Origin of the sequence: uncultured Schumannella sp. (assembly GCF_905479755.1) — a bacterium.
In the GTDB taxonomy this organism is placed as follows: Bacteria; Actinomycetota; Actinomycetes; order Actinomycetales; family Microbacteriaceae; genus DCRR01.
Genome location: NZ_CAJQNT010000029.1, coordinates 1 through 56,484 on the forward strand (window position 1 = coordinate 1; position 56,484 = coordinate 56,484).

Annotated in this window: 55 protein-coding genes, 3 tRNA genes and 1 other RNA gene (1 of these 59 only partly in view); 25 read left to right on the plus strand and 34 right to left on the minus strand. The window is 68.8% G+C overall.

Going from position 1 to position 56,484, the window contains the following annotated elements:
* Positions 1-1,026: 2-oxoglutarate dehydrogenase, E2 component, dihydrolipoamide succinyltransferase (gene sucB / locus QZ258_RS08370; RefSeq protein WP_294180506.1), on the plus strand; the 1,026-nt coding region annotated here is incomplete at its 5' end.
* Here sucB and QZ258_RS08375 read toward each other — a convergent pair.
* The gene (locus QZ258_RS08375) at positions 1,023-2,582 is read right to left on the minus strand and encodes a protein kinase (RefSeq protein WP_294180508.1); all 1,560 of its coding nucleotides are present in this window, start codon (positions 2,580-2,582) and stop codon (positions 1,023-1,025) included. The genes sucB and QZ258_RS08375 overlap by 4 nt on opposite strands.
* 138 nt (positions 2,583-2,720) lie before the next feature.
* Between QZ258_RS08375 and lipB the strand changes: the two genes are divergently transcribed.
* The 3 genes from lipB (at position 2,721) to QZ258_RS08390 (ending at position 5,224) form a co-directional block, all read left to right on the plus strand.
* Entirely contained in the window at positions 2,721-3,371 is a 651-nt protein-coding gene (gene lipB / locus QZ258_RS08380) for a lipoyl(octanoyl) transferase LipB (RefSeq protein WP_294180510.1), read from the plus strand.
* Complete coding sequence (gene lipA, locus QZ258_RS08385) at positions 3,368-4,384, plus strand: lipoyl synthase (protein WP_294180512.1); 1,017 nt, start codon at positions 3,368-3,370, stop codon at positions 4,382-4,384. Before lipB ends, lipA begins: the two co-directional genes overlap by 4 nt.
* Positions 4,385-4,522: 138 nt before the next feature.
* Positions 4,523-5,224: a DUF4191 domain-containing protein gene (locus tag QZ258_RS08390; protein WP_294180515.1), complete on the plus strand. Its 702-nt coding sequence runs from the start codon at positions 4,523-4,525 to the stop codon at positions 5,222-5,224.
* Between the two features lie 64 nt (positions 5,225-5,288).
* On the opposite strand, the gene QZ258_RS08395 is transcribed toward QZ258_RS08390, so the two are convergent.
* Positions 5,289-5,702 (minus strand): RDD family protein, encoded by a 414-nt coding sequence (locus QZ258_RS08395; protein WP_294180517.1) that lies wholly within the window; start codon positions 5,700-5,702, stop codon positions 5,289-5,291.
* A 150-nt stretch (positions 5,703-5,852) separates the two neighbouring features.
* On the opposite strand from QZ258_RS08395, the gene glnA reads away from it, so the two are divergent.
* The 3 genes from glnA (at position 5,853) to QZ258_RS08410 (ending at position 9,406) form a co-directional block, all read left to right on the plus strand.
* Positions 5,853-7,277, plus strand: a complete 1,425-nt coding sequence (gene glnA / locus QZ258_RS08400; protein ID WP_294180647.1) for a type I glutamate--ammonia ligase — start codon at positions 5,853-5,855, stop codon at positions 7,275-7,277.
* 133 nt (positions 7,278-7,410) lie between these two features.
* On the plus strand, positions 7,411-8,571 hold the full coding sequence (locus tag QZ258_RS08405; RefSeq protein ID WP_294180520.1) for a mandelate racemase/muconate lactonizing enzyme family protein: 1,161 nt from the start codon (positions 7,411-7,413) through the stop codon (positions 8,569-8,571).
* Positions 8,572-8,644: 73 nt separating this feature from the next.
* Positions 8,645-9,406, plus strand: a complete 762-nt coding sequence (locus tag QZ258_RS08410) for a FadR/GntR family transcriptional regulator (protein ID WP_294180522.1) — start codon at positions 8,645-8,647, stop codon at positions 9,404-9,406.
* Between the two features lie 79 nt (positions 9,407-9,485).
* Here the strand turns inward: QZ258_RS08410 and QZ258_RS08415 are convergent, their stop codons facing one another.
* The 5 genes from QZ258_RS08415 to QZ258_RS08435 all read right to left on the minus strand — a co-directional run bounded on the left by QZ258_RS08415 (position 9,486) and on the right by QZ258_RS08435 (position 17,192).
* Complete coding sequence (locus tag QZ258_RS08415; protein WP_294180524.1) at positions 9,486-10,409, minus strand: carbohydrate ABC transporter permease; 924 nt, start codon at positions 10,407-10,409, stop codon at positions 9,486-9,488.
* Positions 10,396-11,325 (minus strand): carbohydrate ABC transporter permease, encoded by a 930-nt coding sequence (locus QZ258_RS08420; protein WP_294180526.1) that lies wholly within the window; start codon positions 11,323-11,325, stop codon positions 10,396-10,398. The genes QZ258_RS08415 and QZ258_RS08420 overlap by 14 nt, the downstream gene beginning before the upstream one ends.
* 39 nt (positions 11,326-11,364) lie before the next feature.
* On the minus strand, positions 11,365-12,723 hold the full coding sequence (locus QZ258_RS08425; protein ID WP_294180528.1) for an ABC transporter substrate-binding protein: 1,359 nt from the start codon (positions 12,721-12,723) through the stop codon (positions 11,365-11,367).
* Positions 12,724-12,899: 176 nt separating this feature from the next.
* Positions 12,900-15,821 (minus strand): bifunctional [glutamine synthetase] adenylyltransferase/[glutamine synthetase]-adenylyl-L-tyrosine phosphorylase, encoded by a 2,922-nt coding sequence (locus tag QZ258_RS08430; RefSeq protein ID WP_294180532.1) that lies wholly within the window; start codon positions 15,819-15,821, stop codon positions 12,900-12,902.
* 33 nt (positions 15,822-15,854) lie between these two features.
* Positions 15,855-17,192: a glutamine synthetase family protein gene (locus QZ258_RS08435; protein WP_294180534.1), complete on the minus strand. Its 1,338-nt coding sequence runs from the start codon at positions 17,190-17,192 to the stop codon at positions 15,855-15,857.
* 36 nt (positions 17,193-17,228) lie between these two features.
* Between QZ258_RS08435 and QZ258_RS08440 the strand changes: the two genes are divergently transcribed.
* Both QZ258_RS08440 and panB read left to right on the plus strand, forming a co-directional pair.
* Entirely contained in the window at positions 17,229-18,959 is a 1,731-nt protein-coding gene (locus QZ258_RS08440; protein ID WP_294180540.1) for an NAD+ synthase, read from the plus strand.
* Between the two features lie 49 nt (positions 18,960-19,008).
* Complete coding sequence (gene panB / locus QZ258_RS08445; RefSeq protein WP_294180542.1) at positions 19,009-19,824, plus strand: 3-methyl-2-oxobutanoate hydroxymethyltransferase; 816 nt, start codon at positions 19,009-19,011, stop codon at positions 19,822-19,824.
* On the opposite strand, the gene QZ258_RS08450 is transcribed toward panB, so the two are convergent.
* Positions 19,825-20,010: a methionine aminopeptidase gene (locus QZ258_RS08450; RefSeq protein ID WP_294180545.1), complete on the minus strand. Its 186-nt coding sequence runs from the start codon at positions 20,008-20,010 to the stop codon at positions 19,825-19,827.
* Positions 20,011-20,103: 93 nt separating this feature from the next.
* On the opposite strand from QZ258_RS08450, the gene map reads away from it, so the two are divergent.
* Together map and ppgK are read left to right on the plus strand one after the other, a co-directional pair.
* Complete coding sequence (gene map, locus QZ258_RS08455) at positions 20,104-20,988, plus strand: type I methionyl aminopeptidase (protein ID WP_294180548.1); 885 nt, start codon at positions 20,104-20,106, stop codon at positions 20,986-20,988.
* A gap of 15 nt (positions 20,989-21,003) precedes the next feature.
* A complete protein-coding gene (gene ppgK, locus QZ258_RS08460; protein ID WP_294180550.1) occupies positions 21,004-21,762 on the plus strand; it encodes a polyphosphate--glucose phosphotransferase in 759 nt (252 codons plus the stop codon).
* A gap of 33 nt (positions 21,763-21,795) precedes the next feature.
* Here the strand turns inward: ppgK and QZ258_RS08465 are convergent, their stop codons facing one another.
* The gene (locus QZ258_RS08465) at positions 21,796-22,893 is read right to left on the minus strand and encodes an acyl-CoA desaturase (protein ID WP_294180553.1); all 1,098 of its coding nucleotides are present in this window, start codon (positions 22,891-22,893) and stop codon (positions 21,796-21,798) included.
* 330 nt (positions 22,894-23,223) lie between these two features.
* On the opposite strand from QZ258_RS08465, the gene QZ258_RS08470 reads away from it, so the two are divergent.
* Entirely contained in the window at positions 23,224-23,427 is a 204-nt protein-coding gene (locus QZ258_RS08470) for a cold-shock protein (RefSeq protein ID WP_294180555.1), read from the plus strand.
* Between the two features lie 77 nt (positions 23,428-23,504).
* On the opposite strand, the gene rnpB is transcribed toward QZ258_RS08470, so the two are convergent.
* The 7 genes from rnpB to QZ258_RS08505 form a co-directional block, all read right to left on the minus strand.
* Positions 23,505-23,874: RNase P RNA component class A (gene rnpB, locus QZ258_RS08475), an RNA gene on the minus strand.
* A 21-nt stretch (positions 23,875-23,895) separates the two neighbouring features.
* Positions 23,896-24,333: a reverse transcriptase-like protein gene (locus QZ258_RS08480; protein WP_363182236.1), complete on the minus strand. Its 438-nt coding sequence runs from the start codon at positions 24,331-24,333 to the stop codon at positions 23,896-23,898.
* Positions 24,330-25,070 (minus strand): zinc ribbon domain-containing protein, encoded by a 741-nt coding sequence (locus QZ258_RS08485; protein WP_294180557.1) that lies wholly within the window; start codon positions 25,068-25,070, stop codon positions 24,330-24,332. Before QZ258_RS08485 ends, QZ258_RS08480 begins: the two co-directional genes overlap by 4 nt.
* Positions 25,071-25,083: 13 nt before the next feature.
* Positions 25,084-25,902 (minus strand): Nif3-like dinuclear metal center hexameric protein, encoded by an 819-nt coding sequence (locus QZ258_RS08490; RefSeq protein WP_294180559.1) that lies wholly within the window; start codon positions 25,900-25,902, stop codon positions 25,084-25,086.
* Positions 25,903-25,924: 22 nt separating this feature from the next.
* Positions 25,925-28,903 (minus strand): cytosine permease, encoded by a 2,979-nt coding sequence (locus QZ258_RS08495; protein ID WP_294180561.1) that lies wholly within the window; start codon positions 28,901-28,903, stop codon positions 25,925-25,927.
* Between the two features lie 10 nt (positions 28,904-28,913).
* Positions 28,914-29,831, minus strand: coding sequence for a DMT family transporter (locus tag QZ258_RS08500; protein ID WP_294180563.1), 918 nt, complete (start codon positions 29,829-29,831; stop codon positions 28,914-28,916).
* A gap of 47 nt (positions 29,832-29,878) precedes the next feature.
* Positions 29,879-29,951, minus strand: a tRNA-Val gene (locus QZ258_RS08505).
* A 153-nt stretch (positions 29,952-30,104) separates the two neighbouring features.
* Between QZ258_RS08505 and QZ258_RS08510 the strand changes: the two genes are divergently transcribed.
* Positions 30,105-30,731, plus strand: coding sequence for a hypothetical protein (locus tag QZ258_RS08510; RefSeq protein WP_294180565.1), 627 nt, complete (start codon positions 30,105-30,107; stop codon positions 30,729-30,731).
* A 21-nt stretch (positions 30,732-30,752) separates the two neighbouring features.
* On the opposite strand, the gene QZ258_RS08515 is transcribed toward QZ258_RS08510, so the two are convergent.
* A complete protein-coding gene (locus QZ258_RS08515; RefSeq protein WP_294180568.1) occupies positions 30,753-31,241 on the minus strand; it encodes a peroxiredoxin in 489 nt (162 codons plus the stop codon).
* A gap of 227 nt (positions 31,242-31,468) precedes the next feature.
* Between QZ258_RS08515 and aceE the strand changes: the two genes are divergently transcribed.
* The 8 genes from aceE (at position 31,469) to QZ258_RS08555 (ending at position 40,396) form a co-directional block, all read left to right on the plus strand.
* A complete protein-coding gene (aceE, locus tag QZ258_RS08520) occupies positions 31,469-34,213 on the plus strand; it encodes a pyruvate dehydrogenase (acetyl-transferring), homodimeric type (RefSeq protein ID WP_294180575.1) in 2,745 nt (914 codons plus the stop codon).
* Complete coding sequence (locus QZ258_RS08525; protein ID WP_294180577.1) at positions 34,214-35,395, plus strand: CdaR family transcriptional regulator; 1,182 nt, start codon at positions 34,214-34,216, stop codon at positions 35,393-35,395.
* Positions 35,396-35,483: 88 nt separating this feature from the next.
* Positions 35,484-36,413 carry an ACP S-malonyltransferase gene (locus tag QZ258_RS08530; RefSeq protein WP_294180581.1) on the plus strand — a complete coding sequence of 310 codons (930 nt, stop codon included), beginning with the start codon at positions 35,484-35,486 and terminating at the stop codon, positions 36,411-36,413.
* On the plus strand, positions 36,410-37,414 hold the full coding sequence (locus QZ258_RS08535) for a beta-ketoacyl-ACP synthase III (RefSeq protein WP_294180583.1): 1,005 nt from the start codon (positions 36,410-36,412) through the stop codon (positions 37,412-37,414). Before QZ258_RS08530 ends, QZ258_RS08535 begins: the two co-directional genes overlap by 4 nt.
* Before the next feature lie 58 nt (positions 37,415-37,472).
* Positions 37,473-37,721 carry an acyl carrier protein gene (locus tag QZ258_RS08540; RefSeq protein WP_294180585.1) on the plus strand — a complete coding sequence of 83 codons (249 nt, stop codon included), beginning with the start codon at positions 37,473-37,475 and terminating at the stop codon, positions 37,719-37,721.
* A gap of 102 nt (positions 37,722-37,823) precedes the next feature.
* Entirely contained in the window at positions 37,824-39,065 is a 1,242-nt protein-coding gene (locus tag QZ258_RS08545; protein WP_294180587.1) for a beta-ketoacyl synthase, read from the plus strand.
* A 74-nt stretch (positions 39,066-39,139) separates the two neighbouring features.
* Positions 39,140-39,640, plus strand: coding sequence for a co-chaperone YbbN (locus QZ258_RS08550; protein ID WP_294180589.1), 501 nt, complete (start codon positions 39,140-39,142; stop codon positions 39,638-39,640).
* Between the two features lie 9 nt (positions 39,641-39,649).
* Positions 39,650-40,396: a cytochrome c biogenesis CcdA family protein gene (locus QZ258_RS08555; RefSeq protein ID WP_294180590.1), complete on the plus strand. Its 747-nt coding sequence runs from the start codon at positions 39,650-39,652 to the stop codon at positions 40,394-40,396.
* Between the two features lie 47 nt (positions 40,397-40,443).
* On the opposite strand, the gene QZ258_RS08560 is transcribed toward QZ258_RS08555, so the two are convergent.
* The 4 genes from QZ258_RS08560 to QZ258_RS08575 all read right to left on the minus strand — a co-directional run bounded on the left by QZ258_RS08560 (position 40,444) and on the right by QZ258_RS08575 (position 44,223).
* A complete protein-coding gene (locus QZ258_RS08560; RefSeq protein ID WP_294180592.1) occupies positions 40,444-40,605 on the minus strand; it encodes a hypothetical protein in 162 nt (53 codons plus the stop codon).
* Between the two features lie 8 nt (positions 40,606-40,613).
* Positions 40,614-41,147: a DUF3145 domain-containing protein gene (locus QZ258_RS08565; RefSeq protein ID WP_294180594.1), complete on the minus strand. Its 534-nt coding sequence runs from the start codon at positions 41,145-41,147 to the stop codon at positions 40,614-40,616.
* 102 nt (positions 41,148-41,249) lie between these two features.
* Positions 41,250-42,905, minus strand: a complete 1,656-nt coding sequence (locus QZ258_RS08570) for a bifunctional 3'-5' exonuclease/DNA polymerase (protein WP_294180595.1) — start codon at positions 42,903-42,905, stop codon at positions 41,250-41,252.
* Positions 42,906-43,383: 478 nt separating this feature from the next.
* Positions 43,384-44,223, minus strand: coding sequence for a DUF1684 domain-containing protein (locus QZ258_RS08575; protein ID WP_294180598.1), 840 nt, complete (start codon positions 44,221-44,223; stop codon positions 43,384-43,386).
* A gap of 91 nt (positions 44,224-44,314) precedes the next feature.
* Here QZ258_RS08575 and QZ258_RS08580 point away from each other — a divergent pair, with 91 nt between their 5' ends.
* Positions 44,315-45,082 carry a maleylpyruvate isomerase N-terminal domain-containing protein gene (locus QZ258_RS08580; RefSeq protein WP_294180600.1) on the plus strand — a complete coding sequence of 256 codons (768 nt, stop codon included), beginning with the start codon at positions 44,315-44,317 and terminating at the stop codon, positions 45,080-45,082.
* Here QZ258_RS08580 and rlmC read toward each other — a convergent pair.
* The gene (gene rlmC, locus QZ258_RS08585) at positions 45,079-46,224 is read right to left on the minus strand and encodes a 23S rRNA (uracil(747)-C(5))-methyltransferase RlmC (protein WP_294180602.1); all 1,146 of its coding nucleotides are present in this window, start codon (positions 46,222-46,224) and stop codon (positions 45,079-45,081) included. The genes QZ258_RS08580 and rlmC overlap by 4 nt on opposite strands.
* Before the next feature lie 42 nt (positions 46,225-46,266).
* Between rlmC and QZ258_RS08590 the strand changes: the two genes are divergently transcribed.
* Positions 46,267-46,617 carry a PGPGW domain-containing protein gene (locus QZ258_RS08590; RefSeq protein WP_294180605.1) on the plus strand — a complete coding sequence of 117 codons (351 nt, stop codon included), beginning with the start codon at positions 46,267-46,269 and terminating at the stop codon, positions 46,615-46,617.
* On the opposite strand, the gene QZ258_RS08595 is transcribed toward QZ258_RS08590, so the two are convergent.
* Positions 46,599-46,672: transfer RNA gene (locus tag QZ258_RS08595), tRNA-Ile, on the minus strand. The two genes, QZ258_RS08590 and QZ258_RS08595, sit on opposite strands and share 19 nt — an antisense overlap.
* Positions 46,673-46,740: 68 nt before the next feature.
* On the opposite strand from QZ258_RS08595, the gene QZ258_RS08600 reads away from it, so the two are divergent.
* Positions 46,741-46,893: a hypothetical protein gene (locus tag QZ258_RS08600; RefSeq protein ID WP_294180606.1), complete on the plus strand. Its 153-nt coding sequence runs from the start codon at positions 46,741-46,743 to the stop codon at positions 46,891-46,893.
* Here QZ258_RS08600 and QZ258_RS08605 read toward each other — a convergent pair.
* Both QZ258_RS08605 and QZ258_RS08610 read right to left on the minus strand, forming a co-directional pair.
* Complete coding sequence (locus tag QZ258_RS08605; RefSeq protein WP_294180608.1) at positions 46,890-48,095, minus strand: glycosyltransferase; 1,206 nt, start codon at positions 48,093-48,095, stop codon at positions 46,890-46,892. The two genes, QZ258_RS08600 and QZ258_RS08605, sit on opposite strands and share 4 nt — an antisense overlap.
* 71 nt (positions 48,096-48,166) lie before the next feature.
* On the minus strand, positions 48,167-49,084 hold the full coding sequence (locus tag QZ258_RS08610; protein ID WP_294180610.1) for a DMT family transporter: 918 nt from the start codon (positions 49,082-49,084) through the stop codon (positions 48,167-48,169).
* 40 nt (positions 49,085-49,124) lie between these two features.
* On the opposite strand from QZ258_RS08610, the gene def reads away from it, so the two are divergent.
* A complete protein-coding gene (def, locus tag QZ258_RS08615) occupies positions 49,125-49,691 on the plus strand; it encodes a peptide deformylase (RefSeq protein WP_294180612.1) in 567 nt (188 codons plus the stop codon).
* A 24-nt stretch (positions 49,692-49,715) separates the two neighbouring features.
* On the opposite strand, the gene QZ258_RS08620 is transcribed toward def, so the two are convergent.
* The 9 genes from QZ258_RS08620 to QZ258_RS08660 form a co-directional block, all read right to left on the minus strand.
* Positions 49,716-50,135 carry a response regulator transcription factor gene (locus tag QZ258_RS08620; RefSeq protein ID WP_294180614.1) on the minus strand — a complete coding sequence of 140 codons (420 nt, stop codon included), beginning with the start codon at positions 50,133-50,135 and terminating at the stop codon, positions 49,716-49,718.
* Positions 50,132-51,031: a sensor histidine kinase gene (locus QZ258_RS08625; RefSeq protein WP_294180617.1), complete on the minus strand. Its 900-nt coding sequence runs from the start codon at positions 51,029-51,031 to the stop codon at positions 50,132-50,134. The genes QZ258_RS08620 and QZ258_RS08625 overlap by 4 nt, the downstream gene beginning before the upstream one ends.
* 69 nt (positions 51,032-51,100) lie before the next feature.
* Positions 51,101-51,400 (minus strand): SHOCT domain-containing protein, encoded by a 300-nt coding sequence (locus QZ258_RS08630; protein ID WP_294180619.1) that lies wholly within the window; start codon positions 51,398-51,400, stop codon positions 51,101-51,103.
* Positions 51,401-51,526: 126 nt separating this feature from the next.
* Positions 51,527-52,198, minus strand: a complete 672-nt coding sequence (locus tag QZ258_RS08635) for a response regulator transcription factor (RefSeq protein WP_294180621.1) — start codon at positions 52,196-52,198, stop codon at positions 51,527-51,529.
* A complete protein-coding gene (locus tag QZ258_RS08640; RefSeq protein WP_294180623.1) occupies positions 52,195-53,481 on the minus strand; it encodes a sensor histidine kinase in 1,287 nt (428 codons plus the stop codon). The genes QZ258_RS08635 and QZ258_RS08640 overlap by 4 nt, the downstream gene beginning before the upstream one ends.
* Before the next feature lie 104 nt (positions 53,482-53,585).
* Positions 53,586-53,661, minus strand: a tRNA-Asn gene (locus QZ258_RS08645).
* A gap of 64 nt (positions 53,662-53,725) precedes the next feature.
* Complete coding sequence (locus QZ258_RS08650; RefSeq protein WP_294180625.1) at positions 53,726-54,736, minus strand: beta-propeller fold lactonase family protein; 1,011 nt, start codon at positions 54,734-54,736, stop codon at positions 53,726-53,728.
* Complete coding sequence (locus QZ258_RS08655; RefSeq protein WP_294180627.1) at positions 54,733-55,518, minus strand: ATP-binding cassette domain-containing protein; 786 nt, start codon at positions 55,516-55,518, stop codon at positions 54,733-54,735. The genes QZ258_RS08650 and QZ258_RS08655 overlap by 4 nt, the downstream gene beginning before the upstream one ends.
* Positions 55,519-55,537: 19 nt before the next feature.
* Positions 55,538-56,484, minus strand: the 3' portion of a protein-coding gene (locus tag QZ258_RS08660) for an ABC transporter substrate-binding protein (RefSeq protein WP_294180629.1). The gene runs 637 nt beyond the window's last position; only the last 947 of its 1,584 coding nucleotides appear in the window; its start codon lies off the right edge, out of view — the gene reads right to left on this strand; the stop codon is at positions 55,538-55,540.

The following is a 56,484-nucleotide window of genomic DNA, read 5'->3' on the forward strand; positions in this document are numbered from 1 at the left end:
CCGGCCGCCGCTCCGGCACCGGCCGCTCCCGCGCCTGCCGCCACTGCTCCGGCTCCGGCCGCCGCTCCGGCGCCTGCCGCGGCCCCCGCTGCTCCGGCGGCCGCTCCCGCCGCGGCAGCCAGCCACGCCGGCTACGTGACGCCGATCGTGCGCAAGCTCGCGAACGAGCGTGGCGTCGACCTGTCGACCGTCTCCGGAACGGGCGTCGGCGGACGCATCCGCAAGCAGGACATCCTCGACGCGACCCCGGCCACGCCCGCCGCGGCACCGGCGGGAACCCCGGCACCGGTCGAGGTGCTCGAGGTTTCGCCGCTGCGCGGCACCACGGTGCCGATGTCGCGACTTCGCAAGGTCGTTGCCGAACGCGCCGTGCTGTCGATGCAGTCGATGGCGCAGCTCACCACCGTCGTCGAGGTCGACGTCACGCGCGTCGCCGCCTACCGCGACCAGGTGAAGGCCGACTTCCTGTCGAAGACCGGGGTGAAGCTGAGCTTCCTGCCGTTCTTCACTCTCGCGGCGGCGGAGGCGCTCAAGGCGTTCCCGATCATCAACGCGACGGTCGAGGGCGACAGCATCGTGTACCCGGACCACGAAAACATCAGCATCGCGGTCGACACCGAACGCGGACTGCTGACCCCGGTGGTGCGCAACGCGAGTGAACTGACGCTCGCGCAGCTCGCCCAGGAGATCGCCGATCTCGCCGAGCGCACCCGCGACAACAAGCTGAAGCCCGACGAGCTGGCGGGCGGCACGTTCACCGTCACGAACACGGGCTCGCGCGGCGCGCTGTTCGACACCCCGGTCGTGTTCCTGCCGCAGGTCGCGATCCTCGGAACCGGCATCGTCGTCAAGAAGCCCGTCGTCGTCAGCGACAACGGTCTCGACGCGATCTCGATCCGTTCGACCGTGTACCTCGCGCTCTCCTACGATCACCGGATCGTCGACGGCGCCGACGCGGCGCGCTTCCTGACCACGGTCAAGAAGCGCCTCGAAGGCGGCAACTTCGCGGGAGTCCTCGGCGTCTAGTCCGGACTCGTCGCGAGATACTCGCGAACCCGCCACCCGGCCTCGCCCTTCATCAGAAGGAGCGAGGCCGCGGTGTTGTCGGCCCCGAGTCGGACAAGCGCCGTCCCGCCGAGCCGTTCCACCACGACCCACGCCGCGACGTCGGAGCTGTGCTGCCACGCCGCCGACGTGGCCTCGCCGCCAGACTGGATCGCCCGGATCGCCGCCCGGTCGTGCTCCATCGCCGCTGACCCTGGTTGAAACACTTGGTCGAGGCAGAGAATCGACAGCTCGGCAAGGCATCGCTCTCGAGCGGTGACCAACGCGCTCGCGGCGGCGACCGGGTCGTCCCCGTCGAGCACGGATGCGGCCGCCGCATCCGAGTCCGCGCCCGCGTCGTCGTGCGCCGTCGCGGTGGCCCCCGGTACCTCACGGGCGTCGCTCAGCTCCGGTGCGGGCTCCGCGCCGCCGGCGGGAACCCCGAACACGCCGACCGTGACGACCAGCCCGGCTGCGGCGAGGGCCACCACCGTGCGTCGGCTGCGCGGGCTGCGGCTCTGCCACGAACGTGCCGCACGCGCGAGAGCGTCCCCGAAGGGATGCGCGCGAGACGCGTCGACGACGCCGCGCCATCCGTTCGGCAACGTGGCCTCGAGGCCGTGACGGTCGAGCAACTCGCGCACGCGATCCGGGAGAACTCCCACCACGAGCGACCAGACGGGGCTCGGCGCTGAGGCGTCCCCGACCTGACCAGCCGACCCGTCCACCTCACTGCCACGCGCGGGCACCAGCTGCCGCGCTGACGGTGAACGCCCGTCACGATCGGACCGCCCTCGAACGGCATCGAGCGAGTCGGACGGCGCAACGGGATCCTCCCGGCGCAGTGGCGCAGCAGCGGCGAAATCGAAGAGCTCGCTCTCGCAAACCTCGAACAGGTCCTCGTCGGCGCACGCGTCGATCCGAGCCCACAGCTGATCCCGCGCCCGCGCCAGTTCGGGATCGGTCAGCCGAGCCACGCGCGAGACCAGCGCCCGCACGGCACGTCGATCGGCGTGCACCCCGGGCTCGCGCTCCCGGGCCACCTCCGCCGCGTTCGCCTCAAACATCGTCGCCGCACCCCACCCGATGAGCCGCGGCTCCCCGCTCGCGCTGAGCGCGATGTGATCGTCTCCGATCGCCCCGTGGGCGAGCCCGGCGTCGTGGAGCCGCGCCACTGTCGCGATCACCGGGGCCAACAGCGTCACCACCTCCCCCGCGTCGAGTCGCGCACGACGTCGAAGCAGTTCGGCGAGCGTGCCGCCGTGGCAGCGCTCGAGCACCAGGCATCCCCGGTCGCCGTCCGATTCCGAGGCGGTGGTCGCCGCATCCAGGAGACGAACCACGTGCGGTCCGGCGGCGCTGTGCAGCGCGGATGCCTCCCGCACCGTCCGCTCGATCGCGTCGGTGCCGGAGCGGACCTTCAAGACCACCACACCGGTCTCGTCCTGGTGGCCGAGCGCGAGCGTGACCCGACCGCGGCGCGCAAGCGTGCGCGTCACTCGAAAGCCCGCGATCACATCCGGTTCCACGACTGTCACGTCAGAAGTGTGAGGCGCGCGGCGCGCGCCGCGAGCCACCGAAAGCGATCTCGTGGAGGGCGCCCGGCCGGAGCCTCGGCGGAGGACGCGTGCCTCGCCCCGTCGGCGTGGACGGGGCGCTCTGCGTAGACTGGGCGCATGGTCGACTTTGTCGACGCGGGGCTAAGCGCCAACTCCGTGTCGTATTCGACGGCCCTCGAACGTCAACGTGCCCTGCACGCTGACGTCGCGAGTGGTCGGGCGCCGGACACCGTTCTCCTTCTCGAGCATCCCAGCGTCTACACCGCCGGGAAACGCACCGAACCCCACGAACGCCCCACCGACGGCACCCCGGTCATCGACGTCGACCGCGGCGGCAAGATCACCTGGCACGGCCCGGGTCAGCTGGTCGGCTACCCGATTCTGCGACTCCGCGATCCGATCGACGTGGTCGCCTACGTGCGACGTCTCGAAGGCATGCTCATCGCGGTGCTGGCCGAACTCGGAATCGCCGGAGAACGCGTCGACGGACGGAGCGGTGTCTGGCTCCGCGGCGCCGACAAGATCGCCGCGATCGGCATCCGTGTCGCCGACGGCGTCACCATGCACGGCTTCGCCCTCAACTGCAGCAACTCCTTCGACGCGTACCGCTCGATCATCGCGTGCGGCATTCGCGAGGCCGGCGTGACGAGCATCTCGCGCGAACTCGGGCGCGCCGTGACCCCCGAGGATGTCGTGCCGATCGTCACACGGATCTTCGAATCGCATCTCGCCGACAGCCTCACCTCGACCGAAACGGTGACCGCATGACCCTCAGCGACACTCACGCCACCGAGCCCGCGGGCCGCAAAATGCTGCGTCTCGAGGTGCGAAACGCCTCCGTTCCGATCGAACGCAAACCCGAATGGATCAAGACCCGGGCCAAGATGGGCCCCGAATACACGGCGTTGCAGAGCCTCGTCAAAGACGAAGACCTGCACACCGTGTGCCAGGAAGCCGGATGCCCCAACATCTACGAGTGCTGGGAAGACCGGGAAGCGACCTTCCTCATCGGCGGCAGCCAGTGCACACGCCGGTGCGACTTCTGTCAGATCGACACCGGCAAGCCCGCCGACTATGACACCGATGAGCCGCGCCGCGTGGCCGAGTCAGTCGTCAAGATGGGCCTGCGCTACGCCACCGTGACGGGCGTCGCCCGCGATGATCTTCCCGACGAGGGCGCGTGGTTGCACGCCGAGACGGTGCGCGCGATCCACGCCGCCAACCCCGGCACCGGGGTCGAGATCCTGGCGACCGACTTCTCGGGCAACCCGGATCTTCTCGGCGAAGTCTTCTCGTCGAGGCCCGAAGTCTTCGCCCACAACGTCGAGACGGTGCCTCGGATCTTCAAGCGCATCCGTCCCGCATTCCGCTACGAGCGCTCGCTCGACGTCATCAGCCAAGCGCGTCGGGCGGGACTCATCACCAAGTCGAACCTCATTCTCGGGATGGGTGAGGAGCCGCACGAGGTGACCGAGGCGCTTCGGGACCTGCACGACGCCGGCTGCGACATCATCACCATCACCCAGTATCTGCGGCCCACGCCTCGGCACCTTCCGGTCGCCCGCTGGGTCAAGCCGGATGAGTTCGTCGAGTTCAAGACCCAGGCCGAAGAGATCGGGTTCCTGGGGGTGCTCGCCGGGCCGCTCGTGCGCTCCAGCTATCGCGCCGGACGCCTGTGGGCGCGGTCGATGAAGGCGAAAGGCTGGGAGGTGCCGGCGCAGCTGCAGCACCTCGCGGATGCCGCCGCCACCGAATCCGGCTTCGCCCAGGCGGTGTCCTGAGTCGCTCCGCTGCCGACGCCTTGCGTCTTGAGTAGCGACGACGTCGTGTATCGAAAGGCGCTCCCGCGCGCCCCGACGAACCTGCGCATCGCGACCACGTTGTTCGAAGCACCCGCCAAGGCCCGTATCCTAGATTTCATGGCCCGTACCTCCAGCCCCGCGAAAGAACCCGGTCGCCTCAAGCAGATGTGGCAGGTGTTCAAGATGACCCGCCGCTACGACGGCAACATCGTCTGGATGCTGATCCTCGCGCTGATCGCGCCGATCGGCGCCGCGATCGTCATCTCGATCCTGTTCTCGAGCGACAACATCATCGGCATCATCTTGTACAACATCTCCGGTGTGCTCGGCGGTGTGCTGCTGGTCCTGATCGTGCTGGGGCGACGCGCCGAACGGGCCGCGTTCTCACAGATCGAGGGTCAGGCCGGTGCCGTGGGTGCCGTGCTCAAGAGTTCGCTGCGACGCAGCTGGATCGGCAGCGAGATGCCGATCAACGTCAGCCCGCGCACCCAGGATGCCGTCTACCGTGCCGTCGGCAAGGGCGGCGTCGTGCTGATCGGCGAGGGGCCGCGCTCGCGCACCCAGCCGATGCTCGACAAGGAGCGCGCCAACGTCGCACGCATCCTCCCCAACGTCACCGTGACGCTCATGTATGTCGGGCCCGACCCGGAGTCGACGCCGTTGCACAAGATCGTGCCGAGCCTCTCGCGCCTCAAGCGCGTGCTGCGTCGCGACGAGGTCACCGCGGTCTCGAACCGCCTCGCCTCGCTGAGCCGCAACTCGCTGCCGATTCCCAAGGGCATGGATCCGACCAAGGTCCGCGCCCCCCGCCCGCGCTAACCCGCCCGCGCCCCCGCACTCCCGCACCCCCGCGCCTCCGCGCGCCGGGGCGCTGGGGCGGGGGTTAGGTGCGGACGAGGAGGGTGCCGGCGGCGACGTCGTGCATCCCGCGCTGGTTCTTGTCCCAGATCAGCGCCGGGATCGCGAGACACAGCAGGAGCGTGCGCACGAGCGGTCGCCACACTCCGAGCGCTCCCCCGGCGATCGGAACGACGCGCATCCCGAGCATCAGATGACCGAGGCCACCACCGAAGAAGATCTGGAACACGATCTGCAGCACCGCGAAGATTCCGAGCGTCACGAAGGGATCGGTCTGCCAGTCGCCGGGCGAGAAGAACGCGAGCGACAATAGCGTCGCGAGTGCCCAGTCGATCGCGAGCGCCGCGGCACGGCGCCCCAATCGGGCCACCGATCGGCGACCCGTTTCGGGCAACCCCAGCGCTCGTCCTGGCCAGTTCTCGGCGGCTCCTGTACTCACTCCTCGAGCCTACGCGTCAGCGCCGCCGTAACATGCCGGAAACAATTGTGTCATGGTAGAGAAACCCCTTCGGCCTAGGGTCGGAGGCAGGCTGCAGCTGCAGTCTCAACCGTTCCACGGCCCTTGGAGTCATTCCCTATGTCCAGCCCTCTGTTCAGCGACTCGTCTGAGGTCCTGAAGTTCATCAAGGACACGGATGTCAAGTTCATCGACATCCGGTTCACCGACCTTCCGGGCATCCAGCAGCACCTGACCATTCCCGCAGACACCGTCGACGAAGACTTCTTCACCGTCGGTCAGATGTTCGACGGTTCGTCGATCCGCGGATTCCAGTCGATCCACGAGTCGGACCTCCAGCTCGTTCCCGACATCTCGACCGCGTACATCGACCCCTTCCGCGTCGCGCGCACGCTCATCATCGTTTTCGACATCTACAACCCGCGCAACGGCGAGATCTACAGCCGTGACCCGCGTCAGGTTGCCAAGAAGGCCGAGAAGTACATCGCCTCGACCGGCATCGCCGACACCGCGTACTTCGCGCCCGAGGCGGAGTTCTACATCTTCGACGACGTGCGCTACGAGGTGAAGCAGAACAAGAGCTTCTACGAGGTCGACTCCGACGAAGCTGCCTGGAACACCGGCCGCGAAGAAGAGGGCGGCAACCTCGCCAACAAGACCCCGTACAAGGCGGGCTACTTCCCCGTCTCGCCGGTCGACAAGCACGCCGACCTTCGCGACGACATCATGCTCAAGCTCATCGAGACGGGCTTCGAGGTCGAGCGCGGCCACCACGAGGTCGGCACCGCCGGCCAGGGTGAGATCAACTACAAGTTCGACACCATGGTTCACGCCGGTGACGACATCCTGAAGTTCAAGTACATCGTCAAGAACACGGCGCTCGAGTGGGGCAAGGTCGCGACCTTCATGCCCAAGCCGCTCATGGGCGACAACGGTTCGGGGATGCACACCCACCAGTCGCTGTGGAACGACGGCAAGCCGCTGTTCTACGACGAGCAGGGCTACGGCGGACTGTCGGACATCGCGCGCTGGTACATCGGCGGCATCCTCAAGCACGGTTCGGCGATCGCCGCGTTCACCAACCCGACGGTGAACTCGTACCACCGCCTGATCCCGGGCTTCGAGGCCCCGGTCAACCTGGTGTACTCGGCCGGTAACCGCTCCGCGTCGGTGCGCATCCCGATCACGGGCACCAACCCGAAGGCCAAGCGCATCGAGTTCCGCGCGCCGGACGCCTCGGGCAACCCGTACCTGGCCTTCGCGGCGCAGCTCATGGCCGGCATCGACGGCATCAAGAACAAGATCGAGCCGCACGAGCCCGTCGACAAGGACCTCTACGAGCTTCCGCCCGAGGAGGCGGCGGGCATCCCGAAGATGCCCGGCTCGCTCGAGGAGGCCCTCGCGGCGCTCGAGGCCGACCACGACTTCCTCCTCGAGGGTGGCGTGTTCACGAAGGACCTCATCGAGACCTGGATCGACTACAAGCGCGAGAAGGAGCTGCTCCCCTTCGCGCAGCGTCCGCACCCGTACGAGTACGAGCTGTACTTCGGGGTCTGATCTCTCGCAACACCGGCAACGGGCCGTTCTCCTTCGGGAGGGCGGCCCGTTCCGCGTTTCCGCGCCCCGTCGCACTCGAACATATGATGTATGCTGTTTAGCGCGAGCGACGCTCGCCTGAACGTCAAGGGCGATGATGAAGATCACGGGATTCCACACCCTCACCAGCTACCAGGACTGGGAGCGGCCGATCGGCGACGCCAATGGCGTCATCGAGTCCGGCATCACCGAGGTGCCGATCGTCGTGCTGGAGACCGACGAAGGCGTCAGCGGATACGCGACCGGCTCCGTCCACGACATTGACCGGATTTTCCCGGCACTCGAGGGTCAGGACCCGCGGGGGGTCGTCGGCCTCTACGACCGGATGCTCGGCCGTCTGTTCAAGTCCGGACACGGCGGCGCAACCTTCGGCGGGCTCGGCACCCTCGACACGGCGCTGTGGGATCTCAAGGCGAAGATCGCCCAGGAGCCCCTCTGGCGACTCCTCGGCGCACACGATCGCTACGTGGCCGGCTACGCTTCGGGGCTCGACATCGCGCTCAACGACGACGAACTCGCGGCCTTCTACCGCTCGCTCGCGGAACGCGGATTCAGCAGCGGCAAGCTGAAGGGCGGGCGGGACGTCGCGACCGATCTCCGGCGGCTGCGGATCATCGCGGACGAACTTCGCGCGAACAGCGCCTCCCCCGCGCTCATGCTCGACGCCAACGAGACCTGGAACGTCAAGCAGGCCGTCCGCTATCTACACACTGTCGAAGAGAGCATCGAGCTCACCTGGATCGAAGAACCACTGAGCCGCTGGGACGCGGCGGGACATGCACGTTTGTCGAGTGCGATCCGCGCCGGCGTCGCCACCGGTGAGAACCTCACCGGCCTCGAACAGTACCGACCCCTCTTGGATGCCGGTGCCGTCGACGTCGTCCAGGCAGGCGCGGTGTGGGGCGTTACGCACTTCTTGCGGGTCTCCGCTGCGGCACACAGCCGCGACCTCCCCATGAGCCCGGTCGGACTCAGCGCCAACCCCGCCGTCACGCACGCGGCGGCGGCGATCCCGAACCACCTGGCGGCCGAGGTTCAGCACCTGGGCACGCCGATCGGTATCTCCCTCGACCAGGAGTTCGCCGATGGCGGCATCGTCCTCGGCGATGAGCCCGGCTCCGGCATTCGCGTGGACGAAGCGGCGATCATCGCCCTCACCACGAATGGCGGAACGTGGCAGACGCCGACCGGCCCGCACATCAGGTCGGGCCGTGCAGGCCTCTCGCTCGTGGCCGACTCCCCGAGGTCGCGTTAGAGGCGAGCACACGGGTGCGTCGCACCCGGCTCCGCCTCCGCACCGCCTCGGCCGCGCCGAATACACTGACAGCATGACCGAACCCGCGACGCAGACGAACGCGCTCGGCGGGGTCTCTCGGAGAGTTCCGGCGGCCCGGCTCGGCGTCGCCGTCGTGAAAGACCTCGTCACGGCGATCGTGACGGGCCAGGTCGAACCCGGCGAGATCCTCCCCCCGGAGGCCGTGCTCAGTGAGACCTTCGGCGTCAGCCGCACGGTCCTCCGCGAGTCGGTCAAACGCGTCGAGGAAAAGGGAATGCTCACCGTCGCCCAGGGGCGCGGGACGCGAGTGAATCCGCCGTCCTCGTGGAACGTGCTCGACCCGGTAGTGCTCGCAGCGCTCCTGGAAAACGACGACACCTTGGGCGTGCTCGACGAGCTCGCGATCGTCCGCGGCGCGCTCGAGGGGTCGATGTCGGCCGCGGCGGCCGAGCGACGCACCCCTGACCGCTCGGCGGAACTGGCGCAGGCGTTCGCTCGGATGGCCGAGACGGTGTCCGACATCGAAGCGTTCGCCGAGGCCGACGCCGCGTTCCACTACGTCGTCATGGAGCAGTCCGAGAACCGTCTCGCTGCCAACATCACGCGGATTCTGTTCACACGCGCCCTGGAAACCAACCGTTTCGTCGGCGCGGCCCGTCTCGATTCTCTCTCCGTCACGCTGGACGAGCACCGAGCGGTGTTCGAGGCAATCGAGCGCGGCGACGCCGACGGCGCCGATCGTGCAATGCGAGACCACATCGAACGCGCCTGGCGTCGCCGCCGACTTCCCAGCCGGCGCGACGACGCATCCTGAACCGCTGAACCGCTGAACCAACGGGTTTCGCGGTCGCACCTCGTCGCCGGCGGGTCGTCGGGCGCCCGCCTTGTCGCGGTCAGCCCTTCGTGCCGCCTGCAGTCATGCCCGTCACAAGGAAACGCTGCGAGAACAGGAAGACGATCAGCACCGGTGCGACCGACAGCAGCGTCGCCAGCGCCAGCACGGGCAGGTCGATCGTGGTCGATGCGGCGCTCGTCGGATTGAACTGCGGCACGTTCGCCAAGAGCTCCGCGATGCCCACCTGAATGGGCGCGGCTCGCCCGGGCACCGTCACGAACGGGAGGAAGTAGTTCGTCCAGTTGCCGGTGAACGAGAAGAACCCGACCAGGGCAACCACCGGGGTGGCGAGCGGAAGGGCAACCTGCCCGAACACCCGCAACTCACTCGCTCCATCGATGCGCGCGGCATCGAGCAGGTCTCGTGAGATCGTCGTCGAGAAGTAGATGTACGTCAGATAGACGCCGAACGGGAAGAACGAGAACGGCAGGATCACCGCGAGCGGGGAGCCGATGAGTCGTACGGCCGACAGCTCGAGGAAGACCGGGAGCACCAGCGCCGTGTTCGGAATGAGCATGACGACCAGAGTCGTCACGAGCAGCAGATGCCGACCACGGAATTCGGTCAACGCGAGCGCGTAGCCCGCAGGGATGCTGATCACGAGGGTGATCACGAGGGCGGCGGTGGCGTAGAAGGCCGAGTTGCCGAGCCACGTCCAGACCAAGCCGTTCTGGTAGGTCATCAAGCTCTCCCAGTTCGCGGCGAACTGGTCGAGCGTTCCCACCGAGAACGGGTTCTCGAGCAGAAGCTGCCGACCGTCCTTGCTTGGTGCGATGAGCAACCATGCGATCGGGACGATGAAGAACAGCGAGAAGAAGACGACCACGGCCGCCGCGAGTGCGCGACCGAGGAACACCGACGGGGTGATCGGACGCAGGCGACCCGCGCGAGCGAGTTGCCGGGTGCGGTTATTCGCGTTCAAAGAGACCACCTCGGAAGACAAAGAAAACGCTCAGGCCGAGTGCAACGACGAGGAGCACGAGCGAGATCGCTGCGGAGCCGTTGAAGTCGTTCTGGCGGAAGGCGTAGAGGAAGGCGAGCTGGTTGAGCGAGTAGTCCTGCGTGACCACGCCCTTGCTCGCTTGGGCGAGCACACGCGGCTCGACGAAGAGCTGGGTACCGGCGGCGAGCGACAGGATCGCCATGTACGAGATCCACTTGCGCAGCAGCGGGATCTGGATGTGCCACGCCGTATTGATGGGGCCAGCACCGTCTATGCGCGCTGCCTCCATCACCTCGTCGCTGATGTTATTGAGCGCGCCGTACATGATGACGATCCAGCCGCCGGCGCCCGTCCAGAACGCGATGATCGCGAGGACGATGTGGAGCGTGTCGGTCTGCACGACCTGCACGAAGGACTCTTTGCCGAACGCTTCGAGAATGAACGAGACGGGGCTCACGGCGGGATCCAGCACGAACAGCCAGAGCAGCACGCTGGAGGCACCCGCGAGCGCACCCGGGATGTAGAACAGGAATCGGGACGTCGTCGAGAGCCACCGGATGCGGATCGCATGCACGATCAGCGCGAGCAGCACGACGAAGACGATGAGGCACGCGAGCCACACGACCACGAAGAGCGCCACGTGGCCAACTGCGGGCAAGAAACGGTAGTCGGCGAACACCCGGACGAAGTTGTCGAAGCCGACGAAGGCGCCGTTCTTGGTGAAGGCGAGGAACAGCGCGTACACGGCCGGGCCGACGCCGAACGCGAGGAGGAAGATCGTGTACCCGCTCGAGAAGATGGTGCCCATTCGAGCCTGGGCGCGGGCCGGCGCGGGTCGCGAGCCGGCCCGCTGCCGCCCCCGAGTGGAGGCGGCAGCGGCGGTTGTGGAGCTCATGAAAGCATCTTTCAGGTGTGGAGCGGATGACGCGAGGACTTAGCCGATCGTGTAGCCGACGGTCTGCGCCTCGTTCTTCATCTCCTGCTCCCAGTCAGCGGAGAGCTCAGCGATCGTCTTTCCTTCGGCGAGGCCCGGAACGATGACCTTGGCGTAGGCGGTCTCCGGCGAGAAGTTCGGGAAGCCCCAGCCGGTCCACACGGTCGCCGCAGCGGTGCTCATCGCCCCCTCGAAGTCGCCCGCGAAGAAGCCGCTCTCTGCCTGGCCCGACAGCCACGCCGCGGCCGCCGAGTCGTAGGCCGGAAGGCCGCCGGTTCCCGCGGTCTCCTCGTCCGAGACGATGAACTGCATGAACGTCTTCACCGCGTCGAGGTTGGCGGAGTGACTCGAGGCGTACCACATGCCTCCACCGATGTTGCCGGTGACCTCGGCGCCGTCTTCCCAGACGAGCGGCGCAGCAGCGCCCCACTCGCCGGGCTCGGCACCCACGTTGTCGGGATTCTGGAAGAGCGCACCGCTGTACCAGGCGGCGCCCGGGATCGCGAGCAGCTTGTCGGACTGCGTGACGAACTCCGCGCTGAACAGGCTGTCCTGAATGAGAGTCCCATTCGCGACCATGTTGTCGAGCATCGTGGTCACCTTGACCGAGTTCGGGTCCGACAGGTCGGAACCGAAGCTGTCACCGTCGACCGTGAAGATCGGCGCCTCGCCCGCCCAGTAGTAGACGTAGGGACCGACGAACGAGTCACCGATCGAGCCGAGGAAGTACCCCGGGTGTTCGGCGGCGAGCATCTCGCCGAGGGCCTCGTACTCTTCCCAGGTGGTGGGAACCTCGTAGCCGAACTCCGCGAACAGTGCGGCGTTGTACCAGAACAGCACCGGCGCCAGGTCGTTGCGGAGGCCGTACACGGTTCCGTCGACGGTGGCGGGCTCGAGCGCACCGGCGGTGAAGCCGTCGAGGAAGTCGTCATCGAGGAAGCCCTGGTTGAGCGGAGCCGCGAAGGCCTGCTGGCCCGCGTTCGGCTGCGACGCCCACGACGCGTCGTTGGCCTGCGAGGAGAACACCACGTCCGGCCATCCGTCGCCCGCTTGGTCGGCGAGGGCGATCTTGGTCTGGAAGGTGCCCGAGGCGCCGGCGGAACCGTCGTCGACGACGAGGTCGATCTCGATCTCCGGATGCGCCGCTTGGAACGCCTCGACGGCGGGCTGACGCGTCGCGTCGACCCAGATCGTGATCGGGCTGTCGGCGATCTGCTCGACGGTGGCGAAGCCGTACTCCGGGTTGATCTCACCGGTGCCGGTTCCGGCGCACCCGGCGAGCAGGCCGAGGCTCGCTACGGCTGCCCCCACGAGGAGGGCACGAGATGCACGGACGGGGGTGCGTTGCTGTGTGGCCATGTCACGGGCCTTTCTGGTCGACTTCTTTGACGACGCGCCGCCCCGGTTGGACGGGCAAGCCAAGTAGATCATACGTGTGATGTTTTAGCAATGTGCGTGCGCGGATGGGGCGCGGTCGCGCCGAGTTGCCGCGTGCGAACCCGACGACACGGACGAGCGCGCACACGCCGAGAGCACTAGTGGATGCCGTAGAAGCCGCGCTCGAACACCTGACGCGCGAGGCGGGTGAGGCGCAAATAGTCCTCTTCCAGTTGCGACGCGGAGTAGCGCGGATACTCCATCAGTCGCGCCACGCCCTCGAGCGATCGACGGTCGCTCGGCAGCACATCCGCCGTCTTGGCGGTCCAGAGCGTCATCGCCGACCGAGCCCGCGACGCGATCAGCCAGGCATCGCGCAAACGCGCGGCATCCGAGGTGGACACCAGGTCGGCATCAACCGCGGCCTGCAGAGCCCCCAGCGTCGAGGTTGTGCGGAGCTCCGGCACGCCCGCGGCATGCTGCAACTGCAGCAGCTGCACGAACCACTCGACGTCGCTCAAGGAGCCGCGCCCGAGCTTCAGGTGGCGCGCAGGGTCGGCCCCCTGTGGGAGCCGCTCCGACTCCACCCGCGCCTTGATGCGCTTCACCTCGCGGACATCCGCATCCGAGATCTGCTCCGGATAGCGCACCTCGTCGGCGAGGGCTTCGAACTCGGCCAACAGCCCAGCGTCGCCGACGGCGCCGCGCGCCCGCAGCAGCGCCTGCGCCTCCCAGGTGAGCGACCAGCGCTCGTAGTACGCCCGGTAGGAGTCGAGCGATCGCACGAGCGGGCCGTTCTTGCCTTCGGGCCGCAGGTCGATGTCGAGATCCAGCGGAAGACGCAAATCTTGGCTGAGCTGGGACAGCTCGCGCACGATCGCCTCGGCGCGCTTCTGCGCCTCCTCCGGCTCGACGCCGGCGGGCCGGTAGACGTAGAGGATGTCGGCGTCGCTGCTGAAGCCGAGCTCCTGTCCCCCGTAGCGCCCCATCGCGATGATGGCGAATTCGATGCCGTCGCCATAGCGGTGCGCAATGCCGAGCATGCCGGTGAGGATGGCATCGGTCACGTCACTGAGCGCACGTCCGAGCTCCTGAACGGAGATCACCCCGAGCACGCCCGCGAGCGCGAGTCGCAGCACCTCGCGGCGGCGAGCGATGTGCAGCGCCGACTTCGCCCCGTCGGGGTCGTCGCGGTGCCGCGAGTTGATCGCCGCGGTCTCCTCCAACAGCGCCTCGCGGGAGCGCGGACGCAGCTCCTCGTCCTTCTCCAGCCAGGCCGCCGCCTCCGGGATGCGTTCGAACAGCCCGCCGATGAACCGCGAGCTGGACAGCGCGTGGGTGAGCCGCTCGGCGGCACCGGACGAGTCGCGCAGCATGCGCAGGTACCAGTACGCCTCCCCCAGCTGCTCGCTGAGGTTGCGGAAGGTCAGCAGGCCGTAGTCGGGATCAGCGCCATCGGAGAACCACTGCAGCATGACCGGCAGCAGCGTGCGCTGGATCGCGGCGCGGCGCGACACCCCTCCGCTCAGTGCCGCGATGTGCCGCAGCGCCCCGTCGGGGTCGACGAAACCGATCGCGGCAAGTCGGGCGGATGCCTGCGCGCTGGTGAGGGACGTCCCCTCCTCGGGGAGCGCCGCCACCGCCGCCAAGAGCGGACGATAGAAGAGTCGCTCGTGAAGCGACCTCACCGAGGCCTTGACCTTCTGCCACTCGCCGAGCAGATCGTTTGCCGACGTGCCGATCCCCGCCGAGCGGGCCAGCACGCGCAGCACTCCCTCATCCCGAGGCATCAGATGCGTGCGACGCAGTCGAGACAACTGGATGCGGTGTTCAACCACCCGAAGGAAGCGATAGTCGCGCGAGAACTCGGCCGCCTCCGCGCGTCCGATGTATCCGCGCTCGGACAGACCCCGCAGCGCGCCCAGAGTCGACCGATCGCGCACCAGGCCGTCGTTCGCCCCGTGCACCAGTTGGAGGAGCTGCACGGTGAACTCGATGTCGCGCAGGCCGCCCGGGCCGAGCTTGAGCTGGATGTCGACCTCGTCGCGCGGGATGTGCGCGGTCACCCGTTCGCGCATGCGCTGAACCGACTCGACGAAGCCGTCCCGCGCCGCGCTCGTCCAGACGAGCGGCCCGATGCTGCCGAGATACCGTTCTCCGAGCGCGGGGTCGCCCGCGAGCGGGCGCGCCTTCAACAGCGCCTGGAACTCCCAGTTCTTGGCCCAGCGCTCGTAGTAGGCCAGGTGCGACTCGACCGTGCGCACGAGCGCGCCATCCTTGCCCTCGGGGCGCAAATTCGCGTCGACCTCCCAGAGCATCGGCTCGAGCGCCAGATCCTGGATTCCTCGCATCGTCTCCGCCGCCAGGAAAGTCGCGATCTCGATCGCCCGCCCATCCGGCAGCTGCTCGGAGTCAACGCTCTCCCCGACGAAAATCACGTCGACATCGCTCAAATAGTTGAGCTCGCGGGCTCCCGACTTGCCCATGCCGATGATCGCCAGGCGGGTCAGCTCGATCTGGTCGGCGGGGAATCGTGACGTGCGCCGCGCCACCGCGAGCGACGCGTCGAGCGCCGCACCGGCGAGATCCGCCAACGATGCCGCGACCTGGTCGACGGCGGTGAGCGCGTCGGCCTGGTCAAGATCCCACGCGGCCAACCGCACCAGTTCACGGCGGTAGGCGACGCGAAGCGCGTTCCAGCCGTCCTCGCCCGCCAATCCTTCGACCGCCTGGCCAATCGCGCGACGCGCCTCCTCGGGGCTGAGAACCTCGGTCAACGGGTCGAGCAGGGCATCCAACTGCTCGGGATGCCGCACCAGGAACTCGAACAGCCCCTCCGATGCGCCCGCCAAGAGCAACAGCCTCCGGCGCCCGCCGACATCGTCGAGCACGCGCGCGAGGCGCTCCGGGGCGCGCTCATGCAGTGTCAGGACGCCGCGCAACGCCAGATCGGAATCCGCGCTGACCGAAAACGAGTCCGCGAGACCCGACGGCAGACCTTCGAGGGCGCCGTGGGCCCAATCCAACTCGACGAAACCGAGTCGCGCGAGTTGGGTGAGAGTCAGACTGGCACGCGTCATGGCAACTCCGTCGCCGCCCCGGGGCGGCGACCGTTAGAGAATTTCGAGGTTGTTCTGCAGCTCGTAGGGCGTCACCTGGGCGCGATAGCCGGCCCAATCGCGACGCTTGTTGAGCAGCACGAACTCGAACACCTGCTCGCCGAGCGTCTCCGCCACGAGTTCGCTGCGCTCCATCAATCGCACCGCGTGATCGAGGCTCGCCGGGAGCGACTCGTAGCCGAGCGCACGGCGCTCGGTGTTCGTCATGTTCCAGACATCGCCCTCGGCCTCGGGGGGAAGCTCGTAGCCCTGCTCGATGCCCTTGAGCCCCGCCGCCAACAGCAGCGAGTAGGCGAGGTAGGGGTTCGCCGCCGAGTCGATGCCGCGATACTCGACGCGCGCGCTCTGACCCTTTCCGGGCTTGTACATCGGCACCCGGACCAGCGCCGAGCGGTTGTTGTGACCCCAGGTCACGTAGCTCGGGGCCTCGTCGCCACCCCACAGCCGCTTGTACGAGTTCACGAACTGGTTGGTCACCGCCGTGATCTCGGGGGCGTGAGCGAGCAGACCGGCGATGAACTGCCGGCCGATCGTGGAGAGCTGATACTGCCCGCTCGGGTCGAAGAACGCATTCGTGTCGCCTTCGAACAGCGACATGTGGGTGTGCATTCCGGATCCCGGATGCCCGACGAGCGGCTTGGGCATGAACGTCGCGTAGACGCCCTGATCGATCGCGACCTCCTTGACCACCGTGCGGAAGGTCTGGATGTTATCGGCCATCGTGAGCGCGTCGGCGTACCGCAGGTCGATTTCGTTCTGGCCGGGGCCCGCCTCGTGGTGGCTGAACTCGACCGAGATGCCCAGGTCTTCCAGCATCCGGACGGAGGCGCGTCGGAAGTCGTGCGCGGTGCCGCCGGGAACGTTGTCGAAGTAGCCCGCCGAGTCGACCGGAACGGGCTGACCGTTCTCCAGCTTGTTCGACTTCAGAAGGTAGAACTCGATCTCCGGGTGGGTGTAGAACGAGAACCCGCGATCGGCCGCCGTCGCCAGGGTGCGCTTCAGCACGTTGCGGGGGTCCGCGACGGCCGGTTGCCCATCCGGTGTGCGGATGTCGCAGAACATCCGCGCCGTCGGGTCGACCTCGCCACGCCAGGGCAGGATCTGGAACGTCGTGGGGTCGGGATGCGCCAGCACGTCGGCCTCGTAGGACCGCGTGAGACCTTCGATCGCGGAGCCATCGAATCCGACGCCCTCACTGAAGGCGCCCTCCACCTCGGCGGGTGCGAGTGCGACCGACTTCAAGGTCCCGACGACGTCGGTGAACCAGAGCCTCACAAACTTGACGCCCCGCTCTTCAATGGTGCGGAGAACGAAGTCACGCTGCTTGTCCATGCAGGCCCCTTTCTTGCTCGTCACTAGGCTATCGGTATGCCCCGCCTCCGACTGGCCTTGGCCCAGACCAACCCGATTGTCGGAGACTTTTCCGGCAACATCGTGCACATCCTCGACGCCGCACGACGCGCCTGGGACGCTGGCGCCGACATCCTGGTGACCGGGGAGATGGCGCTCAGCGGCTACCCGATCGAGGATCTGGCTCAGGAGCCGAGTTTTCTGCGCGAGGCGAGCACCGCCGTGCAGACGCTGGCGAGCCGGCTGGTCGAGGAGGGCCTCGGCGAGCTGATCGTCGTCGTCGGTCATCCCGACGGCCCGCACGCGCCGCGGAGCCTCGGCACCTCCAACGCCCCCACCGCGATCGCGCAGAACTGCGCGAGCGTGCTGCAGCACGGCGTGGCGCAGGCGCGCTACGTCAAGCACCATCTGCCGAACTACTCGGTTTTCGACGAGTACCGGATCTTCATCCCCGGCGACGAACTGCTCGTGATGCGCATCCGCGGCGTCGATGTGGCGCTCGTCATCTGCGAAGACCTGTGGCGTGAGGGCGGCCCGGTCAGCCGCGTCCTGGATGCCGACGCCGGCCTGCTGCTGGTGATCAACGCGAGCCCTTTCGAGCGCGACAAGAACGAGGTGCGACTCCCCCTCGTCACGCGCCGGGCCGTGGAGACCGAAACGATCGTCGCCTACGCCAACATCGTCGGCGGTCAGGATGACCTTGTCTTCGACGGCGACAGTGTGATCGTCGACGAGCGCGGCGAGATTCTGGGGCGCGCTCCGCAGTTCCGCGAGCATCTTCTCGTCGTCGATGTCGAGCCGAACGCCGCGACCGACCCCGTCGAGCTGGATCACGTGGCACGGATCGCACTCACGGCCCGGGACACCACACCCGCGCCCTTGGACCCGGATGTGGCCGAATTGCCCGACGCCCACGAGCAGCTCTGGAACGCGCTCGTGCTCGGCCTGCGGGACTACGTCGAGAAGAACGGCTTCCGCACCGTCGTGCTGGGACTGTCGGGCGGCATCGACTCGAGTGTGTGCGCTGCGCTGGCCGCCGATGCGATCGGCGCCGAACGCGTCTTCGGCGTCAGCATGCCCAGTCGCTACAGCTCGGAGCATTCGAAAGACGACGCCGAAGATCTCGCGGAGCGGATCGGGCTGCATTACTCGGTCGAAGCGATCGGGGAGCTCGTCCAGCCGATTGAGACGCAGTTGGGACTCACCGGCACGGCGGCCGAGAACGTGCAGGCGCGCATCCGGGGCATCATCTTGATGGCCGAGTCGAACATGCACGGCCATCTCGTGTTGACCACCGGCAACAAGACGGAACTCGCGGTCGGCTATTCGACGATCTACGGCGACTCCGCGGGTGGCTTCGCCCCGATCAAAGACGTTCCGAAGCTCCTCGTCTGGGAGTTGGCGCGCTGGCGCAACGAGCACGCGCGCGCGATCGGTGAGGTCGAGCCGATTCCGAATAACTCGATCGAAAAACCGCCGAGCGCCGAGCTGCGCCCCGATCAGACCGACCAGGACACGCTGCCGCCCTACGAGGTGCTCGACGCGATCCTCGAGCTGTACGTGAGCGAACGGCTGGGACGGCGCGACGTCGTCGCGCGCGGATTCGATGCCGAAACGGTGAACTTCGTCGCGAACCTGGTCGACCGTTCGGAGTGGAAGCGGCGCCAGGGCGCGATCGGTCCGAAGATCTCCGGCATGGCGTTCGGCCGGGATCGCCGGCTGCCCATCACCTCCCGGCCTGCCGGGTAGCGACGCGGCGCCCCGGCGAACGGGGGAACGCCCGCCCTAGACTGACGGCATGGCAGACGCAGTGGTCAAGAAGGTCCGTACTCGGCATTTCCAGAATGCCAAGGAACAGGGAATCAAGATCACCGGGCTCACCAGCTACGACGTGCTCACGGCGGGGATCTTCGACCGCGCCGGGATCGACTTCCTCTTGGTCGGCGACTCCGCCGGCAACACGGTGCTCGGCTACGACACCACCATTCCGGTGACGATCGACGAGCTGATCCCGTTGACGCGCGGTGTGGTGAGCGCCGTCAAGCGCGCCTTCGTCGTCGCCGACATGCCGTTCGGCTCCTACGAGACTGGGCCCGACGAAGCACTGCACACGGCATTCCGCTTCATGAAGGAGACCGGCGCCCACGCCGTCAAGCTCGAAGGCGGTGAGCGCAGTGCCGAGCAGATCCGCCGCATCGTCTCGGCCGGCATCCCCGTGATGGCGCACATCGGCTTCACCCCGCAGAGCGAGCACCAACTCGGCGGCCACGTGATCCAGGGGCGCGGCGACCGCGCCGATCAGCTGCTCGCCGACGCGCACGCGGTCGAGGCCGCGGGCGCCTTCGCCGTAGTGCTGGAGATGGTGCCGTCGTCCGTCGCCGCGCGCGTCACGAAGGAGCTCTCGATCCCGACGATCAGCGTCGGCGCCGGTCCGCACACCGACGGCCAGCTCCTGGTCTGGACCGATTGGGCGGGGCTCACGACCGGCCGCATCCCCAAGTTCGTCAAGCAGTACGCCAATGTGGCCCAGGTGCTGACGGATGCCGCCACCGCATTCGTCGCGGACGTCACGGCGGGCGCCTACCCGGCCCCCGAGCACGAGTACGAGGAGTAACTAGGCGTCCTCGCCGCGCTCCTCGGCCGCCCAGGCCCGCGCGCGCTCCCGCGCGATTTCGGGCGCGCGCGCCGCCTCGTCGCGGCTCCCGAACGGCCCGTCTCGATCGGATCCGAGCGACTGCGGCCCCTCCTCGACTTCGCCGGTCTTGTGGTTGTACCACCATTGCGTCGTGTGCTCCGTCATGTCCCGACCCTACGCCCGGCTCGAGCCGCGGCGAAGGCCTCGGCCACCTTCGGCGCCGACGGGCACGCCGATCGCGCCCGGTAGACTCGCGGCATGCCTCGGGACAACGCCGGACACCTCGTTCCCGGGGTGGTCTCCCCCGAACGTCGCGTGCCGCGCCACATTTCGCGCCCGGAGTACGTCGGCAAGTCCGGCCCCGCCCCCTTCACCGGTTCGGACGTGTACAGCGCGGCCGAGGTCGAACGCATCCGCACCAGCGGGCGCATCGCGGCCCAGGCGGTCGAGGCCGTCGGCGCGGCGATCCGGCCGGGCGTCACGACCGAAGAACTCGATGTCGTCGCGCACGAGTTCCTGATCGCGCACGACGCCTACCCCTCGACGCTCGGCTACCGCGGCTTCCCGAAATCCTGTTGCACCTCCCTCAATGAGGTGATCTGCCATGGGATTCCGGATGACACCGTGCTCGTCGACGGTGACCTCATCAACATCGATATCACGGCGTTCCACGACGGCATGCACGGCGACCTCAACAAGACTTTTCTTGTCGGGAACGCCGCTGCGGACGTCGTCGACCTCGTCGAGCGGACCCGCGAGGCACTCGCCCGGGGCATCAAGGCGGTCGCTCCCGGCCGCCCGGTCAACGTGATTGGGCGCGCGATCGAGAGCTACGCCAAGCGTTTCGGCTACGGCGTGGTCCGCGACTTCACGGGGCACGGCGTCGGCGCGGCGTTCCACTCCGGCCTCGTGATCCCGCACTATGACGCCGCGCCCGCGCACGACCAGCAGATCGAGGTGGGCATGGTCTTCACGATCGAGCCGATGCTCACGCTCGGCACCGTGGAGCAGCCCGGCCGCATCGCGTGGGACGAATGGGACGACGGCTGGACCGTCGTCACTCGCGATCGCGCCCTGACGGCGCAGTTCGAACACACCCTCGTCGTCACCGAGCGCGGTGCCGACATCTTGACCTTGCCCTAGAAAGGCGATGACCTCATGAGCACTCTCGCGATCGGCGTCGACATCGGCGGTACCGGCATCAAGGGCGCGCTCGTCGACGTCGAGACCGGCGAGCTGGTGAGTGCGCGCGAGAAGATCGCCACGCCGCAGGGCGGCCGCCCCGACGACATTCTCGCCGCGACCGTCGAGCTAGTCTCGCGCTTCGACGCCTCCGCCGACGGCGTGCCGATCGGCGTCACGTTCCCCGCGGTCGTCCGCGATGGCCGCACGATGACGGCGGCCAACGTGTCGAAGGAGTGGGTGGGGCTGAAGGCCGAGGCGCTGTTCGAAAAGGCTCTCGGGCGCGACATCCACTTCGTCAACGACGCCGACGCCGCCGGCTACGCGGAGGCCCGCTACGGGGCGGCCCGGGGCATCCCCGGACTCGTGATCCTCACGACCCTCGGAACCGGCATCGGAAGCGCGTTCCTGTACAACGGCGAGCTCATTCCAAACACCGAACTCGGGCACCTCGAGATCGATGGACGCGTCGCCGAGAAGCGCGCCTCGAATGCGGTGCGCGAGAAGCGTCGGCTCAGCTGGAAGACCTGGTCGAAACGCCTGACACGCTTCTACGGACACGTCGAGTCACTGTTCTCCCCCGACCTGTTCATCGTCGGGGGCGGCGTGAGCAAGCAGCACGCCGAGTTCCTGCCGCTGATCAAGGTCACGACACCGTTGGTGCCGGCGACGCTGCGCAATAACGCCGGCATCCTCGGCGCCGCCGCGCTCGCGGCAAAACCCCGGAGCGCGTAGCGCCCGGGGTTCGTCGCACTCCGACCGCCTGGGTTAGACGCGGCGCAGGTTGCCCAACGCGGGGCAGTTGAACGGGTCACGCGCGTGCAGACCCACCCGGTTCATGTACTGGATGACGTTGATGTAGGAACGCCCGACCGTCTGCTCGGTGTAGTCGATTCCCTCGATTCGGCAGTGCTCGCGCACCATCGCCCGTGCGCGCGCCAGGTGCGGGCGGGCCATGCTCGGGAACAGGTGGTGCTCGACCTGGTGGTTGAGCCCACCGAAGACGACCGTCGCCCAGGTGCCGCCGATGATATTGCGCGAGGTGAGTACCTGCTTGCGCAGGAAGTCGAGCTTCGTGCCGGCGGGAATCACGGGCATGCCGATGTGGTTCGGGGCGAACGCCGCACCCATGTAGAAGCCGAAGACGGCGAGCTGAACGCCGAGGAACGCGAACGCCATCCCGAGCGGCAACACCAGGAACACCGCGGCGACGACGACGGCCAGGCGCGCGACGACGAGGGTGATCTCGAGCCAGCGGCGGTCGACCTTGCCGCGGCCGAAGATGTGGCCGATCGAGTGCACGTGCAAGTTGACGCCCTCAAACGTGAGGAGCGGGAAGAACAGGTAGCCCTGGCGGCGCACGATCGCGGCGCGCCACCCGCGCGTCGCGGCCGCATCCGCGTCGTAGAACGACACGGTGTCGGGATCGATGTCGGGGTCGCGACCGATCTGGTTCGGGTTGCCGTGGTGACGGGTGTGCTTCGTCATCCACCACGAGTAGCTGAGGCCGGCGACGCCGCTCGCGAGGATGCGACCGAGGCGGTCATTGGCCTTGCCCGACTCGAAGACCTGGCGGTGCGACGCCTCGTGACCGAGGAAGGCGAACTGGGTGAACACGATCCCGAGGGCCGCCGCGATCAACAGCTGGAACCAGCTGTCGCCGAGGAGGATGAATCCCGCGATGCAGCCGCCGAGCGCGAGCACGAGCGTCGCGAGCAGGCTCATATAGAACACCCGACTGCGCTGAAGCAGACCCTCCTCACGGATCGACGCCAGAAGCGAGGTGTAGGTGCTCGTCGGGTGAGCTCGGTTCGGGTCGCGACGCGACGTTGAGCGCACCGGTCCGAGGGTAGAGGTTTCCGTCATGGCTGGCCTTCGCAAGTCAATTTCGACTTCTCAGCCGCCGGGGTGAGCGTGTGCTCTCAGATGCTTGATGCTATCGCGACCACCTGCCGATCCCCCGAGAATCGCGCGAGCAACCCCAATCGTTTACGACACCGTGATAAATCCGACATGAAATGTGACTGTCCCTCTGCACGTTCGTGCACTAGCGTGGCTCACGAAGTTGTTGTGTTGCGCAGGATGTGCAGGCAGTGAGGCGCCGTCGGTGCCGTGCCGCCTTCATGAACGCGGAAGAAGAACACCGCGACGGACGGACGCGAAGTACGCGACCGGCAGTTCATGAAGGAAGTCACTATGCCCACCGGCACCGTGAAGTGGTTCAACGCCGAAAAGGGATTCGGGTTCATTACCCCCGATGACGGCAGCCAGGACCTGTTCGCCCACTACTCCGCGATCGAGGCCAAGGGATACCGCAGCCTCGAAGAGGGCCAGCGCGTCGAATTCGACGTCGCTCAGGGCCCGAAGGGGCCCCAGGCCTCGGCCATCAAGCTGGCCTGAGTCTCGCACTCACTCTGAAAAGCGTCGCCCGGTTCGCCGGGCGGCGCTTTTCGCTTGCCCACAGCGGGCGCCTGAGGTGAACGGGTCGACCGATACGCCGGGTTCTGTCGTCGCCCCGAAGGGCTCCGGACGGCCATCTATCTCGGACGTGCGTTGCCGCACATCTCTAGCGGTCTACCCGGGAACTCGGCGAGCCGCCTCAACGTTCCCTGTCTGACCTTGCTCCAGGCGAGGTTTACCCAGCGAGCCCGATCACTCGGGCTCCTGGTGGTCTCTTACACCACCGTTTCACCCTTACCGCGGCCGAAGCCGAGGCGGTCTGCTTTCTGTTGCACTTTCTCGCGGATTGCTCCGGGTGGGTGTTACCCACCGCCCTGCTCTGTGGAGCCCGGACGTTCCTCGGCAGTCGCCCCGAAAGACGCCTGACGCGACCGTCTGGTCGGCCCGTTCACTTCGACAAGGGTACCGCTAGCGACGGAAGTCGCGACGCGAGTCCATGACCTCATTCGCGAGCTTGTCGGCGCGCGAATTCTCGGCTCGCGGAATCCACTCGAACGCCACCGGTGTGCCGGTGAGCACCTGGCGGGCTTCGGCCGCCAGCGCCGCCATGTCGGGATGCTTGATCTTCCACCGACCGGACATCTGTTCCACCACGAGCTTCGAATCCATGCGAACGCGCAGCACCGCCTCCGGGTCCAGCTCGATCGCGGCGCGCACCCCCGCGATCATGCCCTTGTACTCGGCCACGTTGTTGCTCGCGATGCCGACGTAGAGTCCCAGCTCGGCGAGCACCTCCCCCGTTGCGGCATCGATGACGAGCGCGCCGCTCCCGGCCTGCCCGGGGTTGCCGCGCGATCCGCCATCCGCTTCGACGATCAATTCACGGACGCCGCCGCTCGTTGTCACAGCCCGGACTCCGCCGTGCGGATCAGCACGGCGTTCGAATCGGGGCACAACAGCACCGCGTCGGGGGCCGCCGCACGAACCGCGCCGAGATCGGTGGAGTTCAGCGCCACCCCGCTCGCGCTCGAGACGCCGCCGCGCAGCAGCGACGCTCCGACGCCGTAGCGTTCGCGCTGCTTCTCGTAGAGGGCGAGCAGATCTGCCGGAACCTTGCCCGCGACGGTCGCGCGGTTGGCTTCCGCATGCCGCCGGTCCGCGGCGAGGGCGTCGAGAGCCGCATCCCTCGCGGCAACCGCGGTCGCGATGCGCTCGTCGAGCTCGGCCAGTTCGGCGCGGGTGGCCGCCAGTTCGGCGTCGCGCGCCTCCGCTGCCTCCATCACGGCGAGCTCGATGTCCTCGAGGTCGGACTTGCGATTCGCGAGCGCCGCGAGCTCCTGCTCGAAGGCCTGAATGTCTTTGACCGAGCTGCTGGACTGCAAACGTTCCCGGTCGCGCGCGATCCGAGCATCGACCACCTCGACATCGGACTCGGTTCGTCGCAGCTCGAGCTTGGCGTCCTCGGCCGCTCCGGTCTGCTCGATGGCGCGCCGCTGGATCGCCTCACGTGCCGCGGTGAGTTCGGTGACGACGCTCGCCTCCGGCAGGGTCGAGGCGCGATGCGCCAGCTGCTGAAGCTTCGTGTCGAGCGCCTGTAGATCAAGCAGCAGGGCCTGATCCTCGGGGGCTGCCGTCAACGCCATGATTTCTCCTTCATTACACGATCGCAAAGTCCCACGGGTCGGTGCGCACGTCGCTGACGAGCACCTCCACCGTCGGGAGCGCGGCGCGCAGTTGCGCCGCCGCCGTATCCAGCCACAACCACTCGCTCGCCCAGTGCGAGACATCCAACAAAGCAGGCCCGCCGCGAAGCCGCGCAGCTTCGCGCGCCTCGGAGGCAGGGTGGTGGCGCAAGTCACTCGTGATGTAGACGTCCGCCGAGCGGACACTCGGATGAGCCAGGAACGAGTCGCCCGAGCCCGCACACAGCGCGACCGTGGCAACCGGTTGATCGAACTCCCCTGAGGCGCGAACGCCCTGCGCCGTCGCCGGCAGCACGTCGGCGAGAGCTCGCGCGAGAGCGCCGAGCGTCGTCGGCTCGGCCAGGCGCCCGACACGTCCGAGCCCCAGCTCCGCGTCGGCATCCGAAGGCACGATCGGGCGCACCTCGACGAGACCCAGACGCTCGGCAAGAACGGCCGAGGTGCCGCTCGCCACGATGTCGGCGTTCGTGTGGGCCGCGATCAGCGCGCACCCGCCGCGAATCAGACGGGAGACGACGGCACCCTTGTACGTGTCTTCGGCGACGGAGGTGACGCCGCGCAAGAACAGCGGGTGATGTGCGAGCAGCACCTGAGCCCCACCCGCGACGGCCTCGTCGGCGGTCTCGATGACGGCATCGACGGCGAGGAGGATCCGGGTGACCTCGGTCGCCGGATCGCCGGCCAGGAGTCCGGGAGCATCCCAGCCTTCGGCGGAGCCGATCGGCCAGAGCGACTCGACCGCATCCGTGACATCGGCGAGCGTGGGAGGCATCCTCCCAGTCTACGAGGGAGGATCAGGCCGGGGCGCCGCCGCGCGGCGTGCTGATCGCGCCCGTGTGGATCACCGAGTCCGCGGAGACACTGCGCTCTTGCCGACGCACGGACGGCAGCGCCGTCGCGAGGGTGGCAACCAGCCCGAGGGCAAGCGCCACGAAGACGCCGACATTGCTCGTTGCCCAGAGCTCGCCCGCCCCGATGCCGAGCGGAGCGAACAGGAAGCCCTGCCACGACAGCCACGACACCTCCGCCGAGGTGAGCCCCCAGCCGAGAGCCGTCGCCAAGACAAGAATGGCGAGGTTGCCCCACCGCACGTCGGGGTAGTGCCGCCCGCGCTCCAGCAACGACGAGGCGTCCAGGCGCGTGCTGCGGAACATCATCTCGGCCGCAAGAATCCCGACCCACGCCGAGACGGGCACGGCGATCGTGATGATCAAATCGAACAGGATCTCCCCCGGCTCCACCGCCAGGAACGCGAGCGCCGCCGCGACGAGCGCGACCAGCACCACCGCGAGCACCGTCGTCGAGGTGCGGGATGCGCGGATCCCGAGCGATTGGATCGCGAAGCCGCCCGAGTAGCTGGCGAGTGTCGCCGCCGAGATCAACCCGATGCCGACGGCGAGCACCAGAGGAATCGGGTACCACAGCGGCAGGAGCGACGCGAGGGCGCCGATCGGATCCAGGATCAGCGCCGCCCCGAGCGCCGGATCGGAGGCGGCGAGCAGCGCGCCCCAGGCGATCAGGGCGAAGGCGGGCAGCGTCGCTCCGAAGGAACTCGAGAGCATCGCCGCCCCACCCCAGCCATCGGGACGCTGATAGCGCGCGAGATCACCGGTCGACTGCGCCCAGGCGAGGCCCACCACGCTGAAGACGAGCGCGGCGCCGGGCACCACGAGCAACCAGGAGCCGTCCCCCAGCGTCAGAGCGGTGCCGAAGTCCAGGCGCGGCGCGGTGAGCGCGATCACGCCGACGATCAGGATGACGGAGGCGATCGTCGACACGAGGTGGACGAGCGCGAGCAGCCCGTAGCCGACGACCGACACCGTGGCGATCACGATGACGCCGACGATGATGCCGAGGAAGGTCCACAACTCGACGCCGAGACCGGGGTCGACTCCCGCGAGCTCGACGATGTGCGCGGCGCTGGCGGCAAACAACCACAGCAGCGCCCCGCCCCAGAAGATGCGGGTGGCCAGAGCGAGCACGGCCGGGCCCAGGTTGCCGAGGTGCCCGAAGACCGCACGCGAGACCACCATGACCGGCTGCCCCGTCCACTTGCCGGCGAGCGTGCCGAATCCGAGCGGAATCCAGGAGACCGCCACGCCGGTGAGCGCGGCCACGATCGCCTGACGCAGGCTCATTCCCGAGGCGGCGAGGATCGCTCCCACGGCGATCGAGATGACCGACGCGTTCGGCGCGAACCACAGCCAGAACAGGCGCACCGAGCGGCCGGCGCGGCGATCCAAGGGGGTCGGCTCGATGCCGGTCGCCTCGATCTCGCCGGCGCGCGGAACGCGACGCGCCTGCGCCGCGAGAAGGGGGTCATCGTCTGCGACCCGCTGCACGGCGATCGGCTCCGACGGGGGCGCAAGCACATCGGCGATGCCCGCCGTGCCGACCGCGATCGGAACGGATCCCGTCAACCGGTCGACATCGTCGACGACGTCGTCGTTCTCGGCGTCGAGATCGACGTCCTGCGCGATCGGAGACGGCGGGGGCACGAAGGCCCGGGGCACCGTGCGGTCGTCGAACTCCTGCGGGAGCGGTGCGACCGTCCCCGGGAGCGGTTCGCTCGGTGTCGCCTCCGGGGCGGGGGCGACCTCCTCGCTCGACGGGACATAGGGCGGAATGTCGGCAGGCTCGATCCCGATCGGTGGCGGCATCGAGCTGAAGTCGAGCACGGGCGGAAGCTCATCGAGATCGTCGGCGTCGACGTCCTCCGCGGGTTCCGTCGGCATCGGGGCCGGCATCGGTGGCTCAATCGGAGCCGACGGCGGCGTCAGCGGCGGCTCGACGAGCTCGGGGTCGAGCACGATTGCCTCCGGGTCCGGCGGTGGCATCGGCGGGCGCGCGGTGGGCACCTCCCCCGAGGCGGGGAAGGCCGGCGGCTCCACGAGCAGCGGTGGCCCGTCGTCGACCGGGGCGAAACGCGACACGACAGGTGCGGATGCATCGGGCGGGCTCGCCTGATCGTCCGGTTCGAGCGCTTCGTCGGCGCGAAGCCTGGGACCACCCGGAAGCGTGACCGCTCCGGTGGCGAGCGCCTCTTGCCAGGCGCGGAAAGCCTCCGGGTCCTCCTCGCGGAGACGCAGCTGCTGTTCGAGGATCTCGATCGCCGCGAGAGTCGAGCTCGTGCCCATCACCGAATCGAGGTCGGTCTCGTCCCCGGTGATCGCAGAAGCGGGACTCGGCTCCGGTTCGACGAGCGCGACCGGCTCCCGGGGAATCGGGAGGTCGTGAAACGAGTTCGGGTCGGGGTCGACGTCCTGCGCGTCCGGCTCGAACGAATCGGGCGCGAACGAATCGGGCTCGAACGAATCGGGCTCCGACGAGAACGAGTCCGGCTCCTCGATCAAGGACCCGGGCACAGGCTCGGGCGCCACATACTCGGGCTCGGGTTCCGGCGCGGGCTCGGGCTCGGGCTCGGGCTGATCGGATTCCGGCTCGAAGTCCGGGAGCGGCAAGAACTCGTCGTTGTCGTCGTTGTCGTCGTTGTCGTTGTCGTTGTCATCGTCGTCCGGCAGAACCGGAGCGACCTCGGCCGACGGCACAACAGGAATCGGAGCGGTGTAGGTCGAGAACTGCGCCGCGAGCGCATCCGCGATGGCATCGTCGTCGGTGAGCTCCGGTTGCTCGTTCTCGACGTCGGAAGCCGAGGCGACACCCGACGTCTCCCGGGGCAACGGAGTGAACGTCGAACGGCGCTTGCCTGTCGGCTCGGCGTCGTCCACGGAGTCGGGCTCCGCGTCACCTGTGCCGAATGGAGCGTCGGTCATGCCTGAAAGCCTAGATGCGCTCACTCACGAATGGGGTACGACGAGCCGACACGAGAACAGATAGTCCGAGCAGGATCAGCGCGACTCCGCCCCACCCCAGAGGGGCGAGCCTCTCCCCGACGACAACCACCGCGAGCAGTGTCGCCACCACCGGTTCCAGGAGCGTGATCGTCGTAACGTGTGAACTGCGGAGCTCCCGCACCCCGATCCCGAACAGCAGGTAGGCCAGCACCATGGGGCCGAGCACGAGGTAGCCCGCGATGCCCACGGTGTCGGGCGACTGCAGCAACGGAGCTCCGGTCGCGGCGAGAACAGGCACGAGCGCAACGCCGCCGAGCCCGAACATCGCGGCCATCACCCCGCGACTGGTTCCGCCCGCGGCGATCGCCCGACCGGATGCGTAGGTGTACAGCGCGTACGCGAGGCCAGCGACCAGCGCCACCGCGATCCCCGCGAAGGGGGCATCTCCGGCGCGCCCCTCGCCCGACTCCGTGTCGCCGAAGAGGGCCCGGCTGGTCGCAAGCGCGGCGATGCCAACGACCGCGAGCGCGGTCGCGATCAGCCAGCGCCGCGACAGCGGCCGCCGCTCCAGGAGCCACTCGAGGAGCGCGGAGAAGACAGGCCCGGAGCCCAGCGCGACCACGTTCCCGACCGCAACCCCCGCCAGGTCCATCCCGCTGTAGAACGCGAGCGGGTACACGACGACGCCGAGGGCCCCGAGCGCCACCCATCGACGCGGCACTCGGCTCCGCAACACGGAAACAGCCCGGCGCCCGGCGAGGGCGAAGAGAACGATCCCGCCGATGCCCATCGTGGCCGATCCGACCGCGATGGGGCTGACGTCGTCAGGGAAGAAGCTCGCCGCGGTGCCGGTCGTTCCCCACAGCGCGGACGCCAGCACGAGAGCAAGCACGGCGCCCGGATTCACCCACGGCTCCTCTCGGTTCGACGACGCACGCCCCCGGCGTCACACGGTGGGCCCTGAGGGACTCGAACCCCCGACATCCTCGGTGTAAACGAGGCGCTCTACCAGCTGAGCTAAGAGCCCGGTCGGAGTCGATGGTAGCGCGCGGCGGAGCGACGCCCCCACGCCGCGCGCCCGTGAGGCCCGAGTAAAAACTACGCAGTGCCCTCGTGCATCGCGCATGGCACAGTCGTGCTCGCGCCAATTCCGCGCCCCCGTTTCTCCGAAAGGTTCAGAATGCTCTCCCCGCGCCTGACCGCCGTTCCCGGCCTGTTGACCGCACTCGCGCTGACGCTGACTGGTTGCTCCGCAGCCGAGAGCACCGAAGCCTCCCCGGGCGGCAGCGAGTCCGGCGCGACGACCGACCCCACCGCATCCGTCGGCGCAACGGCATTCTCGGTCGACGGAACCGCCGCGTGCGACTTCCTCGACGGAGCCACCGTCGCGAGCGGCCTCGGCCTTGACGGCGCGGAGGTTTCGCTCGAAGACACCCGCGACAAAGACGATCAGAAGGTCTGTCGTTACGAACTGCGCGAGTCGGGCTCGTTCTCGGTGTTCATCCTCGCGATCGATGTGAACGACTCGGCCGACGTGAACCCCACGCAGTACACCGACCGGCTCGACCAGGCGCTCACCGAAGGCCTCCCGGTTCCCGGATTCGATCTCACGCAGACCTTCGTGCCGGTCGAGGGCCTGGGCACCGAGGCCGTGTACTCGGGAAACCTGCCCGAAGACAAGAACCTCGTCCTCCGCCTCGAGGACGAGTTTCTGATCCAGCTCAACTACAACAAGTTCGCCGACGGAGCCGACATCGGCGACTATCAGGCTCAACTCGTGGGCCTCGCCCACGAGTTGCTCGGCTGACGCGCTCGGGCGAGCGGCCGATCAGCGCGAAGCGGCGTCGAGGTCCGCAGGTGCGACCTCGGCGACCGCGGCCGTGTACTCGCTGAGCGAGCGGGACTCGCCGGGCGCAGTGATGAACGATGCGCGGATGACCCCGTCGACATCGATCACGAAGGTCGCGCGGTTGGCGAAGCCCTTCTCCTCCAGGAACACCCCGTATTCGCGGGCGACGGCACCGTGCGGCCAGAAGTCGGCGAGCAGGGTGAAGTCGTAGCCCTCCTGCTCCGCCCACGCGCGCAGGCTCGCCTTGGAGTCGACCGAAATGCCGATCAGCTCGACGCCGTGATCGCGGAACAGGGCGAGGTTGTCGCGCAGCTCGCACAGCTCCCCCGTGCAGCGGCTCGAGAACGCGAGCGGGAAGAAGACGAGCGCGACGGGCTTCCGCCCGCGGAAGTCGCTCAGTCGCACGTGCTCACCGAACTGATTCGCGAGATCGAAGTCGGGAGCTTGGGTGTCGTTCTCCAGCGCCATGATTCGGGGGTGTCCTCTCCGGCCGGGGCGAAATCCCGGCAAGTCCAGCGACCGATCCTACGCCCGAGACGGAGATTGCGCCGAGCGGTCCGGAACTGTGGCCTTCACACAACTAGACTGCCTTTCGATACCCCGCTCCCCACCACCGAGAACCCGGAGGGTTGTCGAGCGCGGACGCCACCGCATGGCCCACCCGCCATGCCGCGACTCCTAAGGAGAAGTCAGACGTGACGGTCAACGACCAGGACCCGTATTCGGTGAACCACACTGACCCGGACCCGGAGGAAACCTCCGAATGGCAGCAGTCACTCGACGCCCTCGTCGAGGAAAAGGGCCGTGGCCGCGGTCGCGACGTCATGCTGAGCCTGCTCAAGCGATCCAAGGATCTGCACCTCGGAGTCCCGATGGTGCCGACGACGGATTACATCAACACGATCGCCCCCGAGAACGAGGCGCCGTTCCCCGGTGACGAGGAGCTCGAGCGCGAGTACCGCCGCTGGATCCGCTGGAACGCGGCCATCACGGTGCACCGCGCGCAGCGCCCCGGCATCGCGGTCGGCGGCCACATCTCGACCTACGCGTCGAGCTCGTCGCTCTACGAGGTCGGACACAACTGGTTCTTCCGCGGTCAGGACCACGCCTCCGGTGGCGACCAGATCTTCTACCAGGGCCACGCCTCCCCCGGCATGTATGCCCGCGCCTACCTCGAGGGCCGCCTCACCGAGCACCAGCTGGACGGCTTCCGTCAGGAGAAGTCGCACTCGGGCGGCGGGCTCAGCTCGTACCCGCACCCGCGCCTCATGCCCGAGTTCTGGCAGTTCCCGACCGTGTCGATGGGCCTCGGCCCGATCAATGCGATCTGGCAGGCGCAGAACAACAAGTACCTCACCAACCGCGGGATCACCGACGCCGCCGACAGCCGCGTCTGGGCGTTCCTCGGCGACGGCGAAATGGACGAGGTCGAAAGCCGCGGCGCCCTGCAGTGGGCCGCCAACGAAAAGCTCGACAACCTGACCTTCGTCGTGAACTGCAACCTGCAGCGCCTGGACGGCCCGGTTCGCGGCAACGGCAAGATCATCCAGGAGCTCGAGAGCTTCTTCCGGGGTGCCGGCTGGAACGTCATCAAGGTCATCTGGGGCCGCGAATGGGACGACCTGCTCTCGCGCGACGAGAGCGGCGCACTCGTCAACCTCATGAACAAGACCCCCGACGGCGACTACCAGACCTACAAGACCGAAGATGGCGCCTATGTGCGTGAGAACTTCTTCGGCCGCGACCCGGAGGCTCTGAAGCTCGTCGAAGGCATGACCGACGATCAGGTCTGGAGCCTGCGTCGCGGAGGCCACGACTACCGCAAGGTCTACGCGGCGTTCAAGGCCGCCGTCGAGCACGAAGGCCAGCCGACCGTCATCCTCGCCAAGACGATCAAGGGCTACGGCCTCGGCAAGAGCTTCGAGGGTCGCAACGCGACCCACCAGATGAAGAAGCTCACGCTCGACAACCTCAAGCAGTTCCGTGACGAACTGCGCATCCCGATCACGGATGCCCAGCTCGAAGAGAACCCGTACCTGCCGCCGTACTTCCACCCGGGCAACGACAATCCGGCGATCGAGTACCTGCACGAGCGCCGTCGCGAACTGGGTGGGTACCTGCCCGAGCGTCGCACGAAGCATGTGCCGGTCACGCTGCCGGAGGACAAGGCGTTCGAGGTCGTCAAGAAGGGCTCGGGCAAGCAGGAGGTCGCCACCACGATGGCGTTCGCCCGCCTGCTGAAGGACCTGCTGCGCACCCCCGACCTGGGCCAGCGGATCGTGCCGATCATCCCCGACGAGGCGCGCACCTTCGGCATGGATGCGTACTTCCCGACGGCGAAGATCTACAACCCGAACGGTCAGCACTACACCTCGGTCGACCGCGACCTGCTGCTCGCCTACAAGGAGAGCCCGCAGGGGCAGATCGTGCACGTCGGCATCAACGAGGCGGGCGCATTCGCGGCCTTCACCGCGATCGGCACCTCGTACTCGACGCACGGCCAGCCGCTCATCCCGGTGTACGTGTTCTATTCGATGTTCGGCTTCCAGCGCACGGGCGACGCCATGTGGGCCGCGGGCGACCAGATGGCGCGCGGGTTCATCATCGGCGCGACCGCCGGCCGCACCACGCTGACCGGTGAAGGTCTGCAACACGCGGACGGCCACTCGCCGCTGCTCGCCTCGACGAACCCCGCCGTCGTCAGCTACGACCCCGCCTACGGCTACGAGATCGGCCACATCGTCAAGGCCGGCCTCCAGCGCATGTACGGCACCGACGAGAACGGGCTCACGCATCCGGACCCGAACGTCATGTACTACCTCACGGTGTACAACGAGCCGATCGTGCAGCCGGCCGAGCCGGAGAACGTGGATGTCGACGGGATCCTCAAGGGCATCCACAAGGTCAGCGAAGGACCCGAGACGAGCGGCCCCCAGGCGCAGATCATGGCGTCCGGCGTCGCGCTCGCGTGGGCGATCGAGGCGCAGGAGTTGCTGGCACGCGATTGGGGCGTCTCGGCCGACATCTGGAGCGTCACCTCGTGGACGGAGCTGCGCCGCGACGGCCTCGCCGCCGACGAGCACAACTTCCTGCACCCGGAGGAGCCGCCGCAGGTTCCCTACCTCTGGAACAAGCTCAACGGGGCCGAGGGTCCGTTCGTGGCCGTCACCGACTACATGCACGCGGTCCCCGACCAGGTGCGTCAGTTCGTGCCCGGCGACTTCGCGACGCTCGGCGCCGACAACTTCGGCTTCAGCGACACGCGACCGGCGGCCCGCCGCTTCTTCAAGATCGACGGCCCCTCCGTGGTGGTGCGCACCCTGCAGTCGCTCGCGCGACGCGGAGCCGTGGACCCGGCGACGGTGGCTCGCGCGATTGAGCAGTACCGTCTGCACGACGTGACGGCCGGCACCTCCGGATCGGCGGGTGGCGAGAGCTAAGTGGCCGAGCGCACCAAGAAGCAGACGCTTGCGTGGCTTCGGACGCTCACCGGTGAACTCTCCACGGCGACGCTGAAGCGACTCGACGACACGCTGCCCTGGTACCGGGACATGCCCCCGGGCCGGCGCAGCGCCGTCGGCCTGGTCGCCCAGGCGGGCATCACGTCGTTCATTTCGTGGTTCGACGACCCGAAATCCACGCCGTGGATCGCGGCCGACGTCTTCGGCGCGGCGCCGCGCGAGTTGCTTCGTTCGGTGTCGCTGCAGCAGACGCTGCAGCTCATCCGGGTCACGGTCGAGGTCGTCGAACACCGCATCAAGGACGACGACGAGGTGCTGCGGGAGGCGATCCTGCTGTATTCGCGTGAGATCGCGTTCGCTGCGGCCGATGTCTACGCGCGCGCCGCCGAGGCACGCGGTCTCTGGGATGCCCGACTCGAGGCGCTCGTGGTCGACTCGATCCTCACCGGCGAGTACGACAGCGAACTCCCGAGTCGTGTCGCGGCGCTCGGGTGGAACGGGCACGGCGAGGTCAGTGTCCTGGTCGGCACCGCGCCGCGCAGTCTCGACGTCGACCAGTTGCGCCGGACCGCGCGTCACCTGGACGCCGACGTCCTCATCGGCGTGCAGGGCAGTCGTTTGGTGCTCGTCATCGGCCGCACCAACCCCGTCGATGAGGAGGACAGCACCCAGAGCCGGGAACGCCTGACCTTCCTGGAGATCGCGGCCCAGCTCGAGCCGGGCTTCGGCGAGGGTCACCTTGTGCTCGGACACACCGTCCCCTCGCTCGTCGAGGCGGCGCGTTCCGCACGTGCCGCGCTCGCTGGCTTCGCCGTGGCGAAGGCATGGCGGAACGCCCCGCGCCCGACCCACGCCGACGATCTGCTGCCCGAGCGCGCCCTCGCGGGCGATCCGCTGGCGCGCAAGGCACTCGTCGAGCGGATCTACGTTCCGCTGCAGAACCACTCCACCGAGTTGTTGACCACGCTGTGGTGCTACCTCGACAACGGCCGCTCGCTCGAGGCGACCGCGCGCGAACTGTTCGTGCACCCCAACACCGTCCGCTACCGACTCAAGCGCATCAGTGAGGTCATTGGCTGGGACGCGACCGGCGCCCGCGAGGCGCTCATCCTGCAGGTCGCGCTCGTCGTCGGCAGCATCTCCGACGCCGACCGGAAGTAGTGGCTCTGTAGGTACTCTCCAGTGTTTCTGGCGATTCTTGGTGGCGCGTGTTTCGCACCTCCCGTTTTCGACTGACAGACTGGAGGGCGTGAGTGTCGTCATCGTCGCGCCCGGTCAGGGCTCCCAAACCCCCGGATTCCTCGAGCCTTGGCTCGCCGAGCCCGCGATCGCCGCGCATCTCGGCGAACTAGCGCAGGCCTCGGGCATTGATCTCGTCGCGCACGGCACCACATCGGATGCCGACACCATCCGCGACACCGCCGTGGCGCAGCCGCTCATCGTCGCCGCCTCGCTGCTCTCCCTGCGCGCCGTCCTCGGTGACGACGACGGTCGGTCCGCACGCCTTGCCGGCATCGCGGGCCACTCGGTCGGCGAGTTCGCTGCGGCCGCCGGCGCCGGCATCCTGAGCGAAGCCGACGCGATGCGCCTGGTGGCGCTGCGCGGTCGGGCGATGGCCTCCGCCGCTGCCGAGGTCACGACCGGCATGAGCGCCGTGATCGGCGCCGACGAGGGCGAACTGCTCGGCGTACTCGCCGCGCTGGGTCTTGCCCCCGCCAACTTCAACGGGGGCGGCCAGATCGTCGTCGCGGGCGAGCTTCCGGCGCTGGAGCGCCTCAAGGAGACCCCGCCGCCCGGGGCGCGGGTCATCCCGCTGCAGGTCGCGGGGGCGTTCCACACCCACTTCATGGCGTCGGCGGTCGACACGCTCCGCTCCGCCGCCGCGGATGTCACCGTCGGCGACCCGACCACCACGATCTGGACGAACCGCGACGGCAGCACCGTCACGGGCGGCGCCACCTTCCTCGACCTCCTCGTCGGGCAGGTCGCCAACCCGGTGCGCTGGGACCTCACGATGGAGGCCTTCGCCGCGGCGGGTGTCACCGGGATTGTCGAACTCGCCCCCGCGGGCGCGCTCGTCGGTCTCGCCAAGCGCGGCCTGAAGGGCCTTCCCACCGTCGCGGTCAAGACCCCCGACGACATCCCCGCCGCACAGGCCCTCATCGACGGAGCAGCATGACCACCCCTTCCCTCACCCAGGCGTCCGGCGCGAAGTACACCCGGATCCTGAGCTTCGGTGCCGCGCGCGGCGACCTCGTCGTCCCCAATGAGGACCTCATCGGGCCGATCGACTCCAGCGACGAGTGGATTCGTCAGCGCACCGGCGTCATCACCCGCAAGCGCGCGAGCAAGGGCCTCAACGCGGTCGACCTCGCGGAGACCGCCGCGAACGAGGCGCTCGAGAAGGCCGGCGTGCCGCGCGAGAAGATCGGCGCGGTGCTCGTCTCGACCATCAGCAACGTGGCCGTCACGCCGTCGATGGCCTCGTTGCTCGCCGACCGGCTCGGCGTGACGCCGGCCCCCGCGTACGACATCAGTGCCGCCTGCGCGGGCTACACCTACGGAATCGCCCAGGCGGATGCGCTCATCCGCAGCGGCGCCGCCGAATACGTGCTCGTCGTGGGCGCCGAGAAGCTCTCCCAGTACGTGCACCCCGAGGACCGCTCGATCTCGTTCCTGCTCGGCGACGGCGCCGGCGCGGTGGTCGTGGGCCCCGCCGACGAGCCGGGAATCGCCGCCACGGTGTGGGGGTCGGACGGCTCCAAATGGGATGCGGTCGGCATGAACGCCACCTTCGAGGAGTACCTCGACGGCGAGAAGCCGTGGCCGACGATGCGCCAAGAGGGCCAGACGGTGTTCCGTTGGGCCGTGTGGGAGATGGCCAAGGTCGCGAAGAAGGCGCTCGAGTCCGCCGGCATCACCTCGAACGATCTGTCCGCGTTCATTCCGCACCAGGCCAACATGCGCATCATCGATGAGCTTGCCAAGCAGCTGAAGCTTCCCGAGCACGTCGCGATCGCTCGCGACATCGAGACCACCGGAAACACCTCCGCCGCCTCGATCCCGCTCGCCGCCCATCGACTGCTCGAAGAACACCCCGAATTGAGCGGCGGTCTCGCCCTTCAGATCGGATTCGGCGCCGGACTCGTCTACGGCGCCCAGGTCGTGCGCCTGCCCTAGGATCGACACGGTCACCCCTACACCCGACTACCACGCACCACACAAGGAGAGAAACGACATGGCACTGTCCACCGAAGAGGTCCTCGCGGGCCTGGCCGAGCTCATCAACGACGAGACCGGAATCGCCACCGACACCGTCGAGTTGGACAAGTCGTTCACGGACGACCTCGACATCGACTCGATCTCGATGATGACGATCGTCGTCAACGCCGAAGAGAAGTTCGACGTCAAGATCCCCGACGAAGAGGTCAAGAACCTCAAGACCGTCGGCGACGCCGTCAGCTTCATCGTTTCGGCCCAGGGCTGAGACTCGACGCGCGCGCCGCATCGTCGGCGCGCGCGTCCTCGACCGACGCCATCCGGCGCAGTCGTTCGACCTCGGCGCGCCCGAGGATCTACGGGAGTTGGAATGACCAAGAAGATCGTTGTCACCGGAATCGGTGCGACATCGCCGCTCGGCGGCACCGCACGCGACAGCTGGAACGCGCTGCTCGCGGGCGAGACCGGCGTTCGTCCGCTCACCCAGGACTGGGTGGCCCAGCACGAGCTGCCCGTCACCTTCGCCGCGCAGGCCCGCGTTCGCCCCGAAGAGGTGCTGGAGCGCCAAGAGACCAAGCGGCTCGACCCCTCGGCGCAGTTCGCGCTGATATCCGCCCGCGAGGCCTGGGCCGACGCGGGTATCACCGACCTCGCCCCCGAGCGACTCGGTGTCGAATTCTCGACCGGCATCGGTGGGCTCTGGACTCTCCTGGATGCGTGGGACACCCTGCGCGAGAAGGGCCCGCGTCGCGTCCTGCCGATGACGGTCCCGATGCTCATGCCGAACGCCGCCTCCGCCGCGGTCAGCATGGCCCTGGATGCGCGCGCCTTCGCCCGCACCGACGTCTCGGCCTGCGCTTCCAGCACCGAGGCCATCGCGAACGCCTACGACCACCTCCAGGCCGGCCTTGCCGACGTGATCATCGCCGGGGGCACCGAGGCGTGCATCCACCCGCTCCCGCTCGCGGCCTTCGCCTCGATGCAGGCGCTCTCCAAGCGCAACGACTCCCCCGAGACGGCCTCGCGCCCCTACGACGTGAGCCGCGACGGCTTCGTCATGGGTGAGGGTGCCGCCAGCATCGTCATGGAGACCGAAGAGCACGCCAAAGCGCGCGGCGCGAAGATCTACGCCGAGATCGCCGGCGGCGGCGTGACGAGCGACTCGTACCACATCACCGCCCCCGACCCCGAGGGTCGCGGCGCGGCCAGCGCGGTGCTCGCGGCGCTCGAGCAGGCGGGCGCAACCGCCGACGAGGTCACGCACATCAACGCGCACGCGACGAGCACGCCGGTCGGCGACATCGCGGAGTACAAGGCGCTGTTCGCGATCTTCGGAGAGCGCGTCAAGTCCATCCCCGTCTCGGCGACGAAGGCAGCCCACGGCCACCTGCTCGGCGGCACGGGCGCGCTCGAGGCGATCTTCACGATTCTCGCCGTGCAAGAGCGCCAGGCCCCGCCGACCGCGACGCTCGTCGATCAGGACCCCGAGATTCCGCTTCTCGTCAGCGCAGGCGTGCAGAAGCTCGGCGCCGAGCCGCAACTCGCGATCAGCAACAGTTTCGGGTTCGGTGGCCACAACTCGGTCGTCGCGATCCGCAGCTACGAGGGCTGATCCGCAGTCTGTGAATTCGCTGGGGGCGCCGGACGAGTCCGGCACCCTTTGTGATGCCCTGCCACACTGAACCCATGAAGGTGCGCCCCGGAGTCGTCATCGGAATCTTGGCCGGAATCATTGCGATCGCGGTCATTGCGGTCATCGCGATTCAAGGCTCGAACGGCGGATCCGTGCTCGACACGGCGCCGGAGACCTCGAATTCCGCCCCGGCGACGGAGGCGGCCCCCTCCGCGAGCGACGACGCCGACGGGGGCGAGTCCGCGGCCGCAGGCAGCTACGTCGACTACAGCGAGAACGCGATCGCGAACGCCGACGGACGCATCCTGCTGTTCTTCCACGCCTCCTGGTGCCCGCAGTGCCGCAGTCTTGAAAGCGACATCCTGGCGCGCGGCGTTCCCGCCGGCGTGACAATCGTCAAGGTCGACTACGACAACTACCAGGACCTCCGCGCGGAGTACGGCGTCACCATCCAGACGACCCTCGTCGAGGTCGATGCCGCGGGGAACGCGGTGCAAACCTACGTCGCCTACGACGAGCCCACGCTCGCCGCCGTCGTCGCCGCGATGCTCTAGGCACGACTCGTGCTCACGCTGCTGCTCGTCGCGTTCGTCGCGGGCGTCCTCACGACCGCGGCACCCTGCGTGCTCCCGCTCCTGCCGGTGATCGTCGGCGGCTCGATCGTGCGCGGCTCAGGAGGCGCTCAGAGCGCCGCAGCCTGGCGACGACCGCTCCTCATCGCCACCGGACTCGCCGTGTCGGTCATCGCCTTCACGCTCCTGCTGAAAGCCACCACGGCCCTGCTGGGCGTCCCGCAGTTCGTCTGGCAGATCGTCGCCGGGGGAATCGTCGTGCTGTTCGGCATCACCCTGGTGTTCCCGCAGCTTTGGGAGCGGCTGATGCTCGTGACCGGGCTTCAGGCGCGCTCCGGCGCCGCTCTCGACCGCTCGACGCGCGTCGGCGGCCCCGCGGGAGATCTTCTCCTCGGTGCCGCGCTCGGACCCACGTTCAGCAGCTGCAGCCCGACCTACGCCCTCATCGTCGCCGCCGTGCTCCCGGCGTCATTCGGCGAAGGGCTCGCCGCGATCGTGGCCTACGCGCTAGGGCTCGCGATCACCCTGCTGCTGGTGGCGCTACTCGGGCAGTCATTCGCGCGCAAGCTCGGCTGGCTCAACCGACCCGACGGCTGGTTCCGGCGCATCGTCGGCATCATCATGATCCTCGTCGGCATCGCCGTGATCGCGGGGCTGGACAAGGCGGCGCAGACCTTCGTGCTCGAGCAGGGGTGGTACGCCCCGATCGAGAACCTCGAGCGAACGCTACTCGGCTAACTCCCTGCGACGCGCCGGCACCGCGGGTGCGACTTCCTCGCGGCGCGTCAGCGGATGCGGATAGGCCGACACCCGTCGTGCTCGGCGCAGTCGTCGTCGAGTTGATTCAACTCGTCGGCCGTGACGAGTCGCTCCAGTTCGGCGAGATCAAGCAACGGCGGCGCGATGCCTTCGAGAATGTCGTCCCACTCCCGGTGCAGAATTCGCATGATCGCTCCTAACCCACCTTGTGCAGCCAGACGACGGGCGCCTCATCGCTCGCGTGCCGGAACACTTCCAGTTCGTCATCCCAGGCCTGGCCCAGCGCGAGTCGGAGTTCGCGGTGGAGCTCGAACGCATCCGAACCGGCCGATTCCATCGCAAACCGCACGCGGTCCTCGGGGATGACAGTGTTGCCGGCGGAGTCGGTCTGCGCGAAGTAGATGCCGAGATCGGGGGTGTGCATCCAGCGCCCGCCGTCGGAGGCGGCACTCGGGTCTTCCGTCACCTCATAACGGAGGTGCTCCCAGCCGCGCAGGGCGGAGGCGAGCTCGGCCCCCGTCCCGACGGGGCCCTCCCAGTAGTACTCGGTGCGCTGCGCACCCTTGAGCACCGGCTGGGGGCGCCAATCGAAGTTGACCGCACGACCGAGCGCACGACCGGCAGCCCACTCGACGTGGGGGCACAGTGCACGCGGTGCCGAATGCACGTAGACGACGCCGCGCGTGAAGGCGCGACGAATAACGGTGTCATCACCGGCTACAACAGTCACAACTCCTCCGATCCTCAGATGCGACTTCCCCATCGATCTGCAATCGGATTCAGTTGTTGCCGCCATTATCGCGCACAAACCTCAGGAATCACAAGCATGTGATTACTTCGCGTCGGCGTAACTCCGTGCGACCGCGACGCTCACGGCGAACTCCACAGGCCCCTCACCGAACAGCAGACGACCCGCCTCGGCGGCGGAATCGCGCACCGCGCGCTCCACCTCCTCGGCCAACTCGGTCGGGGTGTGCACGATCACCTCGTCGTGGAGAAAGAACACCAGGTGCGGGCGCGCGGTGAGCGGCGCCGCGGAGTCGTCTCCCCCGCCGAGCTCCCACAGGCGCCGGCGCAGGGCACCCATCCAGCACAGCGCCCACTCGGCCGCCGTTCCCTGCACGATGAAATTGCGTGTGAAGCGGCCCCACGCGGCGGAGTCGGTGCGGGCGCGCAGGCGTTCCGCATCCGTGCGCGTCTCGTCGTAGTCGGCGCCTCGGCCGGGCGGCGAACTCCGGCCGAGCCAGGTGGAGACCGACTCGCCGCGCTCACCCGCGCGCGCGGCCGCCTCGACGTACTCCATCGCGCGTGGGAAGGCGCGAGCGATGCGTGGGCGCATCCGTCCGCTCTCCCCCGTCGTGCCGCCGTAGATCGCGCCGAGCATGCCGTACTTCGCCTGCTCACGCGAAGCGACGGCGCCCGTGGCCACCATGCCTTCGTACATGTCGTGCGCCTGACCCGCGCGGGCCATCGCGAGGTCGCCCGACATCGCGGCGAGCACGCGCGGCTCCAACTGGGCCGCGTCGGCGACCACAAACGTCCACCCCGGATCCGCGATCACCGCCCCGCGCACCGACTTGGGCAGCTGCAGCGCTCCCCCGCCGTCACTCGCCCAACGCCCGGTCACGACGCCCGCCGGCACATAGACCGGACGGAAGCGCCCGTCGTGCACCCACTCGTCGAGCCAGTTCCAGCCGTTCGCGGTGAAGAGGCGTTGCAGCGACTTGTAGGCGAGCAGGGGTCCGACCGCGGGGTGGTCGAGGCCGCGCAGCTCCCACTTGCTCGTGCTCTGCACGCGCAAGCCCGCGCTCTGCAGGGCGCGCAGCAGGCTGGGTTGCGACTCGGGATTGACGTCGGCGACCCCGAGAGCCGCGCGGAGCTCCGCGAGCTTGGCGGTCATCCGCTCGGGGCGCTCGCCCGCGGCAGGCCGCGGGCCGAGCACTTCGGTGAGGAGCTCGTCGTGGCGCTCGGCGTTCCAGGGCAGGCCCGCGAACCGCATCTCGGCCGCGATCAACGAGCCGACGCTCTCGGCGGCCAGCAAGAGGTTCAGCCGACCGGGCTCGCGGGACGCGGCGACCGCGGCGCGTTGGCGGCGCAGCTCCTCGACCGGGTCGGGGTCGGCGGGTGCGGCGGGCTCGAGGTCGAACAACCCGTCGCGGCGTTCGGGCGAGCGCGCCACCGCGGGCTCATCCCAGACGTCGCGCGCGGCCCGGGCGAGCTCCGTGTCGCGGGTGTGTACCGAGCCCCGCAGAATCCGCCGGCACAGCCGCAGGTCGTGCGCCCGCTCGACACGGACGCCGCCTGCCACCAACTCGGCGTGCCAGTGCGAGGAATCGCCCCACACCCAGCGCGGGTGCTCCCTCTCGCGGTCAACAACCCACGCAGCAAGGTCGGAGCGCGGGAACTCACGGCGCGCGAGTTCTGTCAGGTCGTCATCGAGGTCGACCGCGACGACAGAGTCGCCGATGGACCTCAACGCAACGTACACACCTCATCTTCGCGCGTCCCCCCGACGCGCGCGCGCCCGCCCGCCGCCCGCGCCGCCCGCTCGACCGCCCGCCGCCACGGTCCCCGTCGCCCCGGTCGTCCCCGCCGCCCTGTTCAGAAATGCAGGAACGACGCGAGGCGGATGCCGCGGTTACTAGGCCGCCGACCCCGGAATCCGCCGGATCTCCTGCATTTCTGAAATGGCCCCACGGGACCGCGGGACGGCGGGACGGCGGAGCGGCGGAGCCGGACCCTCGCGGGGCCCGCGCACCGGCGTTGCCGGCCGCGCACGGGCCTCGCCACGCCGCCCAGTTCAGAAATGCAGGAACGACGCGAGGCGGATGCCGCGGTTACAAGGCGGCCGACCCCGGAATCCGGCGGATCTCCTGCATTTGTGAAAAGAGGCAGGCGGGTGCCGAGCGCGCGAGGGCGCACCTGCCCAGCGCGCAGACCCGCCGGCGACGTCACCGGCAGAAGTCTCAGTGCAGCGGCTGGCCGTCCTTGCCGACGACGTTCTTCTCGCCCGCCTCGACCGCGAACGGGAACCGGTTCTGCTTCGGTGGCATCGGGCAGTTGAAGGCGTAGCTGAACGCGCAGGGCGGAATCACGGCGCGGTTGAAGTCGAGCGTGATGGTGCCGTCGGCGTTGGGCGCGAGGAAGAGGAAGCGCCCCACGCTGTAGGTCGACTCACCGTTGGTGGTGTCGGCGAACACCAGCTGCAGCGCCCGACCCGCCTTGAACGCGGCCAGGTCGAACTCGTGCCCGTCGCGCTCGAACATAATGCGCCCCGGCACCACCTGTTCGCGCGTGACGCCATCGTCTTTCAGGTGCTCGAAGCCGACCGTCGTTCCCGAAGGGTTCTCTTCCCAGCGGGCGGTGATCACCCAGTCGGGGTTGTAGTCGAAGGCGTCGATACCGCCGAAGTTCTGGATGCCCTCGGAGTTGGCATCCCACACCCGCAGCGCGTAGCCGCCGGTCGCCTGCGCGATCACGGCGCCGCGCACGGTGTCGCTGAACACCACATCCCCGGGCGTCTCGTGGTCCTTGCCGCGCACGATGGCCTCACCGTCGACCAGCTCGCCGTCGACGCGGATGCCGTCGGCCGCGTCCGCGATCACCTTCAGCCCCGACTCCCCCGCCGCAAGTGGCGCCCACCGGCCCGGAACCCCCCAGATCGGCTGCTCGGAGTCGACCACCTGCGTGTTGACGAGCGCGAGGCTGCCGAGCGGCTGCACGACCGCCAGTTCGCGACGCGCGTGGTACAGCGCAAACGCCTCCTCGGCGGTCGTCGGGGCGGTGGCGGTGCTCTGCTCGGTCATGGTTCCATCCTGTCGGCTCGGGGGGTGCAACGCACGCCGACACGGGCGCATTCCCGCGACTGGGTGCGTGCCGCACTGCTAGCGTCGTCGCGTGACCGACTCCACGTTCGATGCCGTCGCCGATCCGCTTGTTGTGATCGCCGAACTCTCGGATGCCTTCGCACTCGACGCTGGACGCCTCGACCCCGACGCCGCCGTCTCCAACCCGGTGTGGGGCAGCGTCGCCCGGATGGTCGACCACGTCGGCGGCATCTTCCGCTGGGTGGCGGCGACCGTGGTCAGCGGCGAGTGCGCCGAGCGCGGAGCCCACACGAAGCCGGAGCCGCACGAGTTGGAGGTGTGGTTCCGCGAGTCCCGCGCGCTACTGCTCGACGCCCTCACAAAGACCGAGCCGACGCGCCCGTGCTGGACCCTCTACGACAAGCCCGGCACGGCGAACTTCTGGCGCCGACGCATGGTGCACGAGACGACGATGCATCTGGGCGATCTGCGCACCGCCGACGGCGAGGGCTACACCCCGCCCGCCGAGGCGAGCGCTGCCGTGTTCGCCGACGGGATCGCGGAGCACCTCGGCGTGTTCCTCGACCGTTCACGCCTGGAGCTCGATCGACTCCCCGCACCGTTCGCCCTGCACGCGACGGATGCCGGAGTGCGCTGGACGATCCTCGAGGATTGGCAGGTGGCGCAGAACGATGGCGCGTCGTCGGCCCGCCCGGGCACCACCACGGTCGCCGGCCCCGCCGGATGGCTGGCCGCGTTCGCCTGGGACCGCGTCACCCTCGAGGCGACTCCGCAGCTGACGCTTGCGGGAGACGCGGCGGTGGCGGCGGCGTACACGGCCGCCCCCGTTCATCCCTAAAGGTCGGCGCCCCGGCGCTCGAGCAGCACCATCACCTCGCTGTGCGCGGTCTGCGGGAACATGTCGAACACCCGCACCCGACGCGCCACGAACCCGGGCAGCGCGCGCAGGTCACGCTCGAGCGAGTGCACGTTGCAGCTCGAATAGATGATGGTGCGCACCGTTGAGGCGACAAGCCAGGTGGTGAGCCGCTCGCCGAGCCCGCGTCGCGGCGGGTTGACGATGACGAGCTCCGGATGCGCGGCGGCCGTCTCGGCGAACGCCGTCGCATCCATCACCGCGAATTCGACGTCGTCGAGGCCGGACTCGGCGGCCGTGCGCCGCGCGCTCAGCACCGCCTGCTCGCTGGACTCGATGCCGAGCACCGCGCGGCCCGGCGCGGCGGCGTGCAGCGCGAAGCCGCCGACCCCGCAGTAGAGATCCCAGACGCTCGCGGGCCCGGCTTCGTCGACCCATTCGCGCGCCTGGGTGTACATGCCTTCGGCGATCGCCGTGTTCGTCTGGAAGAAGCCGCCCGGCCGCAGGTGCAGTTCGAGGGCGCCCACGCGCATCCCGATGCTGTCGGCCTCGGTGAGAAGCTGCTCGTCGGGCCCTTCGAGTACCGCCTTGTGCTCGGGCTGCAGGTTAACGCTCACGACCTCGAGCCGCGGCAGCGCGGCCTGCAGGCTCGGCAGGTGCTTGCGGATGCGTGACACCGACTCGGTGGACCGCAGTATGAAGCGCAGCATCAGCGCCCCGCTCGGCGCCTCGGTGAGGAGGGCGTGCTTGAGTTCGCCGGTGCGCGCGGGCACGTCGTAGGGGGTCAGCCGCGCCAGGCCGATGAAGTCGGCGATCGCGGGGACGGCGGCACGCAGGCCGGGCGCGTGGATGCCGCACTCGCGCAGGTCGACGCCGCGCTGGCGTTCGTCGAGGATGCCGAGCGTGGGCGCGTCGGCGGTTCCTCCGACGACGAGCTTCGCCTTGTTGCGGAAGCCGTCCTCGGAGCTGGCCATCGGCGCCAGCCATTCGGCGGCATCCGCCCCGGATGCCTCCCCCAGCACCGCGCGCGCGGTCGCCACCTTGCCCGCGAGCTGCTGCACGTAAGGCTGCCCCATGAACTCGCACGAGCGGCACACGCCGGCGTCGAAGTAGGAGCACTGCATCAGGTCAGGGTATCGACAGGCAGGGGTTTTAAACTTCGAGCCATGTCTGAGGGATCGCCTGAGCCGCGCGCCGACGCGGGCGTCGGCGACGACGTGCGGCTGAGCCGCCGTGAGCGGATCCGGCAGAACCCGGCCGCCGACCGGGCCTATCGCGCGGGAGTCGGTGTGGTTGGCGGCGCCACGATCGTCGTCGGCTTCGTGCTCATGCCGCTGCCGGGCCCGGGCACCCTGATCGCGATCGGCGGGCTCGGCGTGCTCGCCACGGAGTTCCGCGGCGCCCGCAAACTCAGCACGAAGGTCAATACCACCGCCAAGAAGGCAATCGACGCGGCGAAGGATGCGCGAGCGCGGCGCCAGGAGTCAAAGCGTGAGAGTAGGGCGGACGGGACTTGAACCCGTGACCGACGGATTATGAGTCCGCTGCTCTAACCAGCTGAGCTACCGCCCCGTGCGGGTTGAGTTTATCGGGAGCGCTGGTCTCGATACGCCGCGGCGCGGCTACTCGACCGGCGCGGGGTGCGCGGGGGCGCTGGTCTCGATACGCGGCTTCGCCGCTACTCGACCGACGAGACCGGCAGGAGCTGCTACTCGACCGGCGAGACCGGCAGGAGCCGCTACTCGACCGGCAAGAGTGGCGGGAGCGGCTACTCGACCGGCGAGAACGGCTAGACGGGCTGGGGCACGTCGGCGCCGCGGTAGATCGCCTCGAAAGCGTCGATGGTGCGGTCGAGGTCGTGCGCCTGCACGGCTTCGAGCGACGCTCGGCCCATGCGCTCGCGCTCGGCCTCCGGCGCGCTCAGCACGTCGGTCAGGCGGGCGGCCAGCGCATCCACGTCACGCGGCGGGTAGAGGTAGCCGTTGACACCGTGCGTCACCAGGTGCGGCAGGGCCATCGCGTCGGCCGCGACGATCGGCAGGCCCGAGGCCATCGCCTCCATTGTGGTGATGCTCTGCAGTTCGGCGATCGAGGGCATCGCGAACACGGAGGCCTTCTGCAGCGTCGAACGCAGCTCGTCGTAGCTGACCTTGCCGGGAACCCGGATTCGATCCTCGAGCCCCAACTCGGCCACGAGCGCGATCAGCTTCTGGCGCTGATCCCCGTCGCCGAGGATGTCGACCGCGACGTCGAGCGCGGGGTCGAGCTTGGCGACCGCGTTGATCAGATCCTCGATGTGCTTCTCCTCGTCGGAGCGGCCGAGGAAGACGATGCGGTTGCGTTCGCGCGGCGCGAAGTTGGGGGTGTAGGCATCCAGGCGCAGCCCGTTCGAGATCGCGTAGGTGTCCCGGAGTCCGGTGTTCTCTTCCAGGTAGTCGGCCGAGCGGCGCGTCGGGCTCGTGACGGCATCGCAGCGCTCGAACACGCGCGCGGCGGCACGCCACTGGGCGCGGATGAGCGCCTCCAGCATCGGCTTGGTCATGATCTGTACGTGCTGGGCGATGTTCTCGGGCATGGTGTGGTTGGTGCCGACCAACCGGATGCCCTGCTGCTTGGCCACAATCGAGAGACCGCGCCCGAGCACGAAGTGCGACTGGAAGTGGATCACATCGGGCTTCGAGAGCGCGAGGACGCGCCTCGAGTTGGCGACGGCCCGCCACGGCAGCGCGAACCGCAGCCAGGGGTGAAAGATCCAACGCCAGCTGTAGATGCGGTGCACCGTGAACTCGTCGCCGCCGTGCATCTCGCGGTAGGTGCCGGCGCGCACGCCCTTCGGCGCGGGCGCCATGATCTCGACATGGTGGCCGCGCGCGGCCATGCCGACGGCGAGCTGGCGCGAGAAGCTCGCCGAACCGTTGACGTCGGGGGCGAACGTGTCGCACCCCAAAAGAATTCTCAGCGGCGCGCTCGCGGCGGCCGGGGAGGCGTCAGGCACGCGGGGATTCCTTCGCTCGAGTGTCGGGCACGCTCCAAGGTACCCCAGTGCGGGGTGATCTCCGACCCCGCTCAGCGGTGAGTCTGCGGGTGGTGGCGCGCCAACTGGAAGACGCCGATGACGGCGACCGTTCCCACGACGAGCCAGGTCAGGATCACCCAGAGCGGAACCTCGGAGGCCTCACCGAACACGGTGATCCCGATCACGACCGCGACGAGCGGGTCGACGACCGTGAGCCCGGCGATCACCAGGTCGGGGGCACCGACCGAGTAGGCGGTCTGCACGAAATAGCCGCCGAGCGCCGCGGCCGCCAGCAGCGCGACGAGGCAGACGACGGTGAGCCACTCGAAGTTGCCGTTGCCGAGCCGGTTGATGACGGCCTTCGCGAGCGTCGCGACAAAGCCGTAGAGCACCCCGGCGGCGAGGATGTAGAAGATCGCCCCCGCGCTTTTACGCCAGCGCACGAACGCGAGCCCGAGCGCGATCAGGATCGCGGCCAACGCCGAAAGCACGATGATGAGCTGCGCATCCCCCAGGACGTGCTCCTTGGCGTACACGGCCGCGATGGCCACGAAGATGCCGATCCCGCCGACGCACATGAAGATCGCGTTCCGCGCCCGATGTTCGAGCTGGTGCCCGGACAGTCGCGCGTTGAGAATCGACGTGATCACCAGGGCGACGACCCCGAGCGGCTGCACCACGATGAGCGGCGCGAACGTGAGGCTCGTCAGCTGAAAAACGATGGCGAGCCCGAGCATGAGCGTGCCGAAAGCCCACCAGGGCCGCGCCAGCAGGCGGAACAGCTGGCTGAGGCTGAGCCCCGCCTTCGCGCCGGAACCGTGCGACTCCTCGACCTGCTCGACGCCTCGATGCTGAAACTGCGCGCCGAGCGAGAGAAAGACCGCGCCGATCAGAGCGATCACGATGCCGACGACCGGGAGCGCGCCCACAAAGCTCGAGGCGTCGAAATCGCTCAAGACGGGAGGCACCAAACGAATCTAGCGGCATCCGCGGCGATATCCTGAAGCCATGGCCGTTCTCCCTATCGTCATCACGGGAGATCCCGTACTCCACACCGCCGCCGCCGAGGTCACCGACTTCGGCTCGACGCTCGCCGAACTGGTGCGCGACATGGTCGACACGATGGATGCGGCACCCGGCGTCGGGCTCGCCGCCCCGCAGGTCGGCGTGCCGCTGCGTGTCTTCGTCTACCGCTGGGACGACGAGGACGGCGTGCACCACGAGGGCACCGCGGTCAACCCGGAGCTGTGGATCTCACCCCCCGAGCCGGGCGAGCCCGACGAGGAGGACGAATCCGAGGGCTGCCTGTCGATTCCCGGCGAACGGTTCCCGCTGCGGCGCTCCGCTCGGGCGCTGCTGCGCGCTCAGGATGCCTCGGGCGCCGCGTTCGAGATCGAGGCCGAAGGGTGGCTGGCGCGCATCTTCCAGCACGAGTACGACCACCTCGACGGGGTGCTCTATGCCGACCGTCTCGCCTATCCGCACAACCGCGCCGTCGTGAAGGCGATCAAGAAGCAGAGCTGGGGCTCCCCGGGCAAGTCGTGGATGCCGGGCGTCGACGACCTCGACGCGTAGGGACGCCGTTCGACAACCGTTGCCCTAACTCGGACGGTACGCGGCGGCGGCGCGGATCGTGTCGAACAGCGACTCCGGTTCGACGTCTTTGAAGAGCACCGCGTAGGCGCCCGCTTCGGCCGCGGCCGGCAGTTGCGCATCCAGGTCGACCGTGGCGAACAGAATCACCCGCGGCGGCGTGCCCTGCTCAGCGACCCGCTCATCGCTGCGGATGCGCGCGGCCGCGACCGCTCCCCCGACGCGCCGCATGTGCAGGTCCATCAGCACCACGTCGACCGGGGTGCGGCGAGTCAGTGCGAGCGCACCCGCCCCATCGCTCGCCTGCCCAACCACCTCGAACTCGGGCTGCGATCCGAGCAGGAGCGCCCAGCCTTCGCGCTGCCGGCTCGAGTCGTCGACGATGAGCACCCGAATGGGCGGTGCCGGGGAACGCCTCGGGCTCACCGGCGCTCCGCGGAGGGCGCACGTTGGATGCCCGGGAAGATCGCCGAGACCGAGAACCCGACGCCGGGCACCTCGAACGCGTTGAAGACCCCACCGAACAGCTCCGCCCGCTGCCGCATGTCAGAGATGCCGCGACCGGTCGGGCGCTGCGTCAGGGCGGCGAGGTCGTCCTCTTGCGAGTACGCGCGCTGCTGCGCCTCCACGTTCGGGTCGAGGCCCTCGCGGCGCGCGTGCGCGCGAATCCCGTCGTCGTCGACGAGCACCTCGAGGCCGTGGTCGGTCCACTTGAAGCTGACCCGCACCTCGGTGCCCTCACCGCCGTGGCCGAGCGCATTGGCGAGCGCCTCCTGGAGGATGCGGTAGATCGCCAGTTCGGTGCCCTGCTTGAGGTCGAGCCGGGTGCCGGTCTCGACGAATTCGATCACGAGCCCCGCGTCGCGCATCACTTTGAGCAGTTCGCGCACCGAGGAGAGGCTCGGCTGCGGGCCGGCCTGCGCTTCACCCGCGCGCACGACGTCCATGACGCGGCGCAGATCGCCGAGCGTGGTTCGCGCCGTGTCGGCGATCGTCGCAGCGGTGCGGGCCGCCACCTGCGGGTCGGCGCTCGCGGCGTAGCGCGCGCCATCCGCCTGGCTGATGATGACCGAGACCGAGTGCACGATCAACTCGTGCAGCTCGCGCACGATCGTGAGGCGCGACCCCTGCTCGGCCAGCTCGAGCTCGAGGTCGAGTCGTTCGCGCTCGAGCGCGACGCGGTCGCGCAGGTCCCGGCTGACGCCGCGCCGCGCGCGCCGCCAGAGCACCGCGAGCACGAGCGCGGCAAAGAGAAAAACGCCCGTCGCCACGGCCAAGCCGACGATGACGACGAACGAGTTGTCTTGAATCCAGTCGTTCACGCGGGTCTCTCCTTCGGGCGTTCGGGCCCGAAGGAGAGACTACCGGCGGCGTGTGCCGCGTGCGTCGCGTTATGCGACCGGCGGCGTGGGACGGTTCGCGCGCAGCACCTCGAGACGAGCACGGTACTCGACCTCATCGATGTCGCCGTTGGCGAAACGCTCGGCGAGAGTCTTCTCGGCACCGCGACCGCCTTCGTGCGCGGCCGCGTGCCAGGCAGCCCCGGCGAAACGACGACGCGAACGGGCGAGCACGACGATGAGCACGATGATCGGCGCGAGCCACAACAGGAAGAACAGCGGCGCCAGCCAGAAGGCGCCATGACCGCCGACGTGGGCGACGGATCCGGCAAGGGCAAGAGAATTCAGCACGGGGGCTCCTTGAGTTCGGGGTTCCAACGGAACCTGATGACTCCACTCTCGCCGGTTCGGGTCGGCCCCGAATCTGCCGGCGGGAGCGTTCTCTCTACTCCCCCGGGTGCACGCCGGTGGCGCCGACTACTCCGCGCGGCCGGGCGTGACGAGGCCCGTCTCGTACGCGACAACGACGAGCTGCACCCGATCACGTGCGAGGAGTTTCGACATGATGCGCGAGACGTGCGTCTTCGCCGTCAGGGGGCTCAAGAACAGTTCACGGCCGATCTCGTCGTTCGTCATCCCCTGACCGACGAGGGTCAGCACCTCGCGCTCGCGATCGGTGAGCACCGCCAACCGGCTGGTGTCCGGCGGCGAGGTGAGACCGGTGGCGACCTGTTCGAGAAGGCGCTTCGTGACCCGCGGGCTCAGCAGCGCCTCCCCGGCTGCGACGACGTGCACGGCGCGCAGGAGCTCGACCGGCTCGGTGTCCTTGACGAGAAACCCGCTCGCCCCGGCCCGGATCGCCTGCGCGACGTACTCGTCGAGTTCGAAGGTCGTGACCACGACGACGTGAGTGCCGGCGAGCGCAGGATCGGCCACGATCTGTTCCGTCGCCCAGAGCCCGTCGCCGTCGGGCATGCGAATGTCCATCAGCACGACGTCGGGCCGCTCACGGCGCACCAGTGCCACGGCGTCTCGACCCGTGGCAGCTTCCCCCACCACCTCGAGGTCGGGCTCCGCCTCCAGGAGGCTGCGGAACCCCGCACGGATCAGGTGCTGGTCATCGGCCAGGGCGACACGGATCGTCATCATTCCTCCGGAGTATCGGGCGGCAGCGGGAACTCCGCCTGCACGCGGAAGCCGCCCTGCGCGCCCGGCCCCGCGGTCAGGTGACCGCCGAGAAGTTCCGCACGCTCGCGCATGCCGAGCAGGCCGCGCCCGCCCGACTCGCTCGCCGGTCCCGGCGCCGCGGCGCCGTCATCGACCACCTGGAGCTGGATGTGTGCGCCGCGGCGCTCGAGGGTGACCGTGACGCTGCGCGCGCCCTGCGCGTGCCTCTGCACGTTCGTCAGCGACTCCTGCACCACGCGATAGATCGCCAACTGCACCGGCTTCGGGACGACCTCGTGCGACAGCCGATCGTCCAGGGTCACCCGCAGTCCGGAAGCAGCGACCGACGCCGCCAGCGCCTCGAGCCGCTCCAGGTCAGGCTCGGGCACGAGGGGAACACCCAGCTCGGCGCCGCGCTCGGCGCGCAGCACGCCCAGCACCGCGCGCACCTCATCGAGCGCGGACTTGCTGGTCTCTTTGATGCTGGCCAGCGCATCCGCCGCCTTCTCGGGCTGGCGCTCCATCAGGTGCAAGCCGACGCCCGCCTGCACGTTGATCTGGCTGAGCGAATGCGCGAGCACGTCGTGCAGTTCGCGTGCGATGCGCACGCGCTCGGCCTGCACTTCGGTCTGACGTCGTTCGCGCTGTTCGCGCTCGTACTCGCGGGCCCGTTCGACGCGGGTGCGGAGGCCCTCGCCGACCCCCATGACAATGAGAATGCCGAGCGTCGTCGCCGCCACCCGCCCCGGCGTCCAGGCGTTGTAGCCGAGCAGGAGCGCGATGCTCAGCGTGCCCACCCAGGCGGCCGCAATCGATGCCCAGGCCCAACCGCGCGCACCCCGCACGACCGCGCCGACGACCGCGAAGGCGAGCGCCACATAGGGCGGGCTGGAGCTGTCGCCGAGCAGAAGATCGGCCGATGCCGCGACCGCGATGAGCGCGACGACCGGGCCGGGGTACCGGCGCGCACCCACCAGGATGAGCGGCGCCAGCACCGCCAGCACCAACGAGATCAGCGCCTCGCGCGGTCGCGCATCGAACAGACCGCCCAGGACGCTGTCGGGATCCAGTGCGGAACGCAGCCGCAGGAGTGCCATCGGGACTTGCGCGAAGAAGGTGAGAACGACCGGAAGCCAGAGGGTCACCCAGCGCGGCGGATGCATCCACGGCGGATGCGCGTGGGCGTCGACCCCGGACAGCGCGGTGTTCGGCGCGCCATCGGACGCGGGCCCGGGGGCCCCAGGTCGTGACGCGGAGCCGGGCATGCCACGATCGTACGCGGGCACAGGGATGCGGGCGTCGGCTCCAGGGCGCGCCGCGACTACTCCCGAGGGAGTAGTCGCGGCGGAGATCGACGACCGATCTCGTGTGGCTCCCCGGCTTGGACTCGAACCAAGAACCTATCGGTTAACAGCCGATTGCTCTGCCAATTGAGCTACCGAGGATTACTGCGAACAGCCGGTCTAGCTTAGCAAACCCGCGGAGCGATTCTGTCCGCCCCGGGCCCCGTCACGAAAGCGCCGCGAGACACGTCGGCGACGGCACGTGGACCGGCTCGCCGACCGGGGTGAGCCGCCCGTCCGCATCGAGCGCAAAGCTCGCCACCGAGTTCGACAGCTGGTTCGCCACGTGCACGAACGCTCCATCCACGACGAGGTGCCGCGGCCAGTCGCCGCCGCAGTCGACATCGCCGACCAACCGCACCGCGCCGGAATCGAACGAGATCACCGCGAGTCGGTTGGCGCCGCGCACCCCCGCGACCACGAAACGCCCGTCGGACGACAGCGCGAGCCCGGCCGCCTGGCTCTGCCCGCTCACCCCCGGGAGATCCACGAAGCCCCGCACCTCGAAGGTGTCGCCCGCCGGGTGCAGCACGCTCACCGTTAGACCCCACTCGCCCAGCACCGCCAGCTCGCCGTCGGGCAGCGCCACGAGATCGCGCGGCCCCGTGCCCGGCGGCAACCGGACCTCGGCCACGCGACGCAGACGCGCGCCGTCCCAACGGTGCAGGTAGACGCGATCCGCCCCCAGATCCGCCGTCGCGACACGGCCGTCATCGAGCACGAGCACGCAGTGCGCGTGCGGCGTTCGCTGTGCCGCTCGCGGCCCGCTCCCGGTCGCCGGGAGCTCCTGCTCGGCCGGTCCGAGGATCGACGGATCGCCGGGATCAATGGCGTGTACCGCGACGACCCCGTCGCCGTAGCGGGCCGCGACGAGCGCGTCGCCGCCGGGCCGCGGGACAACGGCAAGATGACATGGGCCGGCGGCGTCCCCGCTCGGACGTACGCCGCGGGCGAGCAACGATCCGTCGTCCCCGCGCTCCCATGCCGCCACGGCGGAGTCCGCCTCAAGCGCCGCGAAAACGTGCTCGGCCGCCACCGTCAGCCACGACGGCGAATCCGCCTCGGCGACCAGACCGAGGAACTCGAAGCGCCCGTCGGCATGGCTTCGACCGCGACCGATCCCGCGCGCCGTGCCGCCCATGGCGGCCCCATAGCCGCCCACCACGAACTCCGTCATCGCTGCAGCGTCGCCAAGGTGCGGACATACGGGTGCAGGGGGTTCGCCAAGACCTCATCGACGGCGCCGTAGCCGACGAAGTGCCCCGCGTGCATGACCGCGATCCGGTCGGTGATGGTCCGCAGCTCGCGCAGGTCGTGGCCGACGACGATCGCCGAAAAACCGTGCTCGCTCTGCATCTCCTTGATCACATCGAGGATTCGCCCGCGCATCAGAACGTCGACGCCCATCGTGGGGTCGTCGGCGACCAGCACCTCGGGCGCCACCACGAGGGCTCGGGCGAGCGCGATGCGCTGGCGCTGCCCGCGGCTGAGCTCATGCGGGAACTTCTCCATCACCGAGAGCGGAAGCCGCACCGCGTCGATCAGCGCGGCCGCGCGACGACCAGCCTGCTCCGGATCGGTGTGCCGATCCTGTTCGAACAGCGGCGAGGCCACGTTCTCGCCGATCGTCATCCGCGGCTCGAGGCTCGAACCGCCATCCTGCGGCAGGTAGCCGACGCGCCAGGCCAGCTGGCTGATGCGGCGAGCGGATGCGTCGCGCAGCGGAACTCCGAGCACCGACAGCCCGCCCCCGAAGATCCGCGGCGGGGCGGACTCGCCCCCCACCGTCTGAGCGGCGACGGCTCGCGCGAGGGTGCTCTTGCCGGAGCCCGCCTCGCCCACGATGCCCAGGATCTCGCCCGCGAACAGCTCGAAATTGACGCCGTCTACGGCGACCTCGCGGACGCCGTAACCGAGCGTCAGATCGTCCGCGCGAACGGTGACAGCGGAGTGACTCACGCTCACAACTTACGCCACGTCACCGCCGGGTGAGGCCCCCGAGCCACCCCTCACCCAACTCGGCGATGGTCGCAAGCGTCACGCCCGGGGCGAGGTAGATCGTGTGTCGGCCGGCCAGCAGCGGGAGCGTCGGAATCCGTGATGCAAGCTGCTCTTCGAGCGCGGCGATCGCGGCGTTGCGCTGACCGGCGTCCTCCGCCGTCCCCTGCACAGCGATCAGTTCGTCGGTGCGGCTGTCGTCCAGGCCGGTCGGCAGACCGAGGTCAGAGGCGTAAAGACGCGTCAGCGCGTCATCGACATCGACTCCCGCCGGCGTCCACACATACTCGACGATCGGATATCGCTCCGCGCCCAGCGTCGAACGGGTCAGCGGCCCGTCGACCTCCTCCAACCGCACACTGAAGAGCTCGCCCCCTTCCAGCTGCGCCTCCAGTTCAGCCCGGATCGCATCGCCTTGCGGGTCCTCGTCGTCGGCGACATAGGAGATCACGAGCGAAACCGGAGTCTGGACGCCCGCCGCCGCGAGCCGTTCGGTTGCACGGTCAATGTCCGGACCGCCGAGCGCATCCCCGTAGACCGCGAGCACTCCCTGCTCCCCCGGCGCGGTCCCGGCCTTGAGAGAACCGATGCGCAATGCGGCGGGCACGTAGCCGTAGTCCGCCGACCACGAAGCGGGCGCAAGTTCCGCGAGCGACACGCGATCGACCAGGTCGGACATCGCCTGACGCACCGCGAGCGCGGCGCCCTCGTTCGCCTCCTCCGTGGCGGAGCCGAACGGCATCGTGCTGAAGTCGAACACGAGCATCCGAAGCGTGTTCGTGGGCTGCACTCGCGTCGTGAGTCCGGACGTCGCTATCAGCGCCTCCCGCTGCTCCGTCGTGAAGCTGCCGTACGCGACATCGACACTGCCCGATTCGACCCGCTCGGCGAGGCTGGCGGCTTCGAGTTCGGTCTCCAACGTGATGA

Excerpts from the sequence above, each read along its gene's own strand:
- lipB (WP_294180510.1), top strand. The coding sequence starts at position 2,721 with ATGGTCGACTTTGTCGACGCGGGGCTAAGCGCCAACTCCGTGTCGTAT.
- lipA (WP_294180512.1), top strand. The coding sequence starts at position 3,368 with ATGACCCTCAGCGACACTCACGCCACCGAGCCCGCGGGCCGCAAAATG.
- QZ258_RS08390 (WP_294180515.1), top strand. The coding sequence starts at position 4,523 with ATGGCCCGTACCTCCAGCCCCGCGAAAGAACCCGGTCGCCTCAAGCAG.
- QZ258_RS08405 (WP_294180520.1), top strand. The coding sequence starts at position 7,411 with ATGATGAAGATCACGGGATTCCACACCCTCACCAGCTACCAGGACTGG.
- QZ258_RS08410 (WP_294180522.1), top strand. The coding sequence starts at position 8,645 with ATGACCGAACCCGCGACGCAGACGAACGCGCTCGGCGGGGTCTCTCGG.
- QZ258_RS08420 (WP_294180526.1), bottom strand. The coding sequence starts at position 11,325 with ATGAGCTCCACAACCGCCGCTGCCGCCTCCACTCGGGGGCGGCAGCGG.
- QZ258_RS08425 (WP_294180528.1), bottom strand. The coding sequence starts at position 12,723 with ATGGCCACACAGCAACGCACCCCCGTCCGTGCATCTCGTGCCCTCCTC.
- QZ258_RS08430 (WP_294180532.1), bottom strand. The coding sequence starts at position 15,821 with ATGACGCGTGCCAGTCTGACTCTCACCCAACTCGCGCGACTCGGTTTC.
- QZ258_RS08435 (WP_294180534.1), bottom strand. The coding sequence starts at position 17,192 with ATGGACAAGCAGCGTGACTTCGTTCTCCGCACCATTGAAGAGCGGGGC.
- QZ258_RS08440 (WP_294180540.1), top strand. The coding sequence starts at position 17,229 with ATGCCCCGCCTCCGACTGGCCTTGGCCCAGACCAACCCGATTGTCGGA.
- panB (WP_294180542.1), top strand. The coding sequence starts at position 19,009 with ATGGCAGACGCAGTGGTCAAGAAGGTCCGTACTCGGCATTTCCAGAAT.
- QZ258_RS08450 (WP_294180545.1), bottom strand. The coding sequence starts at position 20,010 with ATGACGGAGCACACGACGCAATGGTGGTACAACCACAAGACCGGCGAA.
- map (WP_294180548.1), top strand. The coding sequence starts at position 20,104 with ATGCCTCGGGACAACGCCGGACACCTCGTTCCCGGGGTGGTCTCCCCC.
- ppgK (WP_294180550.1), top strand. The coding sequence starts at position 21,004 with ATGAGCACTCTCGCGATCGGCGTCGACATCGGCGGTACCGGCATCAAG.
- QZ258_RS08465 (WP_294180553.1), bottom strand. The coding sequence starts at position 22,893 with ATGACGGAAACCTCTACCCTCGGACCGGTGCGCTCAACGTCGCGTCGC.
- QZ258_RS08470 (WP_294180555.1), top strand. The coding sequence starts at position 23,224 with ATGCCCACCGGCACCGTGAAGTGGTTCAACGCCGAAAAGGGATTCGGG.
- QZ258_RS08485 (WP_294180557.1), bottom strand. The coding sequence starts at position 25,070 with ATGGCGTTGACGGCAGCCCCCGAGGATCAGGCCCTGCTGCTTGATCTA.
- QZ258_RS08490 (WP_294180559.1), bottom strand. The coding sequence starts at position 25,902 with ATGCCTCCCACGCTCGCCGATGTCACGGATGCGGTCGAGTCGCTCTGG.
- QZ258_RS08495 (WP_294180561.1), bottom strand. The coding sequence starts at position 28,903 with ATGACCGACGCTCCATTCGGCACAGGTGACGCGGAGCCCGACTCCGTG.
- QZ258_RS08510 (WP_294180565.1), top strand. The coding sequence starts at position 30,105 with ATGCTCTCCCCGCGCCTGACCGCCGTTCCCGGCCTGTTGACCGCACTC.
- QZ258_RS08515 (WP_294180568.1), bottom strand. The coding sequence starts at position 31,241 with ATGGCGCTGGAGAACGACACCCAAGCTCCCGACTTCGATCTCGCGAAT.
- QZ258_RS08535 (WP_294180583.1), top strand. The coding sequence starts at position 36,410 with ATGACCACCCCTTCCCTCACCCAGGCGTCCGGCGCGAAGTACACCCGG.
- QZ258_RS08540 (WP_294180585.1), top strand. The coding sequence starts at position 37,473 with ATGGCACTGTCCACCGAAGAGGTCCTCGCGGGCCTGGCCGAGCTCATC.
- QZ258_RS08545 (WP_294180587.1), top strand. The coding sequence starts at position 37,824 with ATGACCAAGAAGATCGTTGTCACCGGAATCGGTGCGACATCGCCGCTC.
- QZ258_RS08550 (WP_294180589.1), top strand. The coding sequence starts at position 39,140 with ATGAAGGTGCGCCCCGGAGTCGTCATCGGAATCTTGGCCGGAATCATT.
- QZ258_RS08560 (WP_294180592.1), bottom strand. The coding sequence starts at position 40,605 with ATGCGAATTCTGCACCGGGAGTGGGACGACATTCTCGAAGGCATCGCG.
- QZ258_RS08575 (WP_294180598.1), bottom strand. The coding sequence starts at position 44,223 with ATGACCGAGCAGAGCACCGCCACCGCCCCGACGACCGCCGAGGAGGCG.
- rlmC (WP_294180602.1), bottom strand. The coding sequence starts at position 46,224 with ATGCAGTGCTCCTACTTCGACGCCGGCGTGTGCCGCTCGTGCGAGTTC.
- QZ258_RS08590 (WP_294180605.1), top strand. The coding sequence starts at position 46,267 with ATGTCTGAGGGATCGCCTGAGCCGCGCGCCGACGCGGGCGTCGGCGAC.
- def (WP_294180612.1), top strand. The coding sequence starts at position 49,125 with ATGGCCGTTCTCCCTATCGTCATCACGGGAGATCCCGTACTCCACACC.
- QZ258_RS08635 (WP_294180621.1), bottom strand. The coding sequence starts at position 52,198 with ATGATGACGATCCGTGTCGCCCTGGCCGATGACCAGCACCTGATCCGT.
- QZ258_RS08640 (WP_294180623.1), bottom strand. The coding sequence starts at position 53,481 with ATGCCCGGCTCCGCGTCACGACCTGGGGCCCCCGGGCCCGCGTCCGAT.
- QZ258_RS08650 (WP_294180625.1), bottom strand. The coding sequence starts at position 54,736 with ATGACGGAGTTCGTGGTGGGCGGCTATGGGGCCGCCATGGGCGGCACG.